42 protein-coding genes (1 of these 42 only partly in view) are annotated in these 52,360 nt (G+C 72.4%); 13 read left to right on the top strand and 29 right to left on the bottom strand.

Annotated elements, in window-relative coordinates; genetic code table 11:
- The 3 genes in view from HZB25_05170 to HZB25_05180 are tightly spaced (at most 3 nt apart) and all read left to right on the top strand, a layout consistent with a single transcriptional unit that may run on beyond the window.
- Positions 1-389 carry the 3' portion of a 4-hydroxy-tetrahydrodipicolinate synthase gene (locus tag HZB25_05170; protein ID MBI5836616.1) on the top strand. Its footprint begins 532 nt before the window's first position, so 389 of the gene's 921 nt are visible here — the last part of the coding sequence; its start codon lies beyond the left edge, outside the window; its stop codon occupies positions 387-389.
- On the top strand, positions 386-1,237 hold the full coding sequence (dapB, locus tag HZB25_05175; protein MBI5836617.1) for a 4-hydroxy-tetrahydrodipicolinate reductase: 852 nt from the start codon (positions 386-388) through the stop codon (positions 1,235-1,237). The genes HZB25_05170 and dapB overlap by 4 nt, the downstream gene beginning before the upstream one ends.
- A gap of 3 nt (positions 1,238-1,240) precedes the next feature.
- Positions 1,241-4,090, top strand: a complete 2,850-nt coding sequence (locus tag HZB25_05180; protein MBI5836618.1) for a PD40 domain-containing protein — start codon at positions 1,241-1,243, stop codon at positions 4,088-4,090.
- Here HZB25_05180 and HZB25_05185 read toward each other — a convergent pair.
- From HZB25_05185 to rpsT, 3 genes are read right to left on the bottom strand one after another with little or no spacing between them, the layout of a single operon-like run.
- Positions 4,080-5,426 (bottom strand): hypothetical protein, encoded by a 1,347-nt coding sequence (locus HZB25_05185; GenBank protein ID MBI5836619.1) that lies wholly within the window; start codon positions 5,424-5,426, stop codon positions 4,080-4,082. The genes HZB25_05180 and HZB25_05185 overlap by 11 nt on opposite strands.
- Entirely contained in the window at positions 5,423-5,893 is a 471-nt protein-coding gene (locus HZB25_05190; protein MBI5836620.1) for a hypothetical protein, read from the bottom strand. Before HZB25_05190 ends, HZB25_05185 begins: the two co-directional genes overlap by 4 nt.
- Positions 5,893-6,150 carry a 30S ribosomal protein S20 gene (gene rpsT, locus HZB25_05195; protein ID MBI5836621.1) on the bottom strand — a complete coding sequence of 86 codons (258 nt, stop codon included), beginning with the start codon at positions 6,148-6,150 and terminating at the stop codon, positions 5,893-5,895. Before rpsT ends, HZB25_05190 begins: the two co-directional genes overlap by 1 nt.
- A 174-nt stretch (positions 6,151-6,324) precedes the next feature.
- Between rpsT and uvrC the strand changes: the two genes are divergently transcribed.
- The 10 genes from uvrC to HZB25_05245 all read left to right on the top strand — a co-directional run bounded on the left by uvrC (position 6,325) and on the right by HZB25_05245 (position 17,091).
- Positions 6,325-8,157 carry an excinuclease ABC subunit UvrC gene (gene uvrC / locus HZB25_05200; GenBank protein ID MBI5836622.1) on the top strand — a complete coding sequence of 611 codons (1,833 nt, stop codon included), beginning with the start codon at positions 6,325-6,327 and terminating at the stop codon, positions 8,155-8,157.
- Entirely contained in the window at positions 8,154-9,056 is a 903-nt protein-coding gene (xerD, locus tag HZB25_05205) for a site-specific tyrosine recombinase XerD (GenBank protein MBI5836623.1), read from the top strand. Before uvrC ends, xerD begins: the two co-directional genes overlap by 4 nt.
- A gap of 22 nt (positions 9,057-9,078) precedes the next feature.
- Positions 9,079-9,735 (top strand): hypothetical protein, encoded by a 657-nt coding sequence (locus HZB25_05210; protein ID MBI5836624.1) that lies wholly within the window; start codon positions 9,079-9,081, stop codon positions 9,733-9,735.
- 61 nt (positions 9,736-9,796) lie between these two features.
- A complete protein-coding gene (locus HZB25_05215) occupies positions 9,797-11,923 on the top strand; it encodes a DEAD/DEAH box helicase family protein (protein ID MBI5836625.1) in 2,127 nt (708 codons plus the stop codon).
- Positions 11,913-12,932 (top strand): hypothetical protein, encoded by a 1,020-nt coding sequence (locus HZB25_05220; protein ID MBI5836626.1) that lies wholly within the window; start codon positions 11,913-11,915, stop codon positions 12,930-12,932. The genes HZB25_05215 and HZB25_05220 overlap by 11 nt, the downstream gene beginning before the upstream one ends.
- Before the next feature lie 103 nt (positions 12,933-13,035).
- Positions 13,036-13,713, top strand: coding sequence for a tetratricopeptide repeat protein (locus tag HZB25_05225; protein MBI5836627.1), 678 nt, complete (start codon positions 13,036-13,038; stop codon positions 13,711-13,713).
- Between the two features lie 96 nt (positions 13,714-13,809).
- The gene (locus HZB25_05230; protein ID MBI5836628.1) at positions 13,810-15,597 is read left to right on the top strand and encodes a glycoside hydrolase; all 1,788 of its coding nucleotides are present in this window, start codon (positions 13,810-13,812) and stop codon (positions 15,595-15,597) included.
- 1 nt (position 15,598) lies between these two features.
- Positions 15,599-15,919 (top strand): hypothetical protein, encoded by a 321-nt coding sequence (locus tag HZB25_05235; GenBank protein MBI5836629.1) that lies wholly within the window; start codon positions 15,599-15,601, stop codon positions 15,917-15,919.
- Positions 15,920-15,973: 54 nt separating this feature from the next.
- Entirely contained in the window at positions 15,974-16,420 is a 447-nt protein-coding gene (locus HZB25_05240) for a hypothetical protein (GenBank protein MBI5836630.1), read from the top strand.
- A 191-nt stretch (positions 16,421-16,611) separates the two neighbouring features.
- Positions 16,612-17,091 carry a hypothetical protein gene (locus HZB25_05245; protein MBI5836631.1) on the top strand — a complete coding sequence of 160 codons (480 nt, stop codon included), beginning with the start codon at positions 16,612-16,614 and terminating at the stop codon, positions 17,089-17,091.
- A gap of 710 nt (positions 17,092-17,801) precedes the next feature.
- On the opposite strand, the gene HZB25_05250 is transcribed toward HZB25_05245, so the two are convergent.
- From HZB25_05250 to HZB25_05375, 26 genes are all read right to left on the bottom strand, one after another.
- On the bottom strand, positions 17,802-18,407 hold the full coding sequence (locus HZB25_05250; protein MBI5836632.1) for a hypothetical protein: 606 nt from the start codon (positions 18,405-18,407) through the stop codon (positions 17,802-17,804).
- A gap of 201 nt (positions 18,408-18,608) precedes the next feature.
- Positions 18,609-20,315 (bottom strand): hypothetical protein, encoded by a 1,707-nt coding sequence (locus HZB25_05255; protein MBI5836633.1) that lies wholly within the window; start codon positions 20,313-20,315, stop codon positions 18,609-18,611.
- On the bottom strand, positions 20,312-21,484 hold the full coding sequence (locus HZB25_05260) for a zf-HC2 domain-containing protein (GenBank protein ID MBI5836634.1): 1,173 nt from the start codon (positions 21,482-21,484) through the stop codon (positions 20,312-20,314). The genes HZB25_05255 and HZB25_05260 overlap by 4 nt, the downstream gene beginning before the upstream one ends.
- Positions 21,481-22,026: an RNA polymerase sigma factor gene (locus tag HZB25_05265; GenBank protein ID MBI5836635.1), complete on the bottom strand. Its 546-nt coding sequence runs from the start codon at positions 22,024-22,026 to the stop codon at positions 21,481-21,483. The genes HZB25_05260 and HZB25_05265 overlap by 4 nt, the downstream gene beginning before the upstream one ends.
- Before the next feature lie 171 nt (positions 22,027-22,197).
- Positions 22,198-24,678, bottom strand: a complete 2,481-nt coding sequence (locus tag HZB25_05270) for a leucine--tRNA ligase (protein MBI5836636.1) — start codon at positions 24,676-24,678, stop codon at positions 22,198-22,200.
- A gap of 32 nt (positions 24,679-24,710) precedes the next feature.
- Complete coding sequence (locus HZB25_05275; GenBank protein MBI5836637.1) at positions 24,711-25,835, bottom strand: DegT/DnrJ/EryC1/StrS family aminotransferase; 1,125 nt, start codon at positions 25,833-25,835, stop codon at positions 24,711-24,713.
- A 25-nt stretch (positions 25,836-25,860) separates the two neighbouring features.
- On the bottom strand, positions 25,861-26,622 hold the full coding sequence (locus HZB25_05280) for an N-acetyltransferase (GenBank protein ID MBI5836638.1): 762 nt from the start codon (positions 26,620-26,622) through the stop codon (positions 25,861-25,863).
- Between the two features lie 88 nt (positions 26,623-26,710).
- On the bottom strand, positions 26,711-27,715 hold the full coding sequence (locus HZB25_05285; protein MBI5836639.1) for a Gfo/Idh/MocA family oxidoreductase: 1,005 nt from the start codon (positions 27,713-27,715) through the stop codon (positions 26,711-26,713).
- Positions 27,715-28,725, bottom strand: a complete 1,011-nt coding sequence (locus HZB25_05290) for a hypothetical protein (protein ID MBI5836640.1) — start codon at positions 28,723-28,725, stop codon at positions 27,715-27,717. The genes HZB25_05285 and HZB25_05290 overlap by 1 nt, the downstream gene beginning before the upstream one ends.
- Positions 28,722-29,321, bottom strand: coding sequence for an LptE family protein (locus tag HZB25_05295; protein ID MBI5836641.1), 600 nt, complete (start codon positions 29,319-29,321; stop codon positions 28,722-28,724). Before HZB25_05295 ends, HZB25_05290 begins: the two co-directional genes overlap by 4 nt.
- The gene (locus tag HZB25_05300; protein ID MBI5836642.1) at positions 29,305-30,753 is read right to left on the bottom strand and encodes a sigma-54-dependent Fis family transcriptional regulator; all 1,449 of its coding nucleotides are present in this window, start codon (positions 30,751-30,753) and stop codon (positions 29,305-29,307) included. Before HZB25_05300 ends, HZB25_05295 begins: the two co-directional genes overlap by 17 nt.
- The gene (locus HZB25_05305) at positions 30,743-31,795 is read right to left on the bottom strand and encodes a PAS domain-containing protein (protein ID MBI5836643.1); all 1,053 of its coding nucleotides are present in this window, start codon (positions 31,793-31,795) and stop codon (positions 30,743-30,745) included. The genes HZB25_05300 and HZB25_05305 overlap by 11 nt, the downstream gene beginning before the upstream one ends.
- Before the next feature lie 101 nt (positions 31,796-31,896).
- A complete protein-coding gene (locus HZB25_05310) occupies positions 31,897-32,661 on the bottom strand; it encodes a sugar transferase (GenBank protein MBI5836644.1) in 765 nt (254 codons plus the stop codon).
- A 54-nt stretch (positions 32,662-32,715) separates the two neighbouring features.
- Complete coding sequence (locus tag HZB25_05315) at positions 32,716-35,025, bottom strand: hypothetical protein (GenBank protein ID MBI5836645.1); 2,310 nt, start codon at positions 35,023-35,025, stop codon at positions 32,716-32,718.
- Position 35,026: 1 nt separating this feature from the next.
- Positions 35,027-36,145: a hypothetical protein gene (locus HZB25_05320; protein ID MBI5836646.1), complete on the bottom strand. Its 1,119-nt coding sequence runs from the start codon at positions 36,143-36,145 to the stop codon at positions 35,027-35,029.
- Positions 36,146-36,278: 133 nt separating this feature from the next.
- The gene (locus HZB25_05325) at positions 36,279-38,387 is read right to left on the bottom strand and encodes a GAF domain-containing protein (protein MBI5836647.1); all 2,109 of its coding nucleotides are present in this window, start codon (positions 38,385-38,387) and stop codon (positions 36,279-36,281) included.
- A 3-nt stretch (positions 38,388-38,390) separates the two neighbouring features.
- Positions 38,391-39,881, bottom strand: a complete 1,491-nt coding sequence (locus HZB25_05330) for a tetratricopeptide repeat protein (protein MBI5836648.1) — start codon at positions 39,879-39,881, stop codon at positions 38,391-38,393.
- Positions 39,878-40,753 (bottom strand): hypothetical protein, encoded by an 876-nt coding sequence (locus HZB25_05335; GenBank protein MBI5836649.1) that lies wholly within the window; start codon positions 40,751-40,753, stop codon positions 39,878-39,880. The genes HZB25_05330 and HZB25_05335 overlap by 4 nt, the downstream gene beginning before the upstream one ends.
- A gap of 336 nt (positions 40,754-41,089) precedes the next feature.
- Positions 41,090-42,028 (bottom strand): hypothetical protein, encoded by a 939-nt coding sequence (locus HZB25_05340; GenBank protein MBI5836650.1) that lies wholly within the window; start codon positions 42,026-42,028, stop codon positions 41,090-41,092.
- On the bottom strand, positions 42,025-46,293 hold the full coding sequence (locus tag HZB25_05345) for an IPT/TIG domain-containing protein (GenBank protein MBI5836651.1): 4,269 nt from the start codon (positions 46,291-46,293) through the stop codon (positions 42,025-42,027). The genes HZB25_05340 and HZB25_05345 overlap by 4 nt, the downstream gene beginning before the upstream one ends.
- A 374-nt stretch (positions 46,294-46,667) precedes the next feature.
- A complete protein-coding gene (locus HZB25_05350; protein ID MBI5836652.1) occupies positions 46,668-47,633 on the bottom strand; it encodes a glycosyltransferase in 966 nt (321 codons plus the stop codon).
- A 60-nt stretch (positions 47,634-47,693) separates the two neighbouring features.
- On the bottom strand, positions 47,694-48,593 hold the full coding sequence (locus HZB25_05355; protein MBI5836653.1) for a DUF3473 domain-containing protein: 900 nt from the start codon (positions 48,591-48,593) through the stop codon (positions 47,694-47,696).
- Positions 48,590-49,270 carry an EpsI family protein gene (gene epsI, locus HZB25_05360; GenBank protein ID MBI5836654.1) on the bottom strand — a complete coding sequence of 227 codons (681 nt, stop codon included), beginning with the start codon at positions 49,268-49,270 and terminating at the stop codon, positions 48,590-48,592. The genes HZB25_05355 and epsI overlap by 4 nt, the downstream gene beginning before the upstream one ends.
- On the bottom strand, positions 49,267-50,163 hold the full coding sequence (locus HZB25_05365; GenBank protein ID MBI5836655.1) for an exosortase/archaeosortase family protein: 897 nt from the start codon (positions 50,161-50,163) through the stop codon (positions 49,267-49,269). Before HZB25_05365 ends, epsI begins: the two co-directional genes overlap by 4 nt.
- Complete coding sequence (locus HZB25_05370) at positions 50,151-50,855, bottom strand: glycosyltransferase family 4 protein (protein MBI5836656.1); 705 nt, start codon at positions 50,853-50,855, stop codon at positions 50,151-50,153. Before HZB25_05370 ends, HZB25_05365 begins: the two co-directional genes overlap by 13 nt.
- A 454-nt stretch (positions 50,856-51,309) precedes the next feature.
- Positions 51,310-52,360 (bottom strand): polysaccharide deacetylase family protein (locus tag HZB25_05375; protein MBI5836657.1); only part of this gene is annotated, 1,051 nt, incomplete at its 5' end.

Raw genomic sequence — 52,360 nt, forward strand, 5'->3', positions numbered from 1 at the left:
CGGGCGCCGCGGAGCGGGGACTGGACTTCGTGGTGATGTCCGGCGACGACTCGCTGGCCCTGCCTTCCATGGCCGTGGGGGCCACCGGGCTGGTGTCGGTGGTGGGCAACGTGGTGCCCCGCGAGACCAGGGCCATGATCGCCGCCTTCCAGCAGGGGCGGGCCCCGGAGGCGGCGCGACTGCACGCGAAGCTGCTGCCGCTGATCAAGGTGCTGTTCGCCGAGACCAACCCGGCGCCGTGCAAGGCGCTGCTTTCGATGCTGGGGATGATGCAGAACGAACTGCGGCTGCCGCTGGTGCCGGTGCGTGCCGCCACCGCGACGAAGCTGCGTGAAACCTGGGAGAGGCTGGGCTTCGCCGCGCCGGCCGCAGCGGGGGTGGGTTCATGAATTCGTCCGACCCGTCGCCGGAGGCCGCTCGCGCGGGCGAGCCGTCCGTCGGCACCGAAATACCCGTCGCCATCTCGGGGGCCTGCGGGCGCCTGGGGCGGCGCATCGTGGCGTGCCTGTCCAGCGAGCCCGGGCCGCGCCCGCACGCCGCGCTGGAATCCCCAGGAAGCGACTGGATCGGCTCCCGGCACCCGGAGTGCCCCTCGCTCACCGTGATCGACGAGATCGACGTGGCGCTGGACGGCTCGCGCGCGCTGGTGGAGGCCAGCCTGCCGCTTCCGGCGATGGATCACGCCGAGGTGGCCGCCGAGGCCGGCGTGCCGCTCCTGATGGCGGTCACCGGCCTGTCGCAGGCCCAGCGCGACCGGCTGGACCAGTTGTCGGTGAAGATCCCGGTGCTGGTCACCTCCAACCTCTCCATGGGCGTGTCCGCCCTGGTGCACCTGTGCCGCGAGGCCGCCCGCGGACTGGGCTTCGACGTGGAGATCGTCGAGATGCACCACAAGGGCAAGCGGGACGCGCCCAGTGGCACCGCGCTCATGCTCGCCCGCGCCATCGCCGAGGCGCGCGGCTGGGGCGAGGACTCCTTCCTGTACGGCCGCGAGGGCGCCGTGGGGCAGCGGCCCGAGAAGCAGATCGGCATCCACGCGGTGCGCGGCGGGGAGATCGTGGGCGAGCACCAGGTGGTCTTCGCGGGCCAGGGAGAGCGGCTGGTGCTTTCGCACTCGGCCGAATCGCGGGACTGCTTCGCGCGCGGCGTGGCGCCCGCGATCCGTTTCCTGTGCGCGCAGGGCCCCGGCCGCTACGGCATGGACGATGTCTGGAGGGCCGCGCTGAAAGGCAGCTGATCCGTGCCCCGGTCCCAATCCACCGCTGCCGCGGGGCGCCGCGCGTCCCGCCATGGCATCGTCACCGCCCGTTCGGCGGTGACGAGTCGCAGTCTTCCCGCCGTTTGCCTCCTGGCGGCCGCCCTGTGCGCCGCGCCCGCGGGCGCCCAGGGCGTGTTCGGGGCCAACAAGGTTCTCTACCAGCCGCTGAACTGGCTCTCCGCCGTGACCCCGCACCTGAGGCTGTACTTCTACCCGCAGGAGGCGGAGCTGGCCCGCGCCACGCTGGCGGTGGCGGAATCGGCCTGCGTGGAGTACGAGGCCCGCATCGGCCACCGGCTTTCGAAGCCCATCCCCATGTTCGTATTCAGCTCCCACCGCGACTTCGAGTCCTCCAACATCCTGCCCGGCGCCTCTCCCGAGGAGGTGGGTGGGGTGACCGAGCTGATGCGCGGGCGGGTGCTGATCCCGCACACCGGCTCGCACGCGCGCCTGGTGCACGTGGTGCGCCACGAGCTGGCCCACGCCTTCATGCTGGACCATCTCTCGGCGGCGGCGAAGAAGAGCCGTGCGGTGCTGCGACAGCAGCCCCCGCTGTGGTTCGTGGAAGGCTGGGCCGAGCATCTCTCCGGCGGCTGGACCTCCGACGACGACATGGTGCTGCGCACCGCGGTGCTGGGAGGCTTCGCACAGGACCTGGAGCACCTGTGGCGGGTGGAGGGCAGCTTCCTGATGTACAAGGAGGGCCAGTCCTTCCTGGACTTCGCGGCCCCCCGGGTGGGGGGCACGGCCGGGCTGGCAAAGTTCTTCGAGGCCTGGCCGCGCAAGCAGACGGCGGAGGAGTGCGCGCAGGCCGCGTGGGGCATGGCGCTGGAGGACCTGGGCCGGGAGTGGTTCGCCTCTCTGCGCAGGCGCTACTACCCGCTGATTTCGGAACGCCGCGAGGCCTCCGAGTTCGCGACTCCGCTGGCCTCGCGGGGCTGGGTCAACCTGCGGCCCGCGGTGGTGCCGGGCACGTCCCGGGCGACGCTGCAGGTGGTGCACTTCTCCGACCAGGGCGACTACCCCGGCGTGTGGCTGTGGGAGCGGCGCGGGCTGGCCTCGGAACAGCGCCGGCTGGTGCGCGGCGGAAATCGCCGCGGCTACGAGTCCCTGCATTTCTTCGAGACCCGCATGGGCGTGAGCCGCCGCGGCGAGCTGGCGCTGGTCAGCCGACAGGGCTCGCGCGACGTGATCCACGTGCTGGGCCTGCCGGGAGGGGAGGAGCGCGCGGAATTCGAGTCACCCGGCCTGGTGTCGCTGGGCTCGCCCTCGTGGTCGCCGGGCGGGGACTCGCTGGTGGTGCGGGGCCAGGACCTCGCGGGCGACGCCGACCTGTACCTGGTGGACCGCGGGACCGGCGCCTTCACGCGCCTCACGCACGACGCCTACGACGACCGGGACCCGGTGTTCACACCGGATGGCGCCGCCATCACCTTCAGCTCCGATCGCGGCCCGGACGGCCCGGAGGGGCGCCAGCACCTCTTCGAGCTGCGACGGGACGGGAGCCTCCGCGGCCTCACCTCGGGCCGGTGCAGCGACACCCAGCCCGCGTGGAGCCCCGACGGGAAGCGCCTGGCGTTCGTCTCGGACCGCGGCGGCGCCCCGGACCTCTACGCGCTCGAGCCGGGCCGGGGCTGCGCGCGGCTCACCCGGGTGCTGGGGGCCGCGTGGGATCCCGCGTGGGAGGCAGACAGCACGCACCTGGTGTTCAGCCAGTATTCCGGCGGGAAGTTCGAGATGTTCGAGATGAGCGTGGCCGACTCGGCGCTGGAGTGGTCCCCCGAGACCGGCGCGCTGGCCGCGGACTGGTCGCGGCCCCTGGCCCCCGCGGACACCCCGGTGGAGCCGTACCGGCGCCGGTGGGGCCTGGGACTGGTGCAGACGGGCTTCAACTCGGACCCGGAAGTGGGGGGTTCCTCCGGCCAGCTGGCGCTGCAGGACCTCCTGGGCAACGAAGAATTGAGCTTCTTCCTGGGCAGCTCCACCGACGGGCTGTCCAACCTGGTGGACGACCTGGACATCGGTGCCACCTACGTCAACTACTCCCACCGGCTGGCGCTGGGATTCGGGCTGTTCCGGCTGAACCGGATCTACGACAGCCGCCTGGACGTGGTTCGCAACGAGCACCGCACGGGCGGAACGCTGGTGGCCAGCTACCCGCTGAGCCGCTTCGACCGCGTGGAAACCAGCGTGGTGTTCCGCCGCGCCACTCATCACCTGTTTGCCGACGGGCGGATGGGGGAGGCTTCGCTGCTCTCGCACTATCTCACCCTGGTGCATGACAACGCCTGGCTGGGCGGAAACGGCCTCACCGCCGGCTGGCGCGCGGTGCTGTCCGCCGGGCAGACGCGCGACCTGTCCGCGGGCAAGGGCAACTTCTGGACCCTGCGGCTGGAGGGCCGCCGCTACCAGGAACTGCTGCCCAACGTGGTGTGGGCCTCGCGCGTGCGCGCGGAGTGGGCCACCGGGGAGGACGCCGAGCCGGTGCGCGCCGGGGGCTTCGCCGACTTGCGCGGATTCCCGCGCCGCGGGGTGCTGGCCACGCGCCTGGCGCTGATGAACCACGAGCTGCGGTTCCCGCTGGTGAAGTCGTTGATCCTGTCCACGCCCGGTGGAGGGGTGCGCCTGCCCGACATCATGGCCGCGCCTTTCGTGGACGTGGCCTCCTTCGGGCAGGGCCGCTTCGAGTCGCCGGTGGGATCGGTGGGGGTGGGGTTCTACCTGTTCGGAGGGTATTTTCCGGCGGTGCGGCTGGACGTGGCGAAGGTCCACGACCGCGACGGCTGGCAGCCGGGGACCGACACGAGCTTCAGCGTGGGATTCAATTTTTGACCCGGGGCGCCGCCCGGGCCACCGCGCCGGGCGCGAATGGCAGCGCCACCGGGCCCGGCACCACCGCGATCCCCAGCGGATAGCCCAGGTCCCCGAGCCGGCGCGCGGGGGAGCCCGACGCCGCGATCTTCCACGCGGCGTTGTCGGCCGCGTCCGCCACCCACACCGACTGGTCCGCGGGGTTGACCGCCAGGGCCACCGGGTTCACCGGCCCCTCCACCGTCCACAGCACCCGCCCTTCCCGCGAAAGGCGCGACACGCTGCCCGCGCCGGACTTCGAGCAGGCCACCCACACCGAGCCGTCCGCGGGATCCACGATCACGTCCAGCACCCCCGGGAAGCCCACCAGCCGGTAGCGCTCCACGCCGTCGGCGTCCAGGCGCACCAGCTGGTCCGCGCCGAAGTCGGCCACCCACAGGGAGGGCGGGTCGTGCGGGCCGCCCGGGTCGAACGCCAGCCCTTCCGGCTGGGCGAAGCCCCGGCGGCTGACCACGCGCGTGCCGTCGCGACGCACGCGGGTGATGCGCCCGGCGTCGGCTTCGGCCACCCACGCGCCGCCGTCGGAGGGATCCACGGCCAGACCCACCGGGCCGGCGAAGCCGGTGGCCCGGGCCAGCAGCTGGCCGCCCGGGGCCAGCAGCGCCACCGTGCCGGCGTGGTCGTCTGCCACCCAGCAGCCGCCGCGCCGGGGGTCCACCGCCAGGGCTCGGGGGTAGTCCAGGGCGGTGTGCGTCGCGCGCACGTTGCCGGCGCTGTCCAGCTCGGCCACCACGCCGTCGAAGGTGTTGGCCAGCCACAGCTCGCCCGTCACCGCGTCCCACGCCACGTCGGAAGGGAAGTTGAAGACCTCCAGGGAGGCGCGCACCGCGCCGCAGTCGGGGGCGAGCACCGCCAGCCGGTCCCGTCCCGCGTCAGCCAGCCACACCACCTCGGGGCCCGGCGTCGCCGTGACCTCGGTGGGGAGCCCGGGGCCGGAGGCCGTGACCGCCCGCAGACGGTAGACGTATTGCACGCCGTCGCGCGCGGTGGTGTCCACGAATCCGGCCCGGGTGAGCGGCACGCTGGCGAGGGTGGCGAACACCGGGTCGTTGGTCTCCGCCCGCTCCAGGAGCAGTTGCGGCGTGGGGCTGAACGCGAACACGCTCCACGAGAGGCTGACCCGGGAGTGGGCGGCCGTCGCGGTCACGTCCTGCAGCCGGCCGCCGGTGTCCGGATTCAGGGGATCCAGCGGGTTGGAGCGCTCGCGCGTGCTGCAGCCGGCGAGCAGCGCCACGGCCGCGCCGGCCAGGAGCGCCGTGCGGATTCCGTGAACGCCCGGGCCCCCGGCCGCGGTCACGGGTTCCAGGCCACCCGCAGCCCGGCGCCGCCGGGCACGGGCTGGACGCTCACGGCGAGGCCGTGCTCCGGTACGCGCCACGCCAGCAGCAGCGTGGCGGCGGCGGCGGATTCACCCACGATCAGGAGGGCGTCGGACCAGTGGTCCAGCCGGCGCGCGTCCGAGTAGTGACGCTCCATCTGCGCCGGGTCGGGGCTCTGGCGATACTGCTCGTAGCGGCGGTTCGCGGCCGCGAGCAGCAACTGGGAGGACAGCAGCGAGGCGACCGTGAGCGCCGCGCCGCCGACCAGCAACGGCACACGGCGCCGGCTCCACGAGGAAGCCGGCGCGACCCGGGGGGTCTCCGCGGGCAGGGTGCGAAATGTCAGGGAATCAGCCGGCCCGGCCCGGACCGGCGTGGGGAGGCCGGTGAGCTCCAGCGCCACAGCCAGCCCGGCGGCGATGCAGGCCCGGCGGCCGGGCAGCATCAGCCGCGGGCGATTGCGCGGGCCAGGCGGGCCTTCTGCCGGTTCGCGGTGGCCTTCTTGAGGACACCCTTGCGAACGGCGCGGTCGAGGACCGACGCGGCTTCGCGGTAGGTGGCCGGGGCGGCGGCGTCCTTGGCTTCGGCCTTGTCACGGACCGTGCGCACGCTGCTGCGGACCTCGGACATCACCGCGCGGTTCTTTGAGTTGTCCCGGGCGTTGGTCTTGACCCGGTGCTTCGCGGACTTGTGGTGTGGCATTTCATGCTCCTCGAATGGATTCCCAGTGGCGACTCCAAAGACGGTATCCTACCTGAAGCCGCAATCGGTGTCAACACAAGGACTTGTTGGCCCGGGGAGGGGTCCGGGGAGGGTATGCAGGGGCGAGCGGTTTGTGTTATGGTGGGTTATCAGGCCGGCTTGATGGGGGTTGCGATGAGCTCGGAGCGACTGCTGAAGATCCGTCAGGTCCTGGCTGCGCTCCCAGGCTCCCCGGGTGTGTACATTATGAAGAACACCCAGGGCCGGGTGATCTACGTGGGGAAGGCAAAACGCCTTGACCACCGGGTCCGCTCCTACTTCTCCGCCACCCCCTCCGAACACCCGAAAGTGCGCAGCTTGGTGGCGCAGGTCTCCGGCCTGGAGTACATCGTCACCTCGTCCGAGAGCGAGGCGCTGCTCCTGGAGCTCACGCTGATCAAGGAGCACCAGCCTCACTACAACATCAGCCTGAAGGACGACAAGCGCTACCCCCACGTGAAGCTGAGCGTGCAGGAGGCGGTGCCCCGCCTGGGATTCACGCGCAAACCGCTGGGCGACGGGGCGCGCTACTTCGGGCCGTTTACCGACGTGCGGGAAGTCCGCGCGGGGCTCAAGTTCCTGCGTACGGTGTTCCCGGTGCGCACCTGCGCCACGCTGCCGAAGCGGGCGTGCCTGGACCATCACATCGGCCGTTGCGTGGCGCCCTGCGAGGGCGGGGCCGCGGTGGACGAACACCGGCGGATCGTGGACGAGTTGTGCCTGTTTCTGTCCGGCCGCAGCGACGCCCTGCTGGAGCGGCTGCGGCAGGAAATGGAAGCCGCCAGCGGGCGGCGCGACTACGAGGACGCGGCGCGGCGGCGCGACCAGCTCCAGCGCGTGGAGCGGCTGCTCAGCCGGCAGCGCATGGTGAGCCTGGACAGCCGGGACCAGGACGTCCTGGGCCTGGCCGTGAGCGGGGACCGCGCCGCGGGCGTGGCGCTGGAAGTGCGCGGCGGGAGGGTGCTCGCCAAGCGGGTCCGCGAGCTGCGCAACGTGGCGGGCCGGCCGTTGGACGAAGTCTGGGCGGCGTGGATCACGCAGCACTATTCGCGGCTGGAGGCCCTGCCCCGCGAGGTGGTGGTGCCGGAGGCCCCCGCCGGGCAGGATCTGGTGGAGGAGTTCCTCCGCGGCCGCCGGGCGGGCGCGGGCCTCCGGATCCCCCGGCGGGGGCCCCTGGTGGCGCTGCTGGAGATGGCCCGCCAGAACGCCACCCTGGCGCTGGAAGACTCGCTCCAGGGTGGCGAAAAGGTGCTCCGGGTGGATCCGGCGCTCTACGACCTCCAGAAGGTCCTGGGCCTGAGCGCGCCGCCGCTGAGGATCGAGGCCTTCGACGTGTCGCACCTTCAAGGTAGCGAAACGGTGGCCTCACTTGTGGTATTGTGGAATGCCAGACCCAAGCGCAGCGACTATCGGCGGTTCCGGATCCGCCACCTGGAAGGCAACGACGACTTCCGGAGCATGGCCGAGGCGGTGGGCCGGCGCGCCGCGCGCGTGCGCGGCGGCGGGGCTCCCAGGCCCGACCTGTACCTGATTGACGGGGGCCGGGGGCAGCTCGGCGCGGCCGAGGCGGCCCTGCGTGAGCACGGCCTGGAGGGCGTGCCCGCGCTGGGGTTGGCGAAACGCCTGGAGGAGATCTATCTTCCCGGGCGGAGGGACCCGGTGCGGCTGCCGCGCCACTCCGGGGCACTACAGCTTCTGCAGCGCGTGCGCGACGAGGCGCACCGTTTTGCCGTGACGTACCATCGGAAACTCCGTGCAGCCCGGGCCAACGCTTCCGTGTTCCGCACCCTCCCGGGCGTCGGTCCCGGGCGAGAGCGCCTGTTGCTGCGGCACTTCGGTTCCCTCGACGCCCTGCGCAGCGCGGGTCGCGACGAGATCGAACGGGTGCCCGGCATCGGGGCGCGACTCGCCGCGAAGATCCACGAGGCCCTTCAGGCAGGGGCGGGAGCAGGGAAGCAGACAGCATGACGACGGAAGCGAGCGGGTTCGAAGAAGCGGTGCGGGGATTCCTCAAGCACCTGGAGGAGGAGCGGCGCCTGTCGCCGCGCACCCTGCAGGCGTATTACCTGGATCTCCGCGATTTCGGGCGGTACCTCAAGGAAGCCGGCGCGGAATGGGACAAGCTCACGCCCGCGCAGGTGGAGGCCCATCTGGGCGCGCTCCGTCGCGGGGGGCTGGCGGCCACCAGCGTGGCGCGCCACCAGTCCACGCTGCGCACCTTCTTCCACTACGCTTCGGGCCAGCCCGGGGTGCTGGATCCCACCGCCAACCTGGAGGCCCCGCGCCGGCCGGCCCGGGTGCCGCGGTTCCTGGTCATCGGCGAGGTGGAGATGCTGCTGGCGCAGCCGCGCCTGGACACGACCCTGGGCATCCGTGACCGCGCCATGATGGAAGTGATGTACGGCGGCGGGCTGCGGGTGTCGGAGCTGATCTCGCTGAAGGTGCCCGACGTGCAGTTCGAGGAGTCCTTCCTGCTGGTCAGCGGCAAGGGCGACAAGCAGCGCCTGATCCCGCTGGGTTCGAAGGCCCGGGAGGCCCTCGTGGCGTACATGGAGGGCTCCCGGCCGCACCTGCTGCGGGGGCGCACCAGCCCGTACATCTTCCTGAACGCGCGGGGCGGTCCCCTCACGCGCATGGGTTTCTGGACGGTCCTCAAGCGTCACGCGCGGACCGCCGGGCTGGCCGAAAAGGTCACGCCCCACGTCCTCCGTCACTCCTTCGCCACCCACCTCCTCCAGGGCGGCGCGGATCTGAGGAGCGTCCAGGAGCTGCTGGGCCACGCGTCCATCACCACCACCGAGATCTACACGCACGCGGATCGGGAGTACCTCGCGGAGCAGTTCAAGCAGTTCCATCCGCGGGCCTGAGGCCGCGGGCACAGGAGGAGACATGCCGAAGCCGGGGTGGGGGATCGCCCTGTCCGCGGCCGCGCTGGGGACCGCGCTGCTGCTCGTACCCGCGGAGTCGCGGGCGACCAACATCCGCCCGGGCACCATCAGCCTGGGCGTTTCCGCCGACGTGTCCACCCTGGGCGGGGGCAGCTACCTCGCGCGCGCGTTCGACCGCGGCCGGCCCGGCTGGCAGGGCCACGTGCGCTACCGGATGCGCAGGAAGTTCGTGCTCGGTGTCACCTTCGCGCAGCAGTGGTACCGTCCCAGCGCCACCATGCCCTTCGTGGCCTCGGGCGATTCCACGGAACTCGAGCGGCTCACTGTGTGGAGCGCCGGCGTGGAGGCCGGGAAAGTGTTCGGTTCCAACGAGCACCCGGTGTACCTGCTCCTGGGCGCCGGCGTGTGGAGCCCCACCGCCTTCGCACCCTCCACGGAAGCCTACGCCGCCAACAAGCCGGACCGCATCTACGGCTCGCTGACGCTGGGCACGGAGGTGTTCCTGCGGCGGTCCGTGACCGCCGATCTTTCGCTGCGCGCGCTGGTGCACAGCGCGGCCGAGACCAGCTACCCGCGCGTGGGCGGAGACAGCGGGCCGACGAAGCTGGATCACGAGATCCAGCTCACCGCGGGTCTCCATTTCTACGTGCTCGACTAGAGGCCCCATCGCCCTGGACGGACCCGGCCCTGGTCCCACCCCCGGGGGAACCCGACTCCTCGTGACTCGACCGCGATTCCGCGCCGGACAAAAGGTCCGGCACCCCGTATTCGGCGCCGGCCTGGTGGTGGAAGTGAAGGAGGGGGCCCGCTTCGACGTGCTCGAAGTGGTGTTTCCCGACGGCACCCGCCGCCTGTCTTCGAACACGCCCCAACTCGAAGCCGTGCGATCCACCCGCGAGCCGCGCGCCACACCGGGCGGCGACGCGTCCCCCGCGCGCCCCCGGGCGCTTCCCGTCGCGGCGGACCCGCAGGCTGGATCCTCCGGGACCCCCGTGAACACCGCGGACGCACCAATCACCGGCGAAGCCGTGAGCGCCGGGGACGAAGACGGCCTGTCCCCGGCCGGTCCCGGCGCCCCGGGCTCCGGCCCCGCCACGGCCGTTGGGCCCGGCGCCGAGCCGGCCGCGGCCGCGACCTCCTCCGTCGAGGGCATCGTCTTCGATGAGACCGCCGGCGAGATCCTGGACCGCCTCGAGAAGGGCGTACTCGATCCGCCCGAACTCTTCCGGCTGCGCCTCAAGGCCGAGGAATTGGTCCGCGAGCAGGGCTTCGACCGCCTGCTGTCCCTGCCCAGCCTGCGCGACGTGGAGCGCTTCCCGCACCAGGAGCAGGCCTGCCTGCGCGTGCTGCGGGAGATGCGCGGCCGGGCGCTGCTGGCCGACGAGGTGGGGCTGGGCAAGACCATCGAGGCCGGCATCGTGCTCCGCGAATACCTGCTGCGCGGGCTGGTCCGGCGCGTGCTGATCCTGGCGCCCGCCTCGCTGTGCCTGCAGTGGCAGGAGGAGATGGCGCGCAAGTTCGACCTGGCCTTCGAGATCCAGCCGCCGGGGCGCCCCTGGAGCACCGCGCCGCTGCTCATTTCCTCGCTGGAGCGCGCCAAGATGCCCGCCCGGCGCAGCGCCGTCACCGAGAGCCTCTACGACCTGGTGGTGGTGGACGAAGCCCACCGGCTGCGCAACCAGCGCACCCTGAACCGGCAGCTGGTGGCCGAGCTGGCGCCGCGCCACCTGCTGCTGCTCACCGCCACGCCGGTGCAGAACGACATGCGCGAGCTGTACAACCTGGTGAGCCTGGTGCGCCCGGGGGCGCTGGGGACGTGGCGCAGCTTCAAGAAGAACTACGTGACCCGCGGGGACCCGCGCACCCCCGCCCAGCCGGAACAGCTGCGCGGCCTGCTGGGAGGCGTCATGGTGCGCAGCACCCGCGCCGGCGCCGGCCTGCAGTGGTCGAAGCGGCACGTGGAGACGCGCTCGGTGCGCTTGAACCCGCCGGAGCGGGAACTCTACGACGCCATGGGCGCCTTCGCCGTGCGCAACTTGGGGTCGGGCTCCCGGGGCGGGGCGGAGCACCTGTCGCTGCTGGTGCTGCAGAAGGAGCTGGGCAGCAGCGTGCAGGCAGCGGTGAAGACCCTGCGCGTGCTGACCCGCCACGCCCGGGGGGAGCGCGAGGGGCGCGAGCTGGGCGCGCTCTACGAGATGGCGGCGAAGGTGGGCCCCCAGGCCAAGCTGGGGGCGCTGCTGGAGATCCTCGAGGGCAGCGACGAGAAGGCCGTGGTATTCACGCAATTCACCGCCACCCTGGACTTCCTGGTCTCGGAACTGCGCGCGCGCGGCATGCGCGTGGCCGCGTTCCACGGGGGGCTCTCGGAGCAGGCGAAGGAGGGTGCGGTGAGCGCGTTCCGCGGTGGGGACCGCGTGCTGGTGTCCACCGAAGCCGGCGGCGAGGGCCGCAATCTTCAATTCTGCCACGTGCTGGTGAACTACGACCTGCCGTGGAACCCGATGCGCGTGGAGCAGCGCATCGGGCGCGTGCATCGTCTGGGACAGACGCACGACGTGCGCGTGTACAACCTGGCCGCCGAGGACACCATCGAGTCCGCGGTGCTGGAGACGCTGTACCGCAAGATCCGCCTGTTCGAGCTGGTGGTGGGCGAGGTGGAGAACATCCTGAGCCACATCCAGGAGCCGCACACCCTGGAGGACCGCGTGTTCCGCGCCTGGAACGCCAGCGAGGGCGCCGAGGCGCGCCGCCGCCGCTTCGAGCAGCTGGCCGACGAGCTGGTGGCCGCGCAGCGGCGCTACGAGCAGATCCGGGAGATGGATGAATCGATCCTCGATGAAGCCTGACGCGCCCGCGCGGGGCGGCCGCCTGCTCACCGAGTGGGTCCTGGAGTGCCTGAAGGTGCACGGGGCCCGGGTGGAGCGCGGCCCCGACGAAGGCTGGACCGTGGAGCCGGGCCGCGAGCTGGCGCGGGTGCTGGGCCGCGGGAAGCTGGAGTTCGGCCCGGCGCGCGACGGCGCCACCGGGAACCGCGAGCCGCTGGCCTGGGACAGCCCCGCGGTGCAGGCCCTGATCGCGCACGTGCGCGACCGTGGCCTGGCCGCGGACCTGTGGCTCTCGGGCGTGCCGCCGGAGGAGGGGCTCAAGATCCTCGCGTCGCGCCTGGAAATCGAGGGCCAACAGCCGGCCCTCTCGGTGCTCCGCGGCGAGGTGCGCCCGCAGCTGGTCTACAACTTCAAGGTCCGCTGGCAGGGCAGCGAGGGGCGCGAAGAGCTGCGCTCGGTGCGCTTCGACCCCGCCACCGGCGAGTCCCGCGAGGTGCCGCCGGGCGATCAGCACGACTTCGTGCCACCCCCCGCCGGCCGCGGGCCTTCGCGCCGCGGCCTGCCGGTCCGCGCCGGCTTCGAGCAGGCCCGCGCGGCGCTGCTGGAAGCCATGCGCGAGAAGCTGGCGCAGCGCGTGCGCCGGGCCCGGGCAGGGGCGCGCGAGGAGGAGAAGCGGCTCAACGCCTACTACGAGCAGCTGCTGCGCGAGGAGCGCGGCGGATCGCCGCGGCGGGGCGAAAAGCGCTCCCGCGAGCGGGTGGAGCAGCTCAAACGGGAGTGGCGCCGAAAGCTGGACGCTCTGGGCGGCGGGGGGGAGGAGGCCCGCTACGGGCTGGTGAGCGCCTCGGTGCTGTGGGCCCCGTGGCTCGTGGCCGAGGTGCGCCTCAAGGGCCGGCCGGCCCTGGTGCGGGCCACTGAGCTGGACCTGCACCTGCGACGCTGGGAGGGACTGACCTGCGACGGCTGCGGCCGGCCGCACACCTGGCTCCGCCGGGAGGGGGCCCGCCTGCTGGGGGTGGACTGCAATTGACAAGCGCGTCTCCGGCCGTTACCATGCTTTTCTTGGAATTCACAGGGGTTTCCGGCGCGCCCCGCGGCGCGCCGGTTGTGCGATGGGAGTGCCAGGCCAGCCAATGAGCGATAAACTGACCCGCAAGGAACTGCGCGAAGATCCGGTAATTGCATTTTTCACAGAGACTTACGAGTGGGTCGAGACCCACTCCCGCGAGGTCCTGATCGGGCTGGGCGCGGTGGTGCTGCTGGTGGTGCTGGGAATCTTCTGGCAGGGCCAGGGCCGGCGGAACGAGGAGCAGGCGGCCGAATTGCTGCTCCGCGGCAAGTACCAGATGATGTCCGGGGACTACAACGGCGCGCTGGCCGCCTTCAAGGAGATCCAGCAGCGCTACGCGGGCACGCCCACCGCGAAGCGGGCGCTGCGCGACGAGGCCGACGCCAACTTCGACATGGGCAAGATCCCCGAGGCCCAGAAGCTGTACCAGAAGTTCGCGGACAAGGTCGGCATCAAGGACATCGAGGGCCGCGCCGGGCTGACCGGGGTGGCCGCGTGCCTGGAGCAGCAGCGGCAGTTCGACAAGGCCGCCGAGGCGTACGGCAGGGTGGCGGACCTCCCGGAGGGCAGCGACCTCACGCCCATGGCCCTGTGGGCCCAGGGGCGGTGCTGGGCGCAGGCCGGCAAGTTCGACAAGTCGGAGGCCGCCTACCAGCGGATCCTCTCCGAGCACCGCACCTCCCGCTACGCCGGACCGGCGCGGGAGGCCATCGCCGAGGTCAAGGCCCGCGCGGCGAAGTAGCCTGCAGCCGGCCGAGGGCGCGGCAGAGCGGCATCCGGACGCCGGAGCAGGACCCAGCAGGGTCGGCTCCGGCGTTCTCTCTTCCAAGGAGGGACCGTGAGAAAGGTGCGCGTGGCGCTCCTGTGGCACATGCACCAGCCGCACTACGAGGACCCGGCCACCGGCCAGCTGGCCCTGCCGTGGGTGCGACTGCACGCCGCCAAGGACTACGTGGACATGGTGGAGCGCATGGAGGCGCACCCGACGCTGCGCTCCACGTTCAACCTGGTGCCCTCGCTGCTGGACCAGGTGGACGCCTACCTCGCCGGCCGGCGGGACGACTGCCAGGTCGTGGCCGAGCGCGACGCGGACACGCTGGATGGCTCCGCGCGCCGCTTCGGCCTGCGGCACTTCTTTTCGCTGAACGCGAAACTGGGCATCGCCCGCTGGCCGCGCCTGGCCGAGTTGCGCGCCCGGCTGCGCGATGGCTGGGCTGCGCTCTCCGATGCCGAGCTGGAACGGCTGTTCCCCGCGCAGGACATGCGCGACCTGGCCACCATCTTCCACCTGGGCTGGCTGGACCGCCGCCACTGGGAGCGGTGCGGCGTGGCCGACCTGGCCGCGCGCGGCCGCGACTTCACCGAGGCCGAAAAGCACCGCGTGCTGCAGGCCCACCTGGACGTGTTGAGCCGCATGGTGCCCGCCTACCGCGCGGCCGCCGAGGCCGGGCGCATCGAGATCAGCTGCACCCCGTACTATCACCCCATCCTGCCGCTGCTGCTGGACCCGCGCGCGGCGTGGGAAGCCCTGCCGGATCTCGAGCTGCCGCGCACGCGGTGGCACTTTCCGGAGGATGCCGGCTGGCAGGTGCGCACCGCGCTCGAGGACATGAAGCGTCGCTTCGGGGCGCGGCCGGCCGGAATGTGGCCGTCGGAAGGCAGCGTCAGCCAGGCGGTGGCCCACCTGCTGGCGGAGGAGGGGGTCGCGTGGGCGGCCTCCGACGAGAACGTGCTGGCGTGCTCCCTGGGTATCCCGCCCGGCCCCTCCCGCGACGTGCGCGAGGTGCTCTACCAGCCCTTCGCCGTGGAGCACGCCGGTCGCCGCCTGCTCATGTTCTTCCGCGACCAGGAACTGAGCGACCGCATCGGCTTCGCCTACCAGTCGGTGGATCCCGAGGTCGCGGTGCGGGACTTCATGTCGCGGCTGGAGCGGATCGGGAAGGACTGGCGCGGCCCGTTCGACCCGGTGGTCACCGTGGCCCTGGACGGCGAGAATTGCTGGGAGGGCTACGAGGACGACGGCGAGCCGTTCCTGGAGGCGCTCTACCGCGCGCTGGAGTCCACTCCCTGGATCCGCACCGTCACCTTCTCGGAGATCGTGGCCGAAAGCGCGGCGGAGGCGCCGGCGCTGCGGCACCTGTTCGCCGGTTCGTGGATCCACCACAACTTCCGCGTGTGGATCGGCCATCCCGAGGACAACACCGCCTGGGACCTGCTGGTGCAGGCCCGCGAGGCCCTGGAGCACGCCCTGCGCGCCGGCACGCTCACCTCCGCGGCGCGCGAGGAAGCGTGGCGCCACATCGGGGCCGCCGAGGGCAGCGACTGGTTCTGGTGGTACGGCGACGACCACTTCACCGACGACGCCGACATCTTCGACCGGCTGTTCCTGGCCCGCCTGCAGGCCGTCTACCGCGTGGTGGGCCAGCCGGCGCCGGCGCGTCTGTCGCAGCCGGTGAAGCGGCCGGAGACCCGGCAGGCCTTCAGTGCCCCGGTGGGCCTGGTGCGCCCGGTGATTGACGGCGAAGTGAGCCACTTCTACGAGTGGCGCATGGCGGGCTGCATCGAGCCCGGGGCGCAGGGCGGGGCCATGCACGCCGGGCGCAGGCCTGGCGGAGGCCGGGCTTGAAGTGGCCCTGGAAATCTGGGAACCTGTGCGCGCGCGGCTGTGGCTTCCGGGGATTGATCCCGGCGAGCAGGGCCCGCTCGAAGTGGAGCGCTGGGAGGAGGGGAGCTGGCAGGTGGGAGGGGCCGTGGGCGTGTGCGCGACGCGGGCCATCACCGAGCTCAGCGTGCCCCTGCGCGACCTGGGGCTCATCGCCGGCGACCGGATGCAGTTCGTCGTCCGGCTGGAAACACCCGACGGGGCGCACGAACTGGTGCCCGCGTCCTCGGCCATCACCCTGGAGGTGCCCGGCGAGGACTTCGAGGGCACGCTGTGGTCCGCTTGAGGTCCGTCGTACGTCCGCCCACCCCCTAACTTACCAAGGAATGAGGGACCAGCAATGCACGTCCCGGGTCTGTCGCGGAGCTTCATCCTGCAGGACAAGTTCTGGCTGCTGCGGAAAGTCTCGAGCCTGCTGCGCTACGTGGCGTGGTTCGTGCTCGGCGCGGGGTTGCTGCTGGTGGGCGCGGCGCTGGTGATGGTGCTGGTCCGCCACGACATGGCGCTGCTGCCGGTGGTCCCGGGGCTGGTGCTCTCGGTGGCCATCGGGTTCGTGTACCTGCTCTTCGCCAGCGAGTGGATCCAGGTGATGCTGGACATCGAGGAGAATACCCGCCGCACCGCGCTGGTGATGACCGACCTGTTCGCGCGGCTGTACCCGCATGCCGTGGCGCCGCCGGTCACGCCGCCGGTGCCGGGCATGCCGCCGCTGCCGGGCTCGGCGCCGCCGGTCGCGCCGGTGATGCCCCCGGGGGTGATCCCGCCGCAGGGACCGGACACCCGGTAGCTTCAGACATCCGGAGGCTGCCATGCTTCGCTCCCAGGTCGCCGTCATTGTCCCCGCTCTCGCTCTCGCGCTTGGCGCCGGCCTCGCATCACGGGTGTGGGCGGCCGAGGTCGTGAACTTCGACTTCTACCCGGACCTTTCGCCGGTTCCCGTGGGCTACACCATCCACGACCAATGGAGGGGCCTGGGCGATGACGGCCTACGATGTTCACGGGCAGGTCGTCGCAGAGGAATTCAACAGCGGGGGAGGGCACCTGACAGTGTTCAGCCTTCCCGCTCCGGTCGTGGCCATGTTGCGAATGAAGGAAGTCGGGCAGGGGGTTGATGACTTTACTTTCAACACCCCCGTGCTGCCGGGGACCGTGGATGTCCCCGAACGCGGGGCGGCGCGTGGCTCCGCGGTGTCGTTGCGCGTCTGTCCCAATCCCGGGCATGGTTCCGCCGGGTTGAGGATCCTCGCTGCCGGCCCCGGGTCGCTCCAGTTGGTCATCCGCATTCACGACCTTGGCGGTCGGCTTGTGCGGACCTTCGCGCCCGGCCGCCTGCCGGCCCATCTGGTCAACTGGGACGGACGTGACGACGGTGGTCGCTCCGTCCCCTCGGGCGTGTACCTCGTGCGCTGGACCGGCGGCGGCCTGAGCAAGTCCTCCCGGGTGACCTACATCAAGTAGCAGTGACAAGAGCTCTCTTCTCCAAGGCCAGCGTCGGCCCGTGGGTGGTAGACTCTTCCGGATACCCCAACCGCGGAGGTCGCCTATGTCCGTGCTCTTGGTACTCGCAATCCTAGTGGCGCTGCTCGGCGCCTTCTTCGTTTCCAGGGGTACCGGCGGTGTGGCTGCGATTTGCTTCGCATGTTTGTTGGCCATCTGCGCCAGGATCGCGCAGGCGGGGGCTCATCAACGAGAGCTTCGTGGACTCCTTTTGCGGGCGAGCGGGGGGGTGGCAGGCGCTGAAGATCTTGGACCGCAGCAGAGCGATGAGAGGCAGTTGCGAATCTGTCCCAAGTGCATGGAGAACGTCTCGGTGCTCCTCACCGAGAGGCGTTGTCCGAAGTGCGGGGAGGTTTCAGGGGGACCGTGGCCTCGACCATCCGAGAACGCATCCTCCTGACGATTGACCGCCAGCAGACAGAAGGCCCCGGTAGGTACATGGTGGCGCCGATGTCCCGGCGCCGGGGGATCAGGCGGTAGGCCTGGATGTAGGGCTCGTTTACGGCCATCCCTGCGCCTTCCGAGTCGCTTCGCGGCGCATCTAACCGATTGTCGTATAAGGTATATTATGTCAACTATCGGATAAGGTGCCCCAAGCTGCTCAAGCCGCGGATCCCGCGCTCCCTGCACCGCCCTCCCGGGGCATCCCGGGCCCCGCTCCCTCCGGTCCCCTATTGCGACCCGGATTCCACCTCGGAGTGCGGATGCAGGATCTTGTGCAGTTCCGCGGCGATCTTCTCGGCCAGGTTCCCCAGGCGCACGTCGGAGCTCTCGGAAGTGTTCATCAGCGTCACTTCGCGGGCGTATTGCGTGGGCATCTGGGCGGTGGGCTCGCCGGAGCTCTTGCCGCCGCTGCTGCTGGCGCCCGAGGGGGCGCCGCCGCCGCCGCTGGCCTGGGCGCCCCCGGTGCTGTACTGGGCCCCCTTGGTCTGGGCTCCCTCGTGGCGCGACTCGGGCAGGAAGCCGCGGGTGGCCTTGCCGGCCTGGTAGCGGAACACCTCTGCCGCCCGGGGCTTGACGCTCCAGATGCCCACCGAGGGGCCGTTGGCGCCCTGCGTGGCGTACATCAGCCCGTCCACCTTCAGGCGCCTGAGGACCACGGCCGCGGTGGCGCTGTCGGGCTCCACGCCGCGGGCGGCGCGCGCGATGAGCGAATCCATGGCGGTGCGCGCTTCCGGGCGCTGGAGCAGCAGGTCAGCCATCTCGGGGGTCATGAGCAGCTCGAAGGTGTTCTTCTCGACCAGCTGGTCCACCAGCGCCGCCTGCAGCGTGGGCATTTCCGGGCATGCCCTTGCGCACCGGAACGGGATCAGGGCCAGGCGCGTGGGCACGGGCAGCTCATCGGCCTGTTGCGCGCGCGCCGGGGGGCTCGCGAGGAGCCCCAGGGCGCAGGCCGCCGTCAACAGGGCGCGCGGGGTCGCGCTCCGGGACCGAGTGCGTGGGGACGGGAACCGTTCCATCCTGGAACCTCCGGGCTTTCAGCGGCCTGCGGTGGTGATCCGAATGCTCGAGTTGACGGCCTGCAGGGTCACCTGGGCCTCGCCCCCGCCGATCGTCGCCTCGCCCCGCTGCCAGTCGCCCGTGTCGGCGCGGCGCATCGGGAGGTCCGAGTAGATGGTGCCGAAGTTGGTGGCCGCCTGGATGGCGGCCGAGCCGGCGCGCGGCACCTCCAGGGTGAGCGTGCCGAAACGGTTCACGGCGTCGTAGCGCCGCCCCGCGCCGCCCTCGGGAATCCGGAGCAGCATGGGCGCGGATTCCCCGCTCAGCTTCACGTCCCCCCCCGGATTCTCCACCCGCACGGTGCAGTAGCGGGTCTGCAGATCCTGCGGCTGGCCCACGAACGATGTGGCCAGGGAGCCGTCGAAGCACTGGGCGTTCAGCGTGCCCGCCACCTGGGAAATCTCCGTGCGCGCCATCTGGGTGTTCAGGGTGATGTTCCCGCGCACGCTCTCCACCCCCACGGTGGCGTTCTGGGCGCTGAGCCCGATGGGGCCCACCGCGCTGCGCAGGCGCAGCGATCCGTTCCGGGCGGTCAGCTGTGCCCCGCCGCGGGCATCCTCGATGTGCATCTCGGAGTTCTGCCCGTCCACCATGAGCGCCCCGGTCACCTCGCGGATCAGCAGCACGCCGAACTGATCCACCGCGTCCAGCGTGGCGCGCGCCCGCTCCGCCTTCAGGTCGCCGTTGCGGACCTCCAGGCGGGCGGGTGAGCCGAGGTCGTGGGCCAGCAGGTCGCCGAAGGACACGCTGCCGTCCACGCGACCGGCCACGTCGGAGACGATCAGGTCCCCGTAGGCGTTGCGCACGCAGGCGCCGAGCGCGCGGGGCACCGAGAGGGTGAGGTCCACCCGGATGGCGCGGTCGGATTCGCCGCGCAGCTCCGGGATGCTGGCCAGCGCGGCGCACGCGGTGTCCATGGCCAGGTCGAGCCGCACCTGGTCGGCCAGGGCCCGGGCGTCGGCCTCCGTCATGTTTCCCTGCACCGAGATGCTCACCGCCACCCGCAGGCTCTCGTCGGCGCTCTGCACCACGCGCACGTCGCCGAAGCGGTGCGCCAGGCTCACGCGCTCGATTCCGGCCGCGGGCGCCGCGGTGCGGGTGAAGTTCCGCGTCGCCACGGTGGGCAGCGGGGTGACCCTCAGGTGGGCCTTCCAGTCCACCCAGGGGATCTCGGGACCGCTGCCGGCATTACGGGCGAAGGGGTTCGCGAGGCGCCCGAAGGCGCGCAGGACCGGCTCGAACTCGCGTGCCAGCGCGAGGGCCAGCGAGTCGGCGTTGAGCCCGGCCAGGTTGGGGATCATCGGCGCACCCTCGGGCAGCGCGGCCACGCGGGCATCCAGCTGCTCCATGCGGGCGGCGAGCGAGCGGCTGCGGACGTCCAGGTCGGCGGTGCGGCGCCTGCGTTCGGCCGGGGAGAGCGAGGAGGCGGCAGCCTGCAGGGCGCGGAACTCATCGGCGAGGGCTCGCGCCTCGGCCCGCAGGCGGGCGAAGTCATGGGCCAGCCCGGCATAGGTCACGGGCGCGGCGGGCGCGACCTTCGCACGCGGGGTCCGGGCCTGCGGGGCCGCGGCGGCCGGTGCCGGGGCGGGCGGCGGCGGAGCCGCGGCGGCCGGGGCCGGCAGGGTCGGCAGCGCGCCCGAAATCAGCAGCGCGCCCAAGGCCAGCGCCGCGAGGCGGTGTCTCATGCGGCCTCCGGGACGGACGAGGCGGGCAGGGCGGTGGAGGGCTTCGCGGCGCTCCCCCCCGCCTGCCGCGTGAGGATGGAGCGCAGGTACTCGACCTTGGCCATGTAGGCGGCCCAGGCCGCGGCGCGCACGCGCTCGTTGCCCGGGTTGAGCGCCAGGCTGGTCTGGGTATCGCGGATGTTGGCGTCCAGCTGCTCGAGGTGGGCGCGAATGGCCTCGGTGATCTCGGGGTCGGGGTCCGGGCCCAGCGAGGCGTCATCCATCGCGGCGCCCGGGACGGTGCTGGCGTTGGTGGCCGTGACGGCGCGCCGCGGGCGGGCCGAGCGCGTCAGGCCCTCGATCCACGCCTGGGCGGCCCGGGTGTAGCGCTCCGAAGCGGGCAACTCCACGCGGGCCGAGGGACCGGCCGGCGCGGCGTCCATGATGCCGGCGGACGTGGAGGCCGGTTCGAACGCGGACCCGGAGGGCGCTGTGCCGTCGCGCCCGCCGGGGAACGTCCCGCTCGCGGAGTGCGAAGCGGTGCCCGCGATTTCGCCCGGCGAATCCCACCAGCGGGCCTGGCCCGACCACAGGACGAATGCGAATGCGGCCGCCGCCGCGGCCCCGGCGGGGATCCAGCGCTGCCACTCGAAGGCGGCCAGGCCGCTGCGGCGCGGCCGGCCCTCGCGCAGACCTGCCTGGACCCGGGCCCACAGGAACGGTGAAGGCTCGGGCGCGGGCAGCTCGCGCAGCGCGGCGACCATGCCCTGAAGGTCCGCGGCCCGCTCGCGGCAGGCCGCGCAGCCGGCCAGGTGGGCTTCGACCGCGGCGCGGTGTGAAGCGTCCAGATCGCCGTCGAGGTACGAGGAGAGGCGCCACGCCTCCAGCTGCTGGCGGCACGGGGCCATGGGTGCCGGCGCGGTCGCACGGGCGAGGGCGGGAGTCACGCGCGCGCCCGCCACCGCCGGCCCCGCCAGGCGGGCCGAAATGGCCGGCCACAGGTCGCGGGACGGCTGCAGGCCGGGGAGGGAATGGAGTTCCTCCCCCACCCGCGCCATCTCGGCCTGCCGGGTGCGGCACTCGGCGCAACCCGCGAGGTGCGACGCGACTTCCGCCGCCTCGCGGGGCTCCAGGTCGCCCGCCGCATGGGCGGACAGCTGCCAGTCTTCAAATGGATGGAGGGGTTTCATGATTGACGCGCTTCCTCGCGGAACCGGCGCTCCGCCGACAGGGCCGGCGCCAGCAAATCCCTCAGCTTCGCACGGGCCTTGTGGAGCTGGGACTTCGATGTCCCCACCGACACGCCCAGCACCCTGGCGATCTCCTCGTGCTCCAGGCCCTCGATGTCGTGAAGCACCACGCTGGCCCGGTAACCCGGCGGAAGGCTCTTGATGGCCTCGTCCAGCGCCGCCTTCAGCGGCGAGGCTGCGGGAATGGCCCGCTCGATCGTCTCCGCCAGCAGCGGGTTCTCGTCGAGGCTCACCCCGGACTTGCGCCGCATGTGGCTCAGGCACGCATTCACCGTGAGCCGGTAAAACCAGGTCGAGAGCTTCGACTCTCCCCGGAACTGCGACCCGCGCTCGAAGGCGCGAATGAACACTTCCTGGGCGATGTCCTCGGCGGTGGTCGGGTTGCCGAGCACGCGCGCGGCCACCTGGTAGACGCGCCGGTGGTGGAGGCGGTAGATGGCCTCGAACGCCGACGCGTCCCCCCGGCGCAGGCCCTCGGCCAGTTCGCGCTCGGTTGGGTCTTCCGCGTAGTGATCCGCCAAGTGGGCCCGCCCGTTCTGCGTCACCAACGTTAGGACGCCCCGCGCGCACGCCGGGTTGTACGGCGCCGCGGGGCTCGCCCGGAAGTCGAAGGCACCTTGACGGTGCCACTCAAGATATTGTAACTACATAACTTAGGAGGCCACGATGCTGACGAGCTTGTCCTTCACGTAGACCACCTTCCGGAGGGCCTTGCCCGTCACCCAGGGCTGCACTCCGGGATGCGCCAGGGCAGCCTGCTTGACCTCCTCCTCCGGGGCGCCGCTCGGGGTCTCGATGCGCGCCCGCACCTTGCCGTTGACCTGGACCACCAGCTCGAAGACCTGGCGCTGGAGGGCCCGCGGGTCGGCCTTGGGCCAGCCTGACAGGAATACGCTTCCGCGGTGCCCGAGTTTCCGCCACAGCTCCTCGGCCACGTGCGGGGCGAGCGGGGCGAGCAGCAGGGTGAACCGCTCCGCGAAGTGGCGGGACAGGGCGGCGGCCGCCGGCCGCTCCCCCGCCGGCAGGGCGTTCCACGCCTGGGCCGCGTTCAGCGCCTCCATCAGCGTGCTCACGCAGGTGTTGAGGTGGAAGCGCGAGATATTCTCGCCCATCCGCTGCACCGCCCGGTGGATGGTGCCGTGCAGCTCGCGGTCCGCCGGGGACAGCGACGCGGGGTCGAGGTCGGCGTCGGCCGCGGCCATGCCCGGAAGCGCGTCGCGCATCCAGCGCCACACCCGGCCCAGGAAGCGGTAGGCGCCCATGACGCCGTCGTCGCTCCACTCGGCGTCGCGCTCCGGGGGCCCGATGAACAGCGTGTACAGCCGGCAGGTGTCCGCGCCGAACTTTGCGATCAGCGCGTCGGGGGCGACCGTGTTCTTCTTGCTCTTGCTCATCTTCACGCCGTGCCGGGTGATCATCCCCTGCGTGAACAGGTGGCCGAACGGCTCGCGAAAGCCCACCAGTCCCAGGTCGTGGAGCACCTTGGTGACGAAGCGCGCGTACAGCAGGTGCAGGATGGCGTGCTCCACCCCGCCGATGTACTGGTCCACCGGGAGCCAGCGGTTGGCCAGCGCGGTGTCGAACGCCTTGTCCTCGGCCCGCGGCGTGAGGAAGCGCAGGAAGTACCAACTGGAGTCCACGAAGGTGTCCATGGTGTCCGTCTCGCGGCGGGCCGGGCCGGAGCACTTCGGGCACGTGGCGTGCGGGAACTTCGGGTGGCGCGCCAGCGGGCTCTCGCCCCGGGAGAGGAACTCCACGTCCTCGGGCAGCACCACCGGCAGGTCCTTCTCGGGTACCGGCACGATGCCGCACTTCGGGCAGTACAGCATCGGGATGGGCGCGCCCCAGTAACGCTGGCGCGAGATCAGCCAGTCGCGCAGGCGGTACTGGGTGGTGCGTCTCCCCTTCCCTTCGGCTTCCAGCCTGTCGGCGATCTTCTCGAAGCCCTCCTGCCACGGCAGGCCGTCGTAGGGCCCTGAATTCACCATCGGCCCCTCCCCCTCCCACGCGCAGTCCCGGGGAGCGTCGGGGGGCGGCTGGATCACGGTGCGGATCGGGATGCCGTACTTGACCGCAAATTCGTAGTCGCGCTGGTCGTGGGCCGGCACGGCCATGATCGCGCCGGTGCCGTAGCCCATCAGCACGTAGTTGCCCACGTACAGCGGGATGGCCTCGCCATTGGCGGGGTTGACCACCTTGAGGCCGGTGTCCATGCCCTGCTTGTCGGTGATCTCCTGGAAGCGGCTCTCGCCCTGGGCGCGGCGCGCCTCGGCCGCGAAGGCGTGGATGGCAGCCTCGCCCGGCAGTCCCTTCACCAGCCCGGCCAGCATGGGATGTCCCGGCGAGAGCACCGCGAAGGTGGCCCCGAACAGCGTGTCCGGGCGGGTGGTGAACACCCGCAGGCTGTGGGGCGTGCCCTGCACCGGGAAGTCGATCTCCACGCCGCGGCTGCGCCCGATCCAGTTCTCCTGCATCACCCGGACCTTCTCGGGCCAGCCCTCGAGGAGCTGGAGGTCCTCCAGCAGCCGGTCGGCGTAGGCGGTGATGCGGAAGAACCACTGCTCCAGCTCCTTCAGTTCCACCTGCGTGCCGCAGCGCTCGCACGCGCCGTCGGCCAGCACCTGCTCGTTGGCCAGCACCGTGGCGCACGAGGGGCACCAGTTCACCGGGGCCTTGCCCCGGTAGGCCAGGCCCTTCTCGTACAGCTTCAGGAACAGCCACTGCGTCCAGCGGTAGTAGCCGGGGTGGCACGAGGCCACCTCGCGCTCCCAGTCCAGCCCGATGCCCCAGGCTTCGAACTGGCGGCGCATCTTGTGGATGTTGGAGAAGGTCCACTCCTTGGGGTGGATCCGGCGCTCGATGGCGGCGTTTTCGGCGGGCAGCCCGAACGCGTCCCAGCCCATGGGCGCCAGCACCTGGTGGCCGGTCATCACCAGGTGCCGGGCGATGACGTCGCCCAGGATGTAGTTGCGGCCGTGGCCCACGTGCAGGTCCCCGGAGGGGTACGGGAACATGTTCAGCACGTAGTACTTCGGCCGGCCCGAGGCCTTCAGGTCGTTGCGGAAGATGGAGTCCCTCGCCCACTCCGCCCGCCAGCGGGCCTCGATCTCGGCGAAGGGATAGTCCTCCGCCATGGTCTCCTGGGTCGCGTCCTGGCTCATGGGGCCTACCCTCGCGCGCCGCTCTTGGAACTCACGAACTCCTTCACCGCGGCCACCACCTGGTCCTGCGCCGCCGGCGGCAGTTCCGGGTACACCGGCAGCGCCAGCACTTCGCGCGCGGCCTTCTCCGAGACCGGCAGGGACCACGACTTGCTGGGCAGGTGCGCGAAGCACTCCTGCTGGTGCAGGCACAGCGGGTAGTAGACCTCGTGTCCGATCCCCTGCTCCTTCAGCGCGGCCTGCAGGGCGTCGCGCTCCTTGAGGGCGATCACGTACTGGTTGTAGATGTGGCGCATGTGCGGCAGCGCCGTGGGCGTGGTCACGCCGCTGTCCCGGAACAGCTGGTCGTAGCGGTGGGCGTTCTTCTGCCGGCCCGCGGTCCAGGCGTCCAGGTGACGCAGCTTCACGCGCAGGATGGCCGCCTGCATCTCGTCGAGGCGGCTGTTGGTGCCCACCATCCTGTGGAAGTACTTCGGCTTCGCGCCGTGCCCGCGGAGCAGGCGCACCTTCTCGGCCAGCGCCTCGTCCTCGCGCACCGTGACCATGCCGCCGTCGCCCATGGCGCCGAGGTTCTTGCTGGGGAAGAAGCTGAAGCAACCCAGCGCGCCCATGCTGCCGGCGCGGCGCCCCCGGTACTCGGAGCCGATGCTCTGCGCGGCGTCCTCGATCACCGGGATCTTCTTCGCGTCGCAGATGGCCAGGATGCGGTCCATCTCCGCGCACTGCCCGTACAGGTGCACCACGATCACCGCGCGGGTGCGGGCGGTGATGGCACGCTCCACCCCGGCCGGGTCGATGTTGTAGGTGTCGGGCAGGATGTCCACGAACACCGGCGTGGCGCCCACGTTGTGCACCGCGCCTGCGGTGGCGAAGAAGGTGAACGTGGGCACGATCACCTCGTCGCCGGGGCCGATGTCCAGGGCCTTGAGCGCCAGCAGCAGCGCGTCGGTGCCCGAGGCGCACGCGACGCCGTGCTTGCACTGCGAGTAGGCGGCCACCTCGGCCTCCAGGGCCCTGACCTCCGGGCCGAGGATGAACGCGGCCCTGTCCATCACCTGGTGGACGGCCTCCAGCACCTCCTCCTTGATGGTGGCGTACTGCGCCTTCAGATCCAGCAGCGGGACTCCCATGGACTGCTTCCTTTCACGGACCGGCCTACTCCGGCCAGCCCTGGTTCTTCAGCAACTGTTCCTCGCCCACCGGGCGCTTCACGCGCGCCGGGGAACCCATCACCACCTGCGCGGCGGGGACGTTCTTCGTCACCACCGAGCCGGCCGCCACCTGGCCGTCGGGCCCGATCTCGAGCCCCGGCAGGATCACCGCCCCGCCGCCCACCCGTCCGCCCCTGCGGATGGTCACGCCCTTGAAGTGCTTCTTGCGCTCCTCGGTGCGCCCCATGAACATGTCGTTGGTGGTGCACACCTGGGGCGCGACGAACACCCGGTCCTCCACCACGCTGTAGGCGGTGATGTAGCTCTCCGTCTCCAGCTTGACGTAGCGGCCCACGGTGCAGTCGTTCTCCACCACCACGCCGCGGCCCACGATGGTGAAGTCCCCCACCGTGACGCGCTCGCGCACGGTGGCCTGGTCGGCCACCATCACCTTGCTGCCCAGCGTGGCGCCCCGGTACACGCAGGTGGCCGCGCCCAGCAGCGAGCCGTCGCCGATCTTCGTGGGGGCCAGCACCTTGGTCTCCGGCAGGATGCTGTTGGGCGCGCGCAGCGGCCACTTCCCGAGCACGGTGTGGTCGTCGATGCGCACGTGGTCGCCCACCACGGTGTCCCTGCGGATCACCACGTGATGGCCGATCTCGCAGTCGCGCCCGATCACCACGCCCTCCTCCACCACCACGAACTCGCCCAGCGTGGTGCCTTCGCCGACCCGGGCCCCCGGGTGGATGGACTTCGTTGCGGACATTGAGCCTCCGGATATCGCAGTGCGGGCGGGTCGGCCTGCCTGCTGTTCGGTCCTGCCCGTGGCAGGCAGGATCGCCTGCCGGGCACGTCTACAGCGCCACCGGGGCGCCGTTGGCTTTCAGCGAGGCCTGCGCGGCCTCCAGGATCTGCACCGACAGCCGGCCATGGGCGCCGTCGCTGCGCGGCGGGGTGCGCTTCTCCACGCACTCCAGGAAGTGGCGGCACTCCTTCTCCAGCGGCTCTCCGCCGGGGACGCGCGGGATCACGATGTCGCCGGAGCGCACCGCCAGCGCCTGCTCGAAAGGCACGTGGCCGGCGGCCTGGATGCTCTTGTCGTGGATCCGCACCTTCTCGGACGGCTCCATGTCGTCGAACACCGCCATCTTCTTCGAGCCCACCAGCGTCACCTTGCGGGTCTTGTGCGGGTCCAGCCAGCTCACATGCACGTGCGCCATGCGCCCGCCGGGGAAGCGCAGCGTGAGGAACACCACGTCCTCGATGTCCGGCTGCAGGTAGCACGCGCCCCGGGCCGCCACGTCCACCGGCGATTCCCCGAACAGGTACAGGGCGATGGCGATGTCGTGGGGCGCGAAGCTCCACAGGGCGTTCTCATCGCGTCGCGCCTTGCCCAGGTTGATGCGCTGGGCATACAGGTAGTAGACCTCGCCCAGCTCGCCTCTCTCCACCAGCCCGCGCAGCATCTCCACCGCCGGGTGGTAGAGCAGCAGGTGGCCGGTCATGAGGATCCGGCCGCCCTTCGCGGCGGTCTCCTCCAGGCGGCGCGCGTCGGCCAGGGAGAGCGTCATGGGCTTCTCCACCAGCACGTCCTTGCCCGCCTCCAGCGCCTGCTGCGCGAGCGCGGCGTGTGTCGGCGCGGAACTGGCGATGAAGCACGCCTTTACGCTTTCGTCCTTCAGCACGTCGGCAATGTCGGGTGTGGCCCGGGCCTTCGGGGCGATCCCCGCGGCCTTGTCCAGCCGCGCGGCGTCCCGGTCGCACACCCACGCCAGGTCCACGTCCTTGAGCCGCGCCAGCAGGCGCAGCCAGTTCGAGCCCCAGTCCCCAGTCCCGACCAGCGCAACCCGCGTGCTCATCACCCCTCCTCCCGGCGCAGCCGGGTCATGGCCATTTCCACACCGTTCCACTCCAGGACTTTGCGCGCCGATCCGATCTCGCGGCGCCAGCGCAGCTGCAGCGCGGACAGGGCGCGCAGCGCGTCCACGGCGGCGGGCCCCCCGGCCCCGGCCCGCTCCGCGACGCGGCGCACCAGGGCCGCCCCGCTGGAATCCATCCGCCCGCCCAGGGCGCGGAACCGCTCCGCCGCCGGCCACACCGCGCGCCAGTCGCCGGAGGCCAGGGCGGCCTCCAGCGCCGCCTCGGCCTCCTCGATCGTCGGCCGCCGCGCTGCGCCGGCGGGGTCCGGCGCCTGCCCGCACAACGCCCCGAGCACCGCCTGCTCCAGGGCGGTGCGCAACCGGGCACCGTCGCCGCGGCAGCGCTTGTGCGCGGCGCGGAAGACCTCGTCGTCCACCGTGGAACCGGCCCCGGCCGCGGCACGCCGGCCCCAGCGGATCGCGTCATCGGCGGTGGGCGCCCCCACGTCGAGCCGCGCGGCGTGCGCGGGCAGGACGTCCGTCCAGCGCGCCGCGCCCTTGCGGCCCGCCCCGGGGGCGGCATCCTCCTGCGCGGCCAGCAGGATCAGCGCCGTGCCGGAATCCGGCGGGGGCCACAGGTGGGCCAGCGCTTCCGCGCCCTGCTTGAGCAGCGCCTCGGCGCCCTTCACCACCATGCACCGCTCCGCGGACAGCACCGGGAGCTCCATGGCCCGCGTCACCAGGTCGCGCAGCTTCACCTCGGCGGCGTGGAGGGTCTCGCGATTGAAGCTCTCCATGCCGGGAGTGACCACGCGCGCGGCCAGGGCCTCGGCCAGCTCCGCCGCCAGCACCGCGTCGCCGCCGCACAGCAGGCTCACGCGCGGCACGGGACCGGAGCCGGTCTCGATCTCCCTGCGCGTGAGGGCGCGCGGCCCGCCGCCGGGGACGGCGCCCCTGCCGGGCCCGGGGCCCTGCGCGGCCCCCCGGGAGCCGGGGCGCCTCGGCGTCACCACCTCGACACCGTCCGCGACAGGATCTCGTCGGCCACCTTGCCCACCAGCTCCCGCCGGCCGTCGGTCTCGGTGGCCGCCGGCCTGCCCCCCACCGGCACGGTGGAGTAGTTCTGCAGCTTGACGATGGTGTCGCTCCAGATGTCCTTGTTCTTCACCATGTCCTTGAAACGCACCTCCACCCGCACGCCCACACGGTATTCCTGGGCCTGCTCGCCCGCGGTGAACCCGAACACCTCGTTGCGGTACTCGATCACCGTGCCCTGGATCACCGCCTGCGCCTGCTTCTGGGGCACCACCCGCAGGTGGTTGTCCCGCACGAAGCGGTCGATCACGGCGTCGGTGAGCTCCTGGGCCAGGGTGTACTGCACGGTCTTGTTCCCAAACGTGGGGATGGCCACCGCGGTGATGTGCGACGGGATCCCGGTGCCCGCGGTGTAGGCGCAGCCCGAGCCCAGCAGCACCGCCGGGGCCAGCAGCACCGCGGCGGCGCGGAGCGCGGCGGATGCGGCCCCGCGTGCGGCGAATCCGGCCCGCGGCGCCCCGGATGCGGGCCGGCGCATGGCGACCGCGGGAGGCTCAGCGTTCCGGCGCACGCAGCCCATACGTCTTCATCCGGTAGCGCAGCTTGTCGCGGTTGAGCTGCAGCAGCTCGGCGGTGCGGCTCTGGTTCCAGTGCGCGGCCTCGGAGGCCTTGAGGATCAGGGACTTCTCCAGCTCCTCCACCCAGCGCTCCATGGGTACCCCGTCCTCGGGCCACCCGTGGCCGGAGAGCGCCTCCCCGATGCGGCCCAGCACCGAGGCGTCGCCCGGGGCGCGCGCGCCGCCGGCGCCCAGGTGCAGCAGGTGCTCCTCCTCGATGCGCCCGCCGCTTTCCAGCAGCACGGTGCGCTCCATGAGGTTCTTGAGCTCGCGGATGTTGCCGGGCCAGGCGTACCCCTCCAGCTTCGCGCGCGCCGCCGGGGAAATGTCCTGGAAGCCCTTGCGGAACGAGCGGTTGAACTGCTCCAGGAAGTACAGCGCCAGGGGCACGATATCCTCGCGGCGCTCGCGCAGCGCGGGCATGTGGATCGGCACCACCTTGAGCCGGAAGTACAGGTCCTCGCGGAACAGCCCGTTGCGGATGTTCTGTTCCAGGTCCTGGTTGGTGGCCGAGAGGATGCGCACGTTCACCGACACGTCGCGCGTGCCGCCCACCCGCTTGAAGGTCATGCGCTCCAGCACCTTCAGCAGCTTCACCTGCATGGGCACGCTCATCTCGCCCACTTCGTCGAGGAACAGGGTGCCGCCGTCGGCCAGCTCCAGCAGCCCCAGCTTCTGGGCCCGGGCGTCGGTGAAGGCGCCCTTCTCGTAGCCGAACAGCTCGCTTTCCAGCAGCTCCCGCGGGATGGCGGCGCAGTTGATCTCGAGGAACGGCTTGTCGCGCCGCCCGCTCATGTGGTGGACGAGCTGCGCGATGAGCTCCTTGCCGGTGCCGCTCTCGCCCTCGATGAGCACGCTGGTGGTGTCGCTGGCGGCCACCCGCTCCGCCACCTCGTACACCTTCTGGATGGATGGCGCGGTGCCCTGCACGAAGTCCAGCGGGAACCGGTCCGCGTGCGCCCGGCGCAGCGCCTTGAGCTCGCGGTGCAGCCGCCGCGAGTCGAGCGCCTGGCCGATGAGCAGGCTCAGCTGGTCGTGGTGAATCGGCTTGTTGGCGAAGTGGAAGGCGCCCAGCTTCATGGCCAGCACGGCGGAGTCCACGTCGCCATAGGCCGTGAGCAGGATCACCGCGAGATCGGGGTGCAGGGAGCGGGCCTTCTCCAGGACCTCCAGGCCGGTCATGTCGGGCAGCCGCAGGTCGAGCAGCAGCACATCCGGCGCGTCGCCCTCCAGGAGTGTGAGGCCCTCGGCGCCGGTGGCCGCGGTCCGGACCGCGAAGCCCTCGGCCTGCAGGCCCTGGGCCACAAACCGCCGGATGCTCTCCTCGTCGTCCACGATCCAGATGTCGCCGCGGGTGGTGGTCTCAGGCGGGGCTTCAGTCGTCATCCCGGATCTCCCAGGGCAGGAACAGGATGGCGCGGGTGCCGCCCCCCTCTTCGTCGGCCAGGCGCAGCTCGCCTCCGTGGCGCGCCGCGATCTCGTGCGCGGTGTACAGGCCGAGGCCGCGCGCCCCGGAGCGTGTGGATCGGAAAGGCTCGAACGGCGCCCGGCGCACCGCGGAGGGCAGGCCGGGCCCACGGTCCGAAACGTCAATGCGCAGCAGCGGGTCTCCCAGCTCCACCAGCGTCGCGTCGGCGGACGCCAGCGCGGCCGCGAGGGTGACCTCCGCCCCCTCGGGGGAGGCCTGCGCGGCGTTGACCGCCAGCTCCACCACGGCGCGCCGGACCTGCTCGGCGTCCAGCCGCGGCCGGCCGACCCGCGCCTCGCAGGCCAGTCGCACGCGCGCGCCGGGCACGCGCGCCGAAAGATCGCGGGCCGCCTCGCGCAGCAGATCCTCCACGCCCTTGGGCCGCAGCTCGAGCGCGGCCGGGTGGGTGATCCGCAGCAGGTCCTCGAGCAGACCGTCCAGGCGGCGCACTTCGCGCAGGATGGCGGCCACGTTTTCCTGCTGCACCGGATCCCGGGCCATCTGCCGGCCCAGGAACTCCACCCCCGAGGAAATCCCGGTGAGCGGGTTGCGGACCACGTGGGCCACGCCGGCGGTCAGCTCTCCCAGGGCCTCGAGCCGCTCCTGCATCCGGCGGCGCCGTTCCTGGTGGTCGAGGGATGCTGCCACGGCAAGCCGGACCACGATGCCGCGAGCGCCACCCTCCCCCGGCTCCAGGGGCGAGATGCCGGCGCGCACGGGATTCGGCTGCGAAGCGTCCCCCCTCGCATGGCCGGCGACCCCCAGCCGCGCCCGCCCGGTGCGCAGCACTTCGCGCGCGCATTCCACCAGCTCCGGCGAGAGAAGTTCATCGGCTCTTGGCGCCGAGCCGGCCTGGGCGAGAATCCCCAGCATGCGCGTCGCGGCCCGGTTGGCCAGGAGCACCCCGAGGTTGGCGTCGAGCAGCAGCACGGCCTGGTCCAGGCTGTCCAGGACGGACAACGCGCGGGCCTCCATGGCGGCGGACATGCCGACAGCCTAACACGCCCGGGCCGGGGTTTCAACAGTCGCAGGGATAAGCAGATAGCGGTGTTGGGAAAAATTCAGCGGGCGCCCTTGCGGCCCAGCACCACACCCACGGTGCGCACCAGGATCTTGAGGTCCACCAGGATGTGGCGGTGGTCAATATAGAAGAGGTCGTAGGCCAGCTTGCGCCGCACGTCGTCCTCGTCCTCGTCGTAGGCGCGCTCGATCTGGGCCAGCCCGGTCAGGCCGGGCGGCACCTGCAGCCGGCCCTTGTAGCCGGGGAAGCGGTCCATGAGCCGCTTGACGAAATACGGCCGCTCGGGCCGCGGCCCCACGAGGCTCATCTCCCCCACCAGGATGTTCCAGAGCTGCGGCAGCTCGTCGAGCCGGCTCTTGCGCAGGAAGCCACCCATGCGCGTGATGCGCGGGTCGTTGCGCGACGCCCACACCGGCCCGGCGGCCTCGGCGTCGGTGCGCATGCTGCGGAACTTCACGATGTGGAACAGCTGGCCCGCGCCCGGCTCCAGGCGGCGGTCATTGCGGCGCCGCTCGGGGCCGGTCTCGGCGCCCTCTGCGCGGCGCGGCGCGGGCGCGCCCCCGCGCTCGCGCCGCCGGTCGCGGCGGCGGCGGTCCTGCCCCACCCGCTCCTGCCGGTAGAACACCGGCCCGGGGCTGTCCAGCTTGATGGCGAGGGCGATCAGCGCCCACAGCGGCAGCGTCACCAGCAGGCCGAAACCCGCCAGCAGGATGTCCAGCAGCCGCTTGGTCACGCTGATCCCGTGCGCCTGGGGCAGGCGCTCCTCGGGCGGACGCTGGGAAGGGCGGATGATGAGTGGCGTCATTCGGGGGTCCGCCGGCCCGGGGCGGGCCCGGGCCGGCGTTCCTTTCGATCGCGCCTAGCGCCGCGTCGGCAGCGCCGGTGGGCGCGGCTTGAGCGCCGCCGGGCGCACCGGCGAGGTGGACCATGCGGGGGTGCGCACCAGGAGCGGGGAGCTGCCGGTGGACAGCCCGCCCTTGTTGTACACGTACACCCGGTAGTAGTAGTCGGTGTTCGGTTTCAGCGAGTCGGCCCCGGCGATGTGCCCGAAGTTCTCGAAGATGCTGGTGGAGCGCTTGTCGGTCACCGTGCCCGCCAGCACCGAGCCGTTGTTCACGCTGACGTCGCGCGAACGGTACACCCGGTAGGACTCGAAGTCCTGGATGGTGCTCTGCGACCAGTTGATGCCCACCCCCGGGCCGGCGCTGGTACTGCCCAGAATGCTCACCGCCGGTGGCGGCTGGCTGTGCGTGGTGTAGGTCTGCTCGGTGCTGGCCGTGGCCAGGCCGCGGTTGTCGGTCACCCACGTGCGGTACCAGTACTGCGTGCCTCCCAGCAGGCCCACGCTGTCCACCGCGGTGAGGCTGCCGGCGGAGAGCGTCCGGAACACCAGCGTGCCGATGGTGGTGTCGGCCCCCGCGCCCTGCGCGCGGTACACGCGGTAGGAGGTGAAGTCCTTCGCCGTGGAGCGCGTCCAGCTCAGGGACACTTTCCCATCCACCGCCTCGAACGGCGGCGAGAGGGCCACCGCCGGCGGCGCCGCGTTGAGCGTCAGGTAGGCCCGAGGCCGCGACGGGTGCCGGATCCCGGTGTTGCCCACCTCGTCCACGCGGTACCAGAAGGCGGTGTTCTCTCGCGGGGTCACGTCCACGTAGCTGAGCGTGCCCTTGGTGGTGATGGAGCTGACCGAGAGGAACGCGCCGTCCGACGGGGCCACGATCGTGTCCGCGCCCTCGGCCCGCATCACCGCGTAACTGGCGAAGATGGGGTCGTTGCTCTGGCTCCACGTCAGCACCACGTTCAGAGAGTCCGGGCCCTGCCCCGGCACCGGCGGGTTCAGTGTGACCGCGCCCTGGGAGCGGGCGGTGGCCAGCAACGGGGCGCCCTGCGCCGCGTAGCCCAGCGAATCCAGCACGTCCACCCGGTAGGCGTAGCGCTGCCCCTCGCGGGCGGTCCCGTCGGTGAAGGTCACCGTCGCGCGCGCCGGGATAGTGGTGAGCCGCGAGTACGAGGACGCCGCGGGCAGGCCGGCGGCCCCGTCGCCGCGGAAGACCTGGTAGCTGGCGAAGCCCGCCTCGTTGTTGGGTGTCCAGGTGAGGTCGAGCGCGGTGGAGTTCTCGTCGGCCGCGGGGGAAACGGAGACCAGGGACACCGCCGAGGGCGGGGTGTGCAGCGTGAACAGGCTGTCTGCCGGCAGGTCCGGGGCCCGGTTGCCTGCCGCGTCGGTGAAGTGGCCGGTCACCGGCACGCGCAGCACGTCGAAGCCGCGCGGGAGGATGTAGTCCAGTTCGTAGATGCCGTCTCCGGGCCGGGTGTCCCCGTTCACGCCCTGGTCGGAGAGCGCGATGGCCACCAGGCGCTGGCCCAGGTCCACGGTGGCGTTGCCCCCGGTCTCGGCACCCCGGGTGCGGACCCGGAAGTGCACCACCGAGCCGGGCGCGTGCACGCCCCCCGCCGGCGAGGCCTGCACGGAATCCACAAACGCCTGGGTGTCCAGGATGACGGTGGCGAACACCGGCTCGGAGTCGTTGCCGTCCCGGTCGCGGAAGCGGGCCCACAGGGTGCGCGAGCCGTCGCCGGCCTGGATGGCGTAGCTGCGGGCCGACTGGAACACGTCCCACGGCGCGCCCGCGAAGTCGGCGCGCTCCGAGATCTGGGTGTAGCGGGTGTCCGGCGGCGCGCTCAGCTGCAGCGACAGCGTGAGCACGCGGGTGCGCGGCTGCCCGCCGTTGATGGCGATGGAGTACAGGTTGGGCGTGCCCGACACCGCGGTGGAGGCCTGGCTCAGGCGGCTGTCGGTCAGCACCGAGACCACCTGGTAGAAGTAGGTGGTGCTGTACTGCGCGGTGCGGTCGGTGTACGAGCGCGTCGCGGTGGTGGACAGCAGCGTGTAGCCGCCGGTGGCGGTGGTGCTCCGGAACACGCGGTACGTTGAAATCCGCGTGGTGTCATCCACGGTCCAGCTGACCCGGATCAGGTGGTCGCCCACCTCCAGGCGGGCGCGCGGCACCACGGTCAGATCGTTGACCACCGGGGCGGTCACATTGGGAGGCGTGACATCCTTGGAGCAGCCGGCGAACACCGCCAGGACGCCCGCAAGGAGCGCCGCCGCGATGCGGCCCCGGGGCGTGCCCCTCCGCCCGCGGACCTTCGAGAGAGAGCGGATCACTTCAGAACCCCCTACGGAAACCGAGCCGCACCGAGCCCGGGTCAACCTGCGCGTACATCCCCTCGCGGTCCAGCGCGGCCGTGCGGCCGTCGGCGCCCGGGATGTCCATGACCATCGCGTCCAGGATGTTGAGCACCCACGCCGTGCCCGCCGCCGCCCACAGCAGCGTGCGGGTGCGCCGGGCGCTGGAGGCGTCGCTGTAGCGCTGCTGCAGCGCGTCGCGGGCCGAGTTCAGGCGGTCCACGTCGGAGGTGCGGGCGCTCAGGGCGTCGTAGCGCGCCTGCGCCTCGGCCTGCTCGCTGAGCGTGCGGTCGAAGTGATGCTCCCCGGCCAGGGCCACCGAGGTGAGCCCGCCGGTGAACAGCAGCAGCCATGCGCCGCGCCCGCGGTGACCCGCGTATGCCTGCCCCGCGCCCGGAACCAGCGCGGACCGGAGCACGGCCTGGGTCCGGGACACCGGCTGGAGGGTGACCCTCAGGGTGTCGAAGCCGTGCGTGCGCACATCCAGCCCCCCGCGCAGGAACGCCTGGTCGAGCACCGAGTAGCCCCAGGTGAGGCCGGCGAAGACCAGCCAGCGCCGGCGCGAGGCGCGCGCGTCGTCCTGGAGGTACTGCGCCCGGCGCACCGCGATCTCGAGATCCGTCTGCTCCTCGGCGGTCACGGTGGTCCCCGCAGCGGCCTGCAGACGGTCGTACGCGCTGTTGTAGTCGTTCAGCGCGTGGCGCGCGTCGGCGTCGCTCTTGATGACCATGCCCAGTGCGCCCGCCTCGGTGAGCAGCATCACCCAGCCGTGCCCGCGCTCTCCGGCGGCCATCTGGCCCACGCCCGGCAGCGCCAGCGTGCGGATCACGCCGCTGACCCCGCTGAACGGGCCGGACCCCGCGGGGCGCGCCGGCCCGCCGCCCTCGGGAAAGCGCAGCCGCGCCTTCTGGACGACGAAGCCCGGCTTCTCGGCGGTCAGCAGGTACTCACCCCGCAGCGGCTCCTCGAGCATGAGCGGCGACGGCCCGATCACGCGCACCGGCCCATCCAGCCTCAGTTCCGCGTGCGGGGGCGAACTCAGCAGTGTCTGGGCCGGCGCGGGCGCGGCGGCCAGGCAGGCCCCCAGCGCTACGGCCACCCAGGCCCAGCGTCCTTGACGGCGCAGCAATCGCACATTGGAGTCGATCCTCTCGGGTGATCTCGCGGGGCCCGGCGCACCGGGCCCAGGTCCGGCGCACCGCGGGGGCGCGCCGGTCTTCAAAAACCGTGGTTCAGGCCGGCCGTGCGACCGGCAGCTCGAGTTCCACCGTGGTGCCCCGTCCCGGCTCGCTGCTGACGCGCAGCGAGCCGCCGTGGGCTTCGACCAGCTGCTTGGACTGGAACAGCCCGATCCCCATGCCGTGCTCCTTGGTGGTCACGAAGGGACGGAACAGGAGCTGCTCCTGGAAATCCCTCGTCATGCCGGCGCCGGAGTCCGTGACCGAGAGCACCACCGCGGTGGGCCCTGCGTGGCCCGCCCGTTCCTGCTCCGGCCGCGTGGTCAGCGTGAGCTTGCCTCCCGCGGGCATGGCTTCCATGGCGTTCGTCAGGAGCGTGCGGATCACCCCGCGCAGGCGCGGCGGGTCCACCTGCACCGGCGGCAGCGCCTCGCCCAGCTGCTCGGCGAGCTCCACGCGCGGCCGTGCCCCGTTCAGAGCCAGCTCGCCGACGGCCTCGCGCACCAGGTCGTTGAGGTCGCAGCGCACCCGGGCGCCCGCGGCCTGCGGCAGCAGCCGCGCCCAGTTCTCCAGCACCGTGTCCAGGGCCTCGCAGACCGTGCGCGCCGACTCGCGCAGCTTCTCCGGCGCGTCGGCCCCGACGGCGGCCGACAGGGCCTGCGCCCGCGACTGCAGCGACTGCAGGTCGTGGACCGCGAAGCCGGCCATCTTGTGGATGGAATCCTGCTCCCCCTCCTCCTCCCACGCCTCGGCCAGCCGCGCGCCCCACAGGGCGTTGGCCAGGTGCTCGGACAGCGCGTCGAGATAGTCGAGGTCCTCGTAGCTGAAGCGCAGGTCGTTGAGCCTCGGGCCCAGCCCCAGCATGCCCACCATCTCTCCTCCCACCAGGAGCGGGCACCAGGCCCGCGCGCCGGTGCGCTCCAGGATGGCGTGGTTCTCCACCCAGATGGGCACGGACTCGAAATCGTCCGCGCGCCGGCTCAGCAGGAAGGCCTGCCGGGTGCGCACCAGCTGGCGCGGCAGCGGCTCGTCCGGGATCACCGACAGCGGCCCCCCCGGCACCGTGCTGTGCACCAGGTCCAGGATCTCCGCGCCCGGGCGGCGCAGGAACAGGGAGACGTCGCGCACGGTGAACGCGTCCTGCAGCATCTCGCTGGCGGCGGCGAACAGCGGGCGGGTCTTCAACCCCGCGCGCAGCCGGGCGTTGGCCTCGGACCACTGCTTGCGATAGTCATAGTGGGTCAGGAAGAAGTTGCGGTCCACGAACCCGCGCACCCTGCGGCGCACGCGGTTGGAGACGAAGAAGACTGCCACCCCCGCGAAGGCCAGGAAGGCCAGTGCCACCACCGCGACGCTCCCGAAGGGCAATCCACTCAGGCGGACCACCTCGCCCACCACCCCCAGCGTGAGCACGTACAGCCCGGAGAGGAACACCGACACCGAGCTGTAGATTACCGACCTCCCCACCGGGATCCGCGCGTCGGAGAGCTGCCGGTTCAGGCCGCCCGCCAGGCCCAGCACCGAGGCCACCGCCACCGGGACCGGCGAGGCCAGCCACAGCGGCTCGTAGAACCGGTTGAACAGCAGCGAGGCGCTGATGCAGAGCAGGAAGTAGCCCAGGCCCAGGAAGAAGCCCACCAGGGCCGGCTTGAGCGCCCGACGCTGGTCGGGACCGGCGGCGCGGAGCGTGGTCTCGAACAGGATCGCCATGCCGATCAGCGACACCAGGTGGCCCACCATGGACGCCGTGGCGGGCCAGCCCAGCAGCAGCGTGGGGCCCCCGGTGGAGAGGACCAGCACGCTGGCGAACTCCGGCCGGCCCGAGGCGTACAGGGCCCCCGCCGCCCCGATGACCCACGCCAGCCACACGCGCCCGCGGGAGGCCAACTGCGCCCACGGCCGGTCGCGTCCGAAGGTCATGGCGGCCGCCAGGCCCGCCCCGCTCATCGGAACGGCGATCCGCGCCAGCCAGCGCAGGTCGTTCTCCTGCAACCCGTCGGCCGCAAAGCGGCCCAGCAGGGCCAGGAACCCGGCGAGCAACGCGTAGCCCACCGCCAGCAGCAGCCCGGAGAGCCGCGGTGCGCGGAAGAGCCACACCACGGCGGCCAGGGCCGCCAGGGCAGCGCCGCCCAGCATCATCGCGTGGACGCCGGAGAAGGGCATCCGCTAGCCTCCCAGCCGCCGGATCTCCGCTTCCACCTGCGCCCGGAACGAGGCCTTCGGGAACTTCGCGAGGATCCTGCGATAGGTGTCCGCCGCGGCCTTGCGGTCGTTGAGCTTCTTCTCCTGGACCTGGGCCAGCCGGCCCATCAGCATGAGTGCGGTGCCCGGGTCCTGGGCGCGCTCGGCCATCTGGCCGAAGGCGGCCGCCACTGCGGGCCAGTCCTCGAGGCGCGCGCAGGTCTCCGCCAGGCGCTGGCGCACCTGGAGGTTCACCGGGGCGTCCGGGTAGCGCTGCAGGATGCTCTCGTAGGTCTTGCGGGCCGCGAGGAGGGCCTTCTTCACCCCCGCCGCGTCCTTGGCGTTGTGGTAGTGGCCCGCCACCATCAGCGGCGCGGCCAGGCCCTCGGAGGTCAGCGGGAAGTTGGCGGTCGCCTCGCGGAAGCAGCGCTCCGCGTCCTCCCAGTTGTTCTGCGCGTCGGCCAGCTGGGCCATTTCGAGCCACGCGGCCGCCCGGGTCTGTTCCTTGAGCGAGGCGTCCTCGGCCACCGCCTTGAACACGCGGGAGGCCTCCTGGTTGCGCTTCTGCCGCGCGAACAACTCGCCGCGCATCAGCTGGGCGGGCCCGCGCGCCTCGGACTTCGGGAAGTCGCGGGCCAGTTCGTCGAGGTACCTGTGGGAGCGCTCCACTTCCCCCAGGCCGAAGCCGTTGAGGCGCGCCAGCCGGTACAGCAGGTCCTGCCGCTGCAGCCCCAGCTCGGGCGAACGGCGGCACTCCTGCTGCAGCGAGTCGAGCACCGAGAGCGCCACGGTGGTGTTGCCCAGTTCCCCGAAGACGTTCGCGGCGATGAGCCGGGCCTTGAAGCCCTCGGCGCTGCGCGGCGCGCGCGCGGCGATGCCGTAGTAGTAGCTCAGCGCGCCCTGCGCCTCCTCCGTGCCTGCCAGCCGGCCCTCGCGGCGCAGGCGGTACTGGAAAATGTCGTAGGGCAGCCCCAGCACCTGAGCCTGCACGCTGCCGGCGGCCGCCAGCTGCGGCGGCACGCGGCGGATCACCTCGCGCAGGTCCAGCATGCCGCCGGCGGTGTCCCCCGCCGCCATCATCCGCTGGGAGCGCCGGTACAGGCCTTCGCCGGCCACCAGGTCGTCGGTGGCGAATTCCGTGAGGATGCGGTCAAGCGCGGCGGCGGCCTCGTCCCCGCGACGCATGCTCACCAGCAGGTCGTAGTCGCGGAGCAGGCTCGCCCCCCTCACCTGGCGCACCGCGGGGTCGGTGGCGGCCCCGCCGGTGGCCATGACCTTCAGGAACATCCCGCGCAACTTCTCCAGGTCCTCGCGGCTGACCGGCGTCTTGCGGGTTTCGAGGTCGCTCAGGGCGCGGCGGGCACGCCAGTACTCGCGTTCCACGCGGAAGCGGGTGCCCACCTCGCCGACGCGGGCGCAGCCGGCGGCGGTGACCGCCGCCAGGGCCAGCACCACCAACAGGCGGTTCGCTCTCATGACCGGGCCTCCTGCGTCGCGGCCGGACGGTCCTGGCGCGTGCGGTAGAGGTAGAAGCGCACCACCGCCCCGGTGAGCAGCAGGCTCACCAGCGCGGCCAGGGCGATGTTGAGCTGGCACAGGGTGAAGATGGTCTCCGGGCGGAACCGCTCCGCCAGCACCTGCGGCCGGTTGAGGGTGACGCTGAGCGGGATCAGCGCGGCGAACGGCAGCGCCACCAGCAGCAGGCTCATGACGCGGTGGCGCCAGAAGAAGCCCAGCCCCTCGCCGAAGGCGGCCAGCAGCCCCCGCTCGGAGAGCAGCAGGACCACCGGGATGTAGATGAGCGCGGCCTGCAGCGCCACGTTGAACACGAACTGGAGCGCCATCTGGCGCATGGGCGAGCCCACCAGCCAGTCGCGGAGCGCCGGAACGAGGGTGAGGCTTCCCAGCCCCACGCTCAGCAGCAAGGTGGCCAGCGAGACCACCACCCCGATGAGGACCAGGGCCCCCGCGCGTCGCAGCGCGCCGGAGAGCCCCTGCCCCAGCGCGCCCGGCTGTGACAGGTACGCCCCGCGGAACACCAGCACGCCCCAGCCCACCGTGATCGAGCCGACCAGGGCGCTCAGCACCAGGTCCAGGTTCTGCAGGAGCCGGGAGAGCAGCAGGTAGTACTGCGGGTAGTGCGTGGCGGCCCGCCCCGGGATCCACTCGAGAACGGGGATCCAGAAGTAGCCGAAGGGGGCCTGGTAGAAGTGGGCCGAGCTCCACAGGAGCAGGGCTTCCAGCGTGCCGAACACCAGGAACGGCAGGATCACCGCGGGACGCCGGAACCCCTTCAGGGTTTCCAGCCACACCCACAGGTATGTGTTGATCGCCTGGACCAGGTTCAAAGGTTCCCTCCATTGCGGGTCCGGGGACGAGGCACGCACCCGCCGCGCGGCCGGGCGGGTGTAAATTCCATGGGAGACGCAAGATGCCGGAGCCGGACCGAACTCCCCCAACAGACAATCTACGCGCCCCGCGGCGGCGTTGTCAAAGGAGGAGATACCCTCGCCCGCAGGCTGGAGTTATCGGCTCCGGCGCGGAACTTGGTTAGGCCGCGCCCATGCGCGGCCGGAAGCCCATGGCGGGCCCTCCCCGGGTACATGGATGCATGCCGGACAGCGGGTTGCGGGGTTCTTCTGAGGTCTCGCAGGAAGGGGCGGGCGCCTGGGGCCGGGCAGCAGCTAGGGGGCGAGTCGCGGCAGGCCCAGGCCGATCCGAAGGCTCAGCCGGTGCACCGGGGACTGGCCCCCGTCCTGCACCAGCCCGTAGTCCGCGATCCAGCGCCCCGTGCCGAACCCCACGCCGGCCGAAAAGCCGCTGAGCGGGTCCGTGCCGGACAGGTCGCGACGGTAGCCCAGCCGCAGCGCCACCGCCGGCGCGGGCCGATATTCCACGCCGGCGGCGCCGAATGGCCTCGCTTCCCCGGTGCGCGACAGTTCCGCCAGCAGATCGAAGGCGCCCGCGGGATGCAGGCGCACCCCGGCGCGCAGAGTGCGCGGCGCCGGCGCGGTGCCGGCGGAGGAGCTCAGGTCCGGGCCGACGTGGTCGGCGACCAGGGAGAAGTCCGCGGTCTTCGTGCGCGCCAGGGCCCCGACCGCCATGGCCCAGCCCGAACCGGTCTCCCCCGCGATGCCCTGGTAGAGGTACTCGAGCGCCAGGCCCGCTGAGATCACCGGGCCGAAGTTGCGTGCGTACCCGGCACGCAGCATGCCCGCGGAGTAGCCTGCGGAGCCGGACGGATCACCATTCTCATCCCGCCCCTCGAGCGCCACGTGCGCGTAGGCGAATCCCACCGAGAGCGTGCCCCCGGCGCGCCCCACCGGCATCGCCAGCGCGGCGGACTCCAGGCGCAGGCCCTGGCCCAGTTCCGCGTGGGTGACGAAGCCCTCCAGGGCCAGGCCGCAGGCGCCCGCCGGGTTGACGAACAGCGCGGCGACGTCGCCCCCGCGGGCCGACTGCGGGCCACCCAGCGAGGCGCGCGCGGCGTCCGGCGGCTCTAGGAAGAACGGCAGCGCGCTGGTCCCGCCGGCCGGCTGCGCCCCGGCCGTGTGCGGCCCGCAGGCCAGCATGAGGACAGTCCCGAGGGCCGCGACGGCGGCGCGCGAGAGAATCGACTTCACGGCGTCCACCTCCGGGCCACCCACTCGGAGTGGACCTGCTCCCCGTTGACGTCCATCCGGATCCGGTACAGGCCGGGGGCCACCGGCGTCCCCTGGGCATTGCGCGCGTCCCACTCGAGGAGCGCGCGGCCGGGGCCGCGCACCTCGTCCATGAGCACGGCCACCTCCCGGCGGCCGGCGTCGAACACGGTTACCCTGACCCGCGCGGAGGTGCCTGCGGAGGCGGGCACGTCCACCCGCACCTTCAGCTGCGCGGCGAACGGGTTGGGGTAGCCCAGTGTCGCGGCGACCGCGGGCAGGCCGGTGGACGGCCCTCCAGGCGGGCGCGCGGCGAGGCTGGCGGTGGCGCAGCCCACGTTCTCCGCGCCACGGATATCCACGGGGCTCACCCGGTACTCGTAGGCCTTCAGCGTGTCCAGCCCGGGGTCGAGGCAGCGCAGCACGTTGGAGGGTGAGTCCGCCGCCAGCGTCCAGGCGCCACCCGCGGCGCGGCGGTAGACCCTGTAGCGCGCCACGCGCACGTCCGGCGAGGGCTGCCAGGTGAGGGACGCCGTGGCCAGCACCCACGAGGCCTCCACCGGGCCCGGGCACACCAGCGGGCTGACTTCGGTGCGGGTGAGGTCCAGCCGCACGGGGACCCGGATCCAGCGCGACGCGTCGCTGCCCCACCGGACCTCGATGGTGTCGCGGTAGCTGCCCGAGCCGAGTTCGGCGGCCTGCACCACCACTGTCAGCGTGTCCCACTGCTGCACCGCGACGGTCCCGGTGTCCGGGGCGACCCCGAGCCAGGAGGCCGCGTGCCGGACGGTGAACGCCGCCAGGCCGCTGCCCTCGTTGTAGAGGCGCAGGCGCCGGGATGCGGTGCTGGAGTTGACCAGCGCGATCCGGAAGGCCGACGAGTCGGCCACCACGTAGGGAGAGCCCACCGGGGGCTGCTCCGCCACCAGCGTGAGCGGCACCGAATAGCCGGCATGCGAGGAGTCGTCGCTCAGGATCGTGAGGGTGCCGTGATGGGTGCCCGGGGCGAGCGATGCCGCGCTGAAGGTGAGCGAGAGCTCCGCCGACTGGTCCGGCTCCACTTCCCCCGCCGACGGTGCGATCGAAACCCACGGCACGTCCGCGCCCAACGAGAAGTGCAGCGTCGCGTCGCCCGCGTTGGAAACCTCGAGGAGCGTGCCCGAGGGGGCCGGCCGGCCCGCCACCACATGCGCGGTGAGGGAGGTCGGCGCCACCTGGATGCGAGGCTCCAGGACCTGCAACGTCTCGGGAAGACTGGTCGGGGCCCCCCCTCCCGCCAGCGGGCTGACGGTGAGCGCCCCGGGGTAGCTGCCGCGGGCCCTGCCCAGGGCCGAGAGCCCCAGGGTCAGCAACACCGACGCGCCGGGCTCGAGCGTCGCGCCTTCCGGCGCGACCGTGAGCCAGCCGGCGGTGGAGGCGAACGCGAGCCCCAGGGGGCAGTTGCCGGTGTTGAAGATGCGCACCGTGTCCTGGCGCGTGGCGCCGCGCGCCAGCAGCCGGCGCGACACGGGGTCCTCGGCCCGGAAGGTCGGCACGTCCACGCGGAATGCCGCGGGGGCGACCGCGAGCAGGGTGTCGGCATCCAGCAGGCTCACGTCCCAGGAGCCGGCGGCCGCGCCGGCGAGGCCGAAGCGGGCCCGGGTGATCCAGCGACCGCCGGAGGTGTCGGTGGTGAATGCGGTGCCCGGGAGCCGCGCCCCGGCGCGCGCGATCCACAGCGACTCCGGTCGGGCGGCGCCGGTGGTGAGCGCCTCCACGGTCACGCTCTCCCCTTCGCAGGCCGAGGCCGGCGTGACCGAAACGAACGCATGCGGGGGCAGGGCCTGGACCACGAACCCCTGTGCCGCGGCGGAGCTGTCGCCCGAGGCGTTCACCGCCACCACGGTCCACGCGCCGAGGGCGGCGCCGCGCAGGTCGAAGTGGGCCACGGCGAGGGTGTCGCCGGTGCGCTCGGAGCGCGACGCCGGGATCCTGGCTGTCCCGCGGGCCAGGTAGACTGTGTCCGCCTCGTCCAAGGCGGTGCCCGCGAGGGGGATCTCGGCGTCCGCGGTGCCGGTGGGCGCTGCGGAGCGGCCCAGGGTGGCGAGTACCGGCCGGCGGCGGCGCACGTCGAAGCCGCCGGGGAGCGTGTCCGCCTGGCCGTCCGCGTTCGCCACCAGCAGGCTGTACGCGCCCAGGTCGGCCCCCTGCAGATCCACCACGGCCCGGATCAGGCTGTCCCCCTCGGTGGTCACGTCGGTGGCCCCCACCTGCACCCCGCCGGCGGCCAGGCGCACCGCGTTGGGCGGGCTGAAGGCCCGGCCCCTGAGGGTGAGGCTCACGATGGTGTTTCGCGGCGCCCACGACGGAGTGGAAGACAGGGCCACCGGCGGCGGCGCGAGCACCGTGAACGCCCCGACCAGGGTGAAGCCCAGCCCGCTCGGGTTGCGCACGTAGGCATCCCAGGTGCCCGCGGACACCCCGGTGAGGTCGAACACGCCCTCCGCCTCGCTGGAGGAGTTCAGCGTCACGTTGGTGGGTGTGAGGCTGAAGCGGCCCGCGCGCGTGAGGCGGAGCATCGGGGTGGCGACCAGGTTGGATCCGTGGAAGGTCAGGGTAAGCGACCCGGTGGCCACGCCCGAGGCCGGCGACACCGAGACCAGCGACGGCCCGGTGCCCGAGGGCGGGTCCTCCACCAGCAGCGCGTTGACCATGGTGCCGGAGCTGCCGTCGGGGTTCTTCACCACCACGTCGAATACGCCCGTGGGCGCGGCCGACATGCTGAAGTTGCAGCGCAGCAGCGAGGTCGAGAGGGTGGTCACGGCGGCGCCGACCACGCGGGCGGATCCGCTCACCAGGAACACACTGTCGGGAGCGGTGAAATTGCCGCCGCTGATCAGCGCCCCGTTGATGTCCTGCCCGCGGTAGACCGTCGAGGGGGTGAAGCCGGTGACCACCGGGGGCGTGGCCGTGGCGAACACCGTGAAGGCGCTTCCGAGCGTGCCTGCCTGGCCGTCGGCGTTGCGCACCGTGGCCGAGTACACGCCCGTGGGCAGGCCGGCAAGGCTCAGGTTGCAGGTGATCTGCGAGGAGGACGCCGTCAGCACCGAGGTGGCCGCGCGGCGGGCCGCGCCCGAGACGAAGATCACGCTGTCCGGGCCGGAGAATCCCGAGCCGCTCACCACCATCCCGTTCAGCTGCTGGCCCTGCACCCCGGAGGACGGGGCCACCGAGGCCACCGCGGGCGGGCCCGCCGTCCCGGTGACCGTAAAGCCGCCGGAGAGGATCGCGGTCTGGAAGTCCGGGTTGCGCACGTACACGTCCCACCCGCCGGGACGCAGCCCCGAGAGATTGAACGTGCAGGTGATCCGCGAGGAGCTCACCACCACGACGGATGTGGCGCTCACCGAGGACTCCCCGTTGCGGTAGATCCACACCGCGGGCGTGGCGACGAAATTCGTGCCGGCCAGGCTGGTGATGCCGACGCTGCCGGTGTTGGCCCCCGAGGCGGGCGTGATGGAGGTCGCCGTGGGCGCCCCGCCGGAGGGCGGTGTGTTACGGACGTAGGCCCCGTTGAGCAGCGTGTCGGCGCGGCCGTCGGTGTTCCGGATGACCACGTTCCAGTACCCGGTGTCGGACGCGGCGGGCGCCAGGTTGCAGGTGACCTGGGTGGCGGAGACCGTGGTCACCGAGGTGGCGGCGCGGCGGATGCCCGCGCGCTGAAGCCACACCGAGTCGGGGCCCTGGAAATCGAGGCCGGTGAGGGTGACCGCGGTGGTGGTCCCCGCGGTGAGGAGGTTGGGGCTGACCGCGGTGATGAACGGCGCCACCGGCGGCATGTCCACCGGGACCACGTTGCTGAGCGCCGACCAGTTGCCCGCGGCGTCCACTGTCTTCAGGCCGAAGTAATAGGTGATGCCCGGCGTGAAACCGGAGGCGGTGACCGACTGGGCCGAGCCCGCCACGAGCGGCACCGGCAGGCCGGAGACGGAGGGGGCCGAGCCCCAGCTGGACTCGCTCAGGGGCGAAGTGGCATAGCGCACCGAATACGAGGCTGCGGTGCCGCTGTACCCGTCGTTTCCGGGCGCGGTCCAGCTCAAGGTGACGGTGCGGGTGATGGTCTGCGCGGGAAGCGTCCGAGGGGCGAGCAGGGCGCAGAGGGCCACGAGAGCCAGCGCGGGACTCCAGCGTCCAACCCGCACGTGAATTCGCGACGCCGCGCCGCCGGACGGTTGCCAGGGCAGGGATGCGGAAGTACGTTCGTCCATTCCTCGTCCACAGGATGCAAAGCAAGTGCCGCGTCGGGCAAATGAGCCCAGGCGCGCCTGATCGGTCGGGACGCTCGGTAAACGTGTTGCGGGGGTGTGGGTTCCCGGGTCGGGGCGGTGGGAGATCCGGGGATCCCGCTGACCGGGATCTGGCGGATGATGGACCAAATCCGTGCGGATCGCAAACCTTTTTGCTCATTGCACGACAGGTCGCAGGTTGTGGCGAGGCGGGAAACGTGGGCTGGTGGGGCCCGCGACGCCCGGCCAGTGGGGCTCGGGAAGCCCGGCCGATGGGGCGCGGCAGGCCCGGCCGGTGGGGCTCGGGAAGCCCGGCCGGTGGGGCGCGGGACCCTGGCCGGCGAGGCCGGAATCCGCTAGTCGGTGAAGCGGGCGCCGGGCCGGATCAGCTCCCGGGCGAAGCCCCAGGCGAAGCCCAGGTGGATCCCGGCGAAGATGAGCGGGAGCAGCGGATGCCCGCTCCCCCGCAGCGCCACCCCCGCGCTGGCCAGGAGGACGGCCGCGACGTAGGGCGCCCACCACGCGGCCGCCACCGCGGGCCAGGGCCCGTGCGCCATGACCGCCGCGAGTGCCAGGAGGATCCCGGCGGCGAAATAGGCGGTCGGCACGGGCACGGTGGGCCCCAGGGTGCGCGGGTGCTTCCGCCACAGCCGGGCCCGCCCCCGCCCGTACCGCTCGCACTGCCGCCACAGCGCGGGCAGGCTTTCCCGCGGGTAGTAGCGCACCGTGAACGCCGGTTCGGTCCGCGCGCGCAGCCCGGAGAGTTTCACGCGCTCGTTGAACTCCACGTCCTCGCAGGCGTCGAAGCGCTCGTCGTAGCCGCCGAGACGCTCCAGGAGGTCCCGGCGGTACGCGGCGCCGGAGCTGGAGGGGTCCACCTCCCCCGCCTGCTCGCGGTAGATCTCGGAGCCTCCCTGGTGGCCCAGCCACGAGGCGCGGGCGCCCGCCACGGCGGACTGGAAGGCCGTGAGCCCGGGTGGATCGAGCGGCTGGGCCCGCGCCAGTGCCGAGGCCCCGGCCTCGAATGCGGCCAGCGAGGCGGACAGCAGGCGGGCATCCGCCAGGTGCACGTGGCCGTCCACGAACAGCACGTGGGGGGCGCGGGCCGCGCGCCAGCCGACGTTGCGGCCGGCGCTGGAGACCCGCGCCGGATTCTCCAGCAGGCGCACCCCGGGGTGCGCGGCGGCGATCCGCTCCACGCACGCCCGGGTGCCGTCGCGGGAGCCCCCGTCCACCACGAGCACCTCGTAGTCGCGTTCGGGCAGGTCCTGCGCCAGGAGCATGGCCAGCGTCGCGGGCAGGAAGCGCTCCTCGTCAAGCACGGGGAGCACCACCGAGAGGCGCGGCGCGGGATTTCCGGAAGTCACGGCGGAGACCGTCGGCTACGGGGCGAAGGTTGCGGGGCGAAGGCCGCCCGCCGGCGCGGGGATCCCGGGGGCCGAACCCACGGCGGGGACCGCATCCAGGAGCCCGCCCAGCGGGGCGAAACGGAACGCCCGGAACAGCCCCTCGAGCACCCGGGCGGTGCGCCCGAGGCCGGTGTAGTGGAAGAAGCGCGAGGCGGCCGGGGCCGGCACGCGAGGCTGGCCCGGGTCCAGCTCCCAGGGGTGCACGTTCACGATGCCCGGGCTGCCCCGGCGCTCGCAGGCGCGCAGCGCGGCGTGGTGCACCGCGGGCGGCAGCAGGCGCAGGTATGCGCCGGAGGCGGCCGGCAGCCGCCATGGGCCCAGCGGCAGGGCGGTCATGGGGAACTCCACCACCGAGCCCCCCCCTTCCACCGGCACCCGGTAGGGCGAGAGCGGCGCGTCCGGGATGCCGTAGCGCCGGCGGGCGATCGGATACACGCTGGAGTCGTACGCGATCCCCTGGTCCGCCAGCACGTCGTAGGCCCACAGGCTGCGGCGGGTCACCGAGTAGCTGGGCGCGCGGTAGCCCAGGATCGGCCCGCCGGTCTTCTCCCCCAGCACCTCGAGACTTCGGCGCAGGTCGGCGGCGAAGCGCTCCGGCCCCTGGGAGTAGAGCAGTTCGTGCGCCTGGCCGTGGCTGGCGATCTCGTGGCCCGCGGCCTGGATCTCCGCCAGCCAGGAGCCGGCGCGCTCGGCGCACCAGCCCAGCACGAAGAACGTCCCGCGCACGTCGTGGGCGCGGCACAGTTCCAGGATGCGCTCCACGTTGCGCCCCACCCGGGACTCGTGGCGGGCCCACTCGTCCCGACCCACCACCGCCTCGAACCCGTGCACCTGGAAGTGCTCCTCCACGTCCACGGTGAACGCGTGCGTCAAAACGCCTCCAGCGCCGGGAACGGCAGCGCGCGCAGCAGGTGCGGGGAAAGCGTGGCCAGGAAGCGCGCCATCTGTGCGTCGGTGGCCTCCACGCCCGCGGGCAGCACCGGGGCCGAGAGGCGCACGAACGCGGCGTCCGTGGGACGGCGCAGCAGGGCGTTGCGCACCAGGTCCGCCTTGAGCGCGTACTCGTCCCGGATCAGGCCCGCGCGGGTCATGAACCAGTAGTAGACCACCTCGCGGTGCTCGCCGCGCGCGATCAGGAAGCGGTTCACGGTGGCGGTGTGCGGACCCAGGGGCATCCGCACCGGGGTGTTGGACACGATGGTCCACCCTCCCCCGGGCAGGCAGTTCTTCGGCGAGTGGATCTGCGCGCCGGTGCGCTGCCCGCGGAAGTAGGCCACGAACAGCCACACGTCCCGCAGCGGCCCGGGCGCCTGGTACTCGCGCATCAGCGTGGTGTCCGCGCTCAGGACCTGGTAGATGCGCGGGTCGAAGCGCTCGTCGTGGCCGGCCCAGTCGTCGAGGCTCACGGGGATGCGGTCCAGGTGCGCCATCTCCGGCGGGGCCACCTCGTGCGAGCGGAGCGCGCGCGCGTACAGGCCCGCGGCCAGCACCAGCGCCCACACCGCCATCAGCGCGGGGCGGAACAGGGCTCCTGCGGGGCGGGCGCTCACGGGACCTCCGAGGGCGGCGGGGGCGGCGGGATATGCAGCTTGATGCCGCCGCGCAACGTGGCCGAGACCAGCGCCAGCGCCACCATCGCGAAGGCGAACACCAGCAGGCCCATGGACTCGTGGATGGCGCCCTCCGCCCACTTCTGTCCGCCCAGGTACACGCCCAGGCCGGTGGCGAACACCCGCAGCGCGTTGCCCGCGATGGCGATGGGCACGGTGCTCAGGAAGACGAACCAGCGCTTCCAGGCGCGCTCCTGCCCGAAGCGGCCCCACAGCGCCCCCAGCGCCAGCAGGCTCACCAGCGAGCGCAGTCCGCTGCACGCCTCGGCCACCTCGAGGAAGCCGGTGGGCAGCTCGATGGTGTTGCCGATGCGCACCGCCGGGATCTGGATGGCCGAGAGCCCCGCCGTGGCCAGCTTCGCGGCCAGCTGCTGCAGCGGAAAACTCAGGCTGTAGTAGACGACGTAGGGGATCGGCACCGCGAATTGCAGGAACGCCACCGGAAACACGCACAGACGGGCCCACTCGGCCCCGCACCCGAACCACAGCAGCCCGCCCAGCAGCATCACCAGCGAGGTGCGCTGGAGGAAGTACTCCGCCCCGGCGGTGCCCAGCAGCAGCAGCGCCAGGGCCGGGATCACCAGCAGCAGGGCGCGCAGGTCCACGCGCAGGGGCGCCTTCGCCAGGTCGGCGCGGCGCGACCACAGCAGGTAGGCGGTCACCGGCGGGACCAGGAACCCGTGAGAGTAGTTGTCGTCGTGGGACCAGTCGGACCACAGGTCCGCCAGCACCGGGGCATAGATGAACGCCAGCGTGGCGGCCACCAGGAGCGCCCAGGGCAGCATCGCCCGGGCCCCCGGGGCCGCCGGCCGGCCGGTGTCTATCGTGGACATGAAGCGATCGCCTCCTCCAGGATGCGGGCCATTCCGTCCAGCATGACGTCACGATCGAACCGCTCGCGCGCCCGCCGGGCGGCGGATTGACCCATCCTGAGCCGCAGCGGCCCGTCCTGCAACAGTCGAGTCAGGGCGGCGGCCAGCGCCTCGCCGTCGCCCGGTTCCACCAGGATTCCGTCCTCCCCGTCCCTGAGGGCTTCGGCGTTGCCCCCCACCCGGGTCACCACCGACGGGAGCCCCGCCGCCATGTACTCCAGCAGCGCGTTCGAGAAGCCCTCGCTGAGCGAGGCCAGGGCGGCCACCTGGCACTCGGCCAGCAGCCCCCGCACGTCCTCGCGCCAGCCATCGAAGTGCACGCGCTCCCGCAGGCCCAGCCGTTCCACCAGCGCCTCCAGCGCCGGGCGCCCGGGGCCGTCGCCCACCAGCACCGCCCGGGCGCCGGGCACCGCGCGGGCCGCCAGGGCGAAGGCCCGCACGAACGCGTCCACGCCCTTGACCGGACGCATCCCGGAGACGCAGACGACCACCGGCGCGTCGGCGGGCACGCCGTGCCTGGGTCGCCAGCCTTCCGCGGGCGCCGGCGAGGTGCGGATGCCGTTGTACAGCACCACGGTGCGCTCGCGCGGCAGGTCCTCGGCACGGATGGCGGCCTCGCGCACCGCCTCGGAGTTGCACACGAAGCGGGCCACGCCGCCGTTGGTGCGGCGGACCAGGCGGTCCGAGCCACGCTCCGTTCCCATGTTGCGCCGCGCCGAGAGCACCGGGCCCGAGTCCGTGGCGCCGGCCGCGCGCACCGCGGCGAACTGGGCGTTGTCGAAGTAGGCCACCGCCGCGGCGGGCCGGCGTGCGCGCCAGCGGCGGGCCAGGCCCGTCACCGCCTGGCGGCGCCACAGGAAACGCGTCCCGCGGGTCAGGGCCACGGTCTCACACGGGAACGGGCGCGTGCCCAGGAACTCGTGATCCACCACGCACACCACCGCGGGATCGAAACCGCGCCCGGGCAGGCCCTGGCACAGCGCCAGCACATGCTGCTCGGTGCCGCCGCCGAGCCCGTCCACCAGGCCCACCACCAGGTCCACGGGGCGGCTCATGGGCGGTCCCCGCCCGGCCGGGTTCCCCCGCCGTCCGCCGCGAGCCGCCCGCTCACGGGACCCGCGCCAGCTCGTAGCGGAAGCGGTCGTAGGAGAAGCGCGCGTCCGCGCCCGCCACCCGCTCCTCGGTCATGTCCACCCGCGGGAGCAGCATCGGGTCCGCGTCGCTCTCCACCCGGCCCTCGCGCGTGGTGAGGCCCAGGCGGTAGCCCGCCTCGCGGGCCAGCGCGGCGACCCGCGCCGAGACGCTGCCGTTGGGATACACCAGCGCGCCCGGACGCTCCCCCAGCCACTCGCAGAGCAGGCCCGCGGACCGCTCCAGCTCGTGGCGCACCTCTTCCTCGCCCGCCTGCGCCAGCATCACGTGCTCGTGCGTGTGCGAGCCCACCAGCACCCCCGCCGTTGCGAGTTGCTTGAGTTCCGACGGGCCCAGGTAGCGCGGTGGTCCGCCTTCCGCGGGAGCCGGCAGGGTGCCCAGGATCTCGGCTCGCTGCCCCGGGTCCCAGCGCTTCACGCGGGCCACCACCTCCTGGCAGCGCAGCGCCAGCTCGGCCCGGGAACGCGACGGGTCGGCCGGCCACACCCCGCGCCACACCGCGGGCATGGGCTCGCCGCGGCGGAACAGCGTCAGGGCGCCCTCCCACAGCCGGTCCTGCCAGGTGCGACGGTCGGTGCCGGCGTAGGCGGTGGCCGGGAACACCGCCCAGGGCAGCCCGCGGGCGGACAGGGCCGGCGCGGCCACGTGGAGGTTGTCGGCCCAGGCGTCGTCGAAGGTCAGCGCCAGCCGCACGCGCCCCTTGCCGGAACTGCGCAGGATGTCGTGGAGCGGCACCACCTCGAACTCCCGGGTGGCCCGGTCGAGGAGCGCCTCGAAGGTGCGCAGCGAAATCCACGGGCACGTGGCACTGACTTCCAGCGGGTCCTCCAGGTCCACCACGCGGTGGAACGTGAGGATCACCGGGTTCTGGTCGGCGGTGCGCAGCGCGGCCCCGAAGCGCTCCTTGACCCCGGCTTTGAGCCGCTCCCGGATGGGCACGGTGACGCGCGGACCGGTGCGCACCACCTCGGCCAGCACCGAGTCCCAGTGCTCGCGCTGGCGCTCA

Source organism: Candidatus Eisenbacteria bacterium, assembly GCA_016235265.1.
Classification (GTDB): Bacteria; Eisenbacteria; RBG-16-71-46; order RBG-16-71-46; family JACRLI01; genus JACRLI01.

Coding starts and splice junctions, on each gene's coding strand:
- HZB25_05190 (MBI5836620.1), bottom strand. CDS start 5,893: ATGCTGCCCGGCCGCCGGGCCTGCATCGCCGCCGGGCTGGCTGTGGCG.
- HZB25_05275 (MBI5836637.1), bottom strand. CDS start 25,835: ATGGGAGTCCCGCTGCTGGATCTGAAGGCGCAGTACGCCACCATCAAG.
- HZB25_05270 (MBI5836636.1), bottom strand. CDS start 24,678: ATGGCGGAGGACTATCCCTTCGCCGAGATCGAGGCCCGCTGGCGGGCG.
- HZB25_05260 (MBI5836634.1), bottom strand. CDS start 21,484: ATGAAACCCCTCCATCCATTTGAAGACTGGCAGCTGTCCGCCCATGCG.
- HZB25_05330 (MBI5836648.1), bottom strand. CDS start 39,881: ATGAGAGCGAACCGCCTGTTGGTGGTGCTGGCCCTGGCGGCGGTCACC.
- HZB25_05345 (MBI5836651.1), bottom strand. CDS start 46,293: ATGGACGAACGTACTTCCGCATCCCTGCCCTGGCAACCGTCCGGCGGC.
- HZB25_05285 (MBI5836639.1), bottom strand. CDS start 27,715: ATGAGCACGCGGGTTGCGCTGGTCGGGACTGGGGACTGGGGCTCGAAC.
- HZB25_05250 (MBI5836632.1), bottom strand. CDS start 18,407: ATGCCCACGCTGCAGGCGGCGCTGGTGGACCAGCTGGTCGAGAAGAAC.
- HZB25_05365 (MBI5836655.1), bottom strand. CDS start 50,163: ATGTCCACGATAGACACCGGCCGGCCGGCGGCCCCGGGGGCCCGGGCG.
- HZB25_05240 (MBI5836630.1), top strand. CDS start 15,974: ATGCACGTCCCGGGTCTGTCGCGGAGCTTCATCCTGCAGGACAAGTTC.
- HZB25_05325 (MBI5836647.1), bottom strand. CDS start 38,387: ATGCCCTTCTCCGGCGTCCACGCGATGATGCTGGGCGGCGCTGCCCTG.
- HZB25_05225 (MBI5836627.1), top strand. CDS start 13,036: ATGAGCGATAAACTGACCCGCAAGGAACTGCGCGAAGATCCGGTAATT.
- HZB25_05280 (MBI5836638.1), bottom strand. CDS start 26,622: ATGTCCGCAACGAAGTCCATCCACCCGGGGGCCCGGGTCGGCGAAGGC.
- dapB (MBI5836617.1), top strand. CDS start 386: ATGAATTCGTCCGACCCGTCGCCGGAGGCCGCTCGCGCGGGCGAGCCG.
- HZB25_05210 (MBI5836624.1), top strand. CDS start 9,079: ATGCCGAAGCCGGGGTGGGGGATCGCCCTGTCCGCGGCCGCGCTGGGG.
- rpsT (MBI5836621.1), bottom strand. CDS start 6,150: ATGCCACACCACAAGTCCGCGAAGCACCGGGTCAAGACCAACGCCCGG.
- HZB25_05300 (MBI5836642.1), bottom strand. CDS start 30,753: ATGACGACTGAAGCCCCGCCTGAGACCACCACCCGCGGCGACATCTGG.
- uvrC (MBI5836622.1), top strand. CDS start 6,325: ATGAGCTCGGAGCGACTGCTGAAGATCCGTCAGGTCCTGGCTGCGCTC.
- HZB25_05245 (MBI5836631.1), top strand. CDS start 16,612: ATGACGGCCTACGATGTTCACGGGCAGGTCGTCGCAGAGGAATTCAAC.
- xerD (MBI5836623.1), top strand. CDS start 8,154: ATGACGACGGAAGCGAGCGGGTTCGAAGAAGCGGTGCGGGGATTCCTC.
- HZB25_05220 (MBI5836626.1), top strand. CDS start 11,913: ATGAAGCCTGACGCGCCCGCGCGGGGCGGCCGCCTGCTCACCGAGTGG.
- HZB25_05255 (MBI5836633.1), bottom strand. CDS start 20,315: ATGAGACACCGCCTCGCGGCGCTGGCCTTGGGCGCGCTGCTGATTTCG.
- HZB25_05310 (MBI5836644.1), bottom strand. CDS start 32,661: ATGACGCCACTCATCATCCGCCCTTCCCAGCGTCCGCCCGAGGAGCGC.